The organism is Fusobacterium sp. (assembly GCF_032477075.1).
Lineage (GTDB): Bacteria > Fusobacteriota > Fusobacteriia > Fusobacteriales > Fusobacteriaceae > Fusobacterium_A.
Genome location: NZ_JAWDXO010000021.1, coordinates 1 through 47994, shown reverse-complemented (window position 1 = coordinate 47994; position 47994 = coordinate 1). Strand labels below are relative to the sequence as shown.

42 protein-coding genes and 5 tRNA genes are annotated in these 47994 nt (G+C 27.1%); 6 read left to right on the top strand and 41 right to left on the bottom strand.

Going from position 1 to position 47994, the window contains the following annotated elements; all coding sequences use genetic code 11:
- Positions 1–135: 135 nt before the first annotated feature.
- The 5 genes from E6771_RS09850 to E6771_RS09830 are packed head-to-tail and all read right to left on the bottom strand — an operon-like array spanning position 136 to position 5087.
- Positions 136–1458 carry a UDP-glucose/GDP-mannose dehydrogenase family protein gene (locus tag E6771_RS09850; protein WP_316091145.1) on the bottom strand — a complete coding sequence of 441 codons (1323 nt, stop codon included), beginning with the start codon at positions 1456–1458 and terminating at the stop codon, positions 136–138.
- A complete protein-coding gene (locus tag E6771_RS09845) occupies positions 1458–2513 on the bottom strand; it encodes a GDP-mannose 4,6-dehydratase (protein ID WP_316091144.1) in 1056 nt (351 codons plus the stop codon). The genes E6771_RS09850 and E6771_RS09845 overlap by 1 nt, the downstream gene beginning before the upstream one ends.
- Positions 2440–4101, bottom strand: a complete 1662-nt coding sequence (locus tag E6771_RS09840) for an ArnT family glycosyltransferase (protein WP_316091143.1) — start codon at positions 4099–4101, stop codon at positions 2440–2442. Before E6771_RS09840 ends, E6771_RS09845 begins: the two co-directional genes overlap by 74 nt.
- Before the next feature lies 1 nt (position 4102).
- Complete coding sequence (locus tag E6771_RS09835; protein ID WP_316091142.1) at positions 4103–4375, bottom strand: lipid-A-disaccharide synthase N-terminal domain-containing protein; 273 nt, start codon at positions 4373–4375, stop codon at positions 4103–4105.
- Position 4376: 1 nt separating this feature from the next.
- Entirely contained in the window at positions 4377–5087 is a 711-nt protein-coding gene (locus tag E6771_RS09830; RefSeq protein WP_316091140.1) for a glycosyltransferase family 2 protein, read from the bottom strand.
- Between the two features lie 147 nt (positions 5088–5234).
- Here E6771_RS09830 and E6771_RS09825 point away from each other — a divergent pair, with 147 nt between their 5' ends.
- Positions 5235–5921 (top strand): response regulator transcription factor, encoded by a 687-nt coding sequence (locus tag E6771_RS09825; RefSeq protein ID WP_316091139.1) that lies wholly within the window; start codon positions 5235–5237, stop codon positions 5919–5921.
- A gap of 2 nt (positions 5922–5923) precedes the next feature.
- Positions 5924–7273: a HAMP domain-containing sensor histidine kinase gene (locus tag E6771_RS09820; RefSeq protein ID WP_316091138.1), complete on the top strand. Its 1350-nt coding sequence runs from the start codon at positions 5924–5926 to the stop codon at positions 7271–7273.
- A gap of 96 nt (positions 7274–7369) precedes the next feature.
- Here E6771_RS09820 and E6771_RS09815 read toward each other — a convergent pair whose 3' ends face one another.
- The 9 genes from E6771_RS09815 to E6771_RS09775 are packed head-to-tail and all read right to left on the bottom strand — an operon-like array spanning position 7370 to position 17671.
- Positions 7370–8698, bottom strand: a complete 1329-nt coding sequence (locus E6771_RS09815; RefSeq protein ID WP_316091137.1) for a lipopolysaccharide biosynthesis protein — start codon at positions 8696–8698, stop codon at positions 7370–7372.
- Between the two features lie 11 nt (positions 8699–8709).
- On the bottom strand, positions 8710–9498 hold the full coding sequence (locus tag E6771_RS09810) for a glycosyltransferase (RefSeq protein ID WP_316091136.1): 789 nt from the start codon (positions 9496–9498) through the stop codon (positions 8710–8712).
- 16 nt (positions 9499–9514) lie between these two features.
- Complete coding sequence (locus E6771_RS09805; protein ID WP_316091135.1) at positions 9515–10504, bottom strand: glycosyltransferase; 990 nt, start codon at positions 10502–10504, stop codon at positions 9515–9517.
- Between the two features lie 12 nt (positions 10505–10516).
- Positions 10517–11626 (bottom strand): glycosyltransferase family 4 protein, encoded by a 1110-nt coding sequence (locus tag E6771_RS09800; protein WP_316091134.1) that lies wholly within the window; start codon positions 11624–11626, stop codon positions 10517–10519.
- 20 nt (positions 11627–11646) lie between these two features.
- Positions 11647–12846, bottom strand: a complete 1200-nt coding sequence (locus E6771_RS09795) for an EpsG family protein (protein ID WP_316091133.1) — start codon at positions 12844–12846, stop codon at positions 11647–11649.
- A gap of 1 nt (position 12847) precedes the next feature.
- On the bottom strand, positions 12848–13936 hold the full coding sequence (locus E6771_RS09790; protein ID WP_316091132.1) for a glycosyltransferase: 1089 nt from the start codon (positions 13934–13936) through the stop codon (positions 12848–12850).
- Complete coding sequence (locus tag E6771_RS09785) at positions 13933–14718, bottom strand: glycosyltransferase family 2 protein (protein WP_316091131.1); 786 nt, start codon at positions 14716–14718, stop codon at positions 13933–13935. The genes E6771_RS09790 and E6771_RS09785 overlap by 4 nt, the downstream gene beginning before the upstream one ends.
- 1 nt (position 14719) lies before the next feature.
- Entirely contained in the window at positions 14720–15976 is a 1257-nt protein-coding gene (locus tag E6771_RS09780) for an exopolysaccharide biosynthesis polyprenyl glycosylphosphotransferase (RefSeq protein WP_316091130.1), read from the bottom strand.
- Between the two features lie 12 nt (positions 15977–15988).
- Positions 15989–17671: an aryl-sulfate sulfotransferase gene (locus E6771_RS09775; protein WP_316091129.1), complete on the bottom strand. Its 1683-nt coding sequence runs from the start codon at positions 17669–17671 to the stop codon at positions 15989–15991.
- Positions 17672–18171: 500 nt separating this feature from the next.
- Here E6771_RS09775 and E6771_RS09770 point away from each other — a divergent pair, with 500 nt between their 5' ends.
- Both E6771_RS09770 and E6771_RS09765 read left to right on the top strand, forming a co-directional pair.
- The gene (locus E6771_RS09770) at positions 18172–18972 is read left to right on the top strand and encodes a metallophosphoesterase (protein ID WP_316091128.1); all 801 of its coding nucleotides are present in this window, start codon (positions 18172–18174) and stop codon (positions 18970–18972) included.
- A gap of 436 nt (positions 18973–19408) precedes the next feature.
- The gene (locus E6771_RS09765; RefSeq protein WP_316091127.1) at positions 19409–20002 is read left to right on the top strand and encodes a sigma-70 family RNA polymerase sigma factor; all 594 of its coding nucleotides are present in this window, start codon (positions 19409–19411) and stop codon (positions 20000–20002) included.
- A 60-nt stretch (positions 20003–20062) separates the two neighbouring features.
- Here E6771_RS09765 and E6771_RS09760 read toward each other — a convergent pair whose 3' ends face one another.
- From E6771_RS09760 to E6771_RS09730, 7 genes are all read right to left on the bottom strand, one after another.
- Entirely contained in the window at positions 20063–20425 is a 363-nt protein-coding gene (locus E6771_RS09760; protein ID WP_316091126.1) for a hypothetical protein, read from the bottom strand.
- Positions 20426–20930: 505 nt separating this feature from the next.
- Positions 20931–21014 (bottom strand) — tRNA-Leu (locus tag E6771_RS09755).
- A gap of 17 nt (positions 21015–21031) precedes the next feature.
- Positions 21032–21107: transfer RNA gene (locus E6771_RS09750), tRNA-Thr, on the bottom strand.
- Positions 21108–21118: 11 nt separating this feature from the next.
- Positions 21119–21195: transfer RNA gene (locus tag E6771_RS09745), tRNA-Asp, on the bottom strand.
- 16 nt (positions 21196–21211) lie between these two features.
- Positions 21212–21287 (bottom strand) — tRNA-Val (locus tag E6771_RS09740).
- Between the two features lie 5 nt (positions 21288–21292).
- Positions 21293–21367: transfer RNA gene (locus E6771_RS09735), tRNA-Glu, on the bottom strand.
- 132 nt (positions 21368–21499) lie between these two features.
- A complete protein-coding gene (locus E6771_RS09730; RefSeq protein WP_316091125.1) occupies positions 21500–21988 on the bottom strand; it encodes a hypothetical protein in 489 nt (162 codons plus the stop codon).
- Positions 21989–22217: 229 nt separating this feature from the next.
- Here E6771_RS09730 and E6771_RS09725 point away from each other — a divergent pair, with 229 nt between their 5' ends.
- On the top strand, positions 22218–23618 hold the full coding sequence (locus E6771_RS09725) for a PLP-dependent aminotransferase family protein (protein WP_316091124.1): 1401 nt from the start codon (positions 22218–22220) through the stop codon (positions 23616–23618).
- Positions 23619–23676: 58 nt separating this feature from the next.
- Here E6771_RS09725 and E6771_RS09720 read toward each other — a convergent pair whose 3' ends face one another.
- From E6771_RS09720 to E6771_RS09690, 7 genes are all read right to left on the bottom strand, one after another.
- On the bottom strand, positions 23677–25080 hold the full coding sequence (locus tag E6771_RS09720) for a tyrosine phenol-lyase (protein ID WP_316091123.1): 1404 nt from the start codon (positions 25078–25080) through the stop codon (positions 23677–23679).
- Between the two features lie 63 nt (positions 25081–25143).
- Positions 25144–26691: an alanine/glycine:cation symporter family protein gene (locus tag E6771_RS09715; protein WP_316091122.1), complete on the bottom strand. Its 1548-nt coding sequence runs from the start codon at positions 26689–26691 to the stop codon at positions 25144–25146.
- Between the two features lie 445 nt (positions 26692–27136).
- Positions 27137–28186, bottom strand: coding sequence for a class II fructose-bisphosphatase (gene glpX / locus E6771_RS09710; protein ID WP_316091121.1), 1050 nt, complete (start codon positions 28184–28186; stop codon positions 27137–27139).
- An 8-nt stretch (positions 28187–28194) separates the two neighbouring features.
- Complete coding sequence (locus E6771_RS09705; protein WP_316091120.1) at positions 28195–28476, bottom strand: FtsB family cell division protein; 282 nt, start codon at positions 28474–28476, stop codon at positions 28195–28197.
- 11 nt (positions 28477–28487) lie between these two features.
- The gene (gene def, locus E6771_RS09700; protein WP_316091119.1) at positions 28488–29006 is read right to left on the bottom strand and encodes a peptide deformylase; all 519 of its coding nucleotides are present in this window, start codon (positions 29004–29006) and stop codon (positions 28488–28490) included.
- Positions 29007–29027: 21 nt separating this feature from the next.
- Positions 29028–31349 carry a primosomal protein N' gene (gene priA, locus E6771_RS09695; RefSeq protein WP_316091118.1) on the bottom strand — a complete coding sequence of 774 codons (2322 nt, stop codon included), beginning with the start codon at positions 31347–31349 and terminating at the stop codon, positions 29028–29030.
- Between the two features lie 9 nt (positions 31350–31358).
- Positions 31359–33470 (bottom strand): penicillin-binding protein, encoded by a 2112-nt coding sequence (locus E6771_RS09690; RefSeq protein WP_316091117.1) that lies wholly within the window; start codon positions 33468–33470, stop codon positions 31359–31361.
- Between the two features lie 203 nt (positions 33471–33673).
- On the opposite strand from E6771_RS09690, the gene E6771_RS09685 reads away from it, so the two are divergent.
- Positions 33674–34051, top strand: coding sequence for a DUF1971 domain-containing protein (locus E6771_RS09685; RefSeq protein ID WP_316091115.1), 378 nt, complete (start codon positions 33674–33676; stop codon positions 34049–34051).
- Positions 34052–34080: 29 nt separating this feature from the next.
- Here E6771_RS09685 and E6771_RS09680 read toward each other — a convergent pair whose 3' ends face one another.
- From E6771_RS09680 to E6771_RS09620, 13 genes are all read right to left on the bottom strand, one after another.
- Complete coding sequence (locus tag E6771_RS09680) at positions 34081–35331, bottom strand: DUF4026 domain-containing protein (protein ID WP_316091114.1); 1251 nt, start codon at positions 35329–35331, stop codon at positions 34081–34083.
- 88 nt (positions 35332–35419) lie between these two features.
- Positions 35420–36121: a DUF4241 domain-containing protein gene (locus tag E6771_RS09675; protein WP_316091113.1), complete on the bottom strand. Its 702-nt coding sequence runs from the start codon at positions 36119–36121 to the stop codon at positions 35420–35422.
- Positions 36122–36134: 13 nt separating this feature from the next.
- Positions 36135–36641 carry a helix-turn-helix transcriptional regulator gene (locus E6771_RS09670; protein WP_316091112.1) on the bottom strand — a complete coding sequence of 169 codons (507 nt, stop codon included), beginning with the start codon at positions 36639–36641 and terminating at the stop codon, positions 36135–36137.
- 237 nt (positions 36642–36878) lie between these two features.
- Complete coding sequence (locus E6771_RS09665) at positions 36879–37889, bottom strand: glycosyltransferase family 2 protein (protein ID WP_316091110.1); 1011 nt, start codon at positions 37887–37889, stop codon at positions 36879–36881.
- Positions 37890–39293, bottom strand: coding sequence for an O-unit flippase-like protein (gene wzx / locus E6771_RS09660; RefSeq protein ID WP_316091109.1), 1404 nt, complete (start codon positions 39291–39293; stop codon positions 37890–37892). It abuts the gene before it with no gap.
- Between the two features lie 20 nt (positions 39294–39313).
- A complete protein-coding gene (locus tag E6771_RS09655) occupies positions 39314–40153 on the bottom strand; it encodes an NAD(P)-dependent oxidoreductase (protein WP_316091108.1) in 840 nt (279 codons plus the stop codon).
- Between the two features lie 2 nt (positions 40154–40155).
- Entirely contained in the window at positions 40156–40698 is a 543-nt protein-coding gene (rfbC, locus tag E6771_RS09650) for a dTDP-4-dehydrorhamnose 3,5-epimerase (RefSeq protein WP_316091107.1), read from the bottom strand.
- 1 nt (position 40699) lies between these two features.
- Positions 40700–41776 carry a CDP-glucose 4,6-dehydratase gene (gene rfbG, locus E6771_RS09645; protein WP_316091106.1) on the bottom strand — a complete coding sequence of 359 codons (1077 nt, stop codon included), beginning with the start codon at positions 41774–41776 and terminating at the stop codon, positions 40700–40702.
- A gap of 12 nt (positions 41777–41788) precedes the next feature.
- Positions 41789–42562 carry a glucose-1-phosphate cytidylyltransferase gene (rfbF, locus tag E6771_RS09640; RefSeq protein ID WP_316091104.1) on the bottom strand — a complete coding sequence of 258 codons (774 nt, stop codon included), beginning with the start codon at positions 42560–42562 and terminating at the stop codon, positions 41789–41791.
- Between the two features lie 12 nt (positions 42563–42574).
- Complete coding sequence (rfbH, locus tag E6771_RS09635) at positions 42575–43915, bottom strand: lipopolysaccharide biosynthesis protein RfbH (protein WP_316091103.1); 1341 nt, start codon at positions 43913–43915, stop codon at positions 42575–42577.
- A gap of 271 nt (positions 43916–44186) precedes the next feature.
- Positions 44187–45188 carry a glycosyltransferase family 9 protein gene (locus tag E6771_RS09630; RefSeq protein ID WP_316091102.1) on the bottom strand — a complete coding sequence of 334 codons (1002 nt, stop codon included), beginning with the start codon at positions 45186–45188 and terminating at the stop codon, positions 44187–44189.
- A gap of 243 nt (positions 45189–45431) precedes the next feature.
- Positions 45432–46484, bottom strand: a complete 1053-nt coding sequence (locus E6771_RS09625) for a hypothetical protein (RefSeq protein ID WP_316091101.1) — start codon at positions 46482–46484, stop codon at positions 45432–45434.
- On the bottom strand, positions 46481–47524 hold the full coding sequence (locus E6771_RS09620; RefSeq protein WP_316091100.1) for a hypothetical protein: 1044 nt from the start codon (positions 47522–47524) through the stop codon (positions 46481–46483). The genes E6771_RS09625 and E6771_RS09620 overlap by 4 nt, the downstream gene beginning before the upstream one ends.
- Between the last annotated feature and the right edge of the window lie 470 nt (positions 47525–47994).

Genomic DNA, 47994 nt, shown 5'->3' with positions numbered 1-47994 from the left:
TTATTCGATTAAATATATCTAATATGAAGCTAAAATAATTAATATTTTTTATTTTTTCAACAAATTTATCAAATTATAATTTCCTAAGAAATAAAAAAGCTGACTTGAAGTTTTTCTTCTTGTCAGCCTTTTTAATTAATTTTGTCCTATAGGATAATATTTAAAAATCTCTCTTACTTTTCTATCTTTTGTATAAACATTTCTCATATCAAAATAGTAGTTATCTTTCATCCTATCTTTAATATTGTCCATATTCATTCCTCTAAATTGATTCCACTCAGTCAGCAAAACAATACCATCTACATCATTAGCTACTGAATATTCATCTGCACAATATATTATGTTTTTTTCTATATCTGCTAATCTCCATCTTGCTTCCTTTATTCCCTCTGGACAATAAGCATGTATTTTTGCTCCATTTTTTACAAGTCCTCTTATTATATCTATACTTGGAGCTTCTCTCATATCATCTGTATCAGGCTTAAAAGAAAGCCCTAATATTCCTATTATTTTCCCTTTTACTCCATTCATTTTACTGATTATTTTATCTACCATCTTTCTTTTTTGTTTTTCATTTGCTTCAATAGCAGCTTTTATCACAAACATCTCCTCTCCATATTTATTAGCTATGTCCACAATAGCTTTTGTATCTTTTGGAAAACATGAACCTCCATATCCAGGTCCACAGTGCAAAAATTTTGGTGATATTCTTCCATCCATTCCCATTGCTCTTGCTATTTCCTGAGAATTAGAACCTACTTTTTCTGACAAAAGAGATATTTCATTGATAAAGGAAATTTTTACAGCAAGAAAAGCATTAGATGCATATTTTATCATTTCAGCAGTTTCTATATTGGTAAACATAAAAGGAGTTTCATTTATAAAAAGTACATCATATACCTTTTTCATTATTTCTTTTGCTTTATCTGTCTCATAACCTATTACTATTCTATCTGGTCTTAAACAATCTCCTACAGCTTTTCCTTCTCTTAAAAATTCAGGATTTGAAACTATATCAAACTCTATATTTTCTCCTCTTTTTTCCAGTTCCCTTTGAATATTCTCCCTTACTTTTTTTCCAGTTCCTACTGGAACTGTTGATTTATTTACAATAACTTTATATTTATCTATATATTTTCCAACATTAGCTGCTACATCCAGTACATAGTGCAGATCAGCTGAACCATCCAAAGCAGGAGGTGTTCCCACAGCTATAAATATGACTTCTGAATTTTCTACAGCATACTTCATATCTGTTGTAAATTCAATTCTTTTCCCTTTTATATTTTTCATTAAAAGTTCCTGAAGCCCATGTTCATATATAGGTACTTTTCCTTCTTTTAATGTTTTTATTTTATGTTCATCTATATCCATACATATTACTTTAGCACCAAATTCTGCCATTATCACACCTTGAACCAATCCAACATAACCTGTTCCTATAACTGAAATATTCATTATATTCTCCTTTGATCTTTATTAAAATTTTTAAACCAATCAATAAATTTTGTAATTCCATTTTTAAATTCTGTTGATGGATTATATCCTATTAATATTTTTGCCTTATTTATATCTGCATATGTTTTTTCAACATCTCCCATCTGTATAGGAAGTTTATCTATTTTTGCTTTTATTCCCAGTGTACTTTCTATTACCTCTACCATTTCTTTTAAAGATACCACATGAGATTCTCCTAAGTTTACTATTTCATAAACATTAGAATTACTCTTTAAATAATCAATAGATTTTTGTATTCCCTGTATAATGTCTTTTATATATGTATAATCTCTAAATGTATTTCCATCTCCATAAAAAGGAATTTTTTCACCTTCAAGTATCATTTTTGTGAACTTATAAATTGCCAGATCTGGCCTTTGTCTTTCTCCATACACAGTAAAAAATCTTAATTGAAACATATCTATGTTATATAATTTATGATACACATGTCCTATTACTTCACAGCTCTTTTTAGTTGCTGCATATGGAGAAATAGCAAAATCTACAATATCTGTTTCTTTGAAAGGAGATTTTTTATTATTTCCATATACAGATGATGATGAAGCCTGTATGAACTTTTTTATTCCTAATTTTTTACATATTTCCAGAATATTCATAGTTCCCCTAACATTAACTTCCTCATATTCTAAAGGTTTTTCTAAAGAAGGTCTTACTCCTGCCAAACCTGCTAAGTTAACTATAAATTCAGGTTTTTCTTTTTCAAATATCTTTTCCAGTTCATTCTTATCTCTGATATCACAATAATAAAGTTTATAGTTTTCACTTGAAGTATTCAATATAAGCTGTTTTATCTTTTCTTCTCTCTCTTTTAAACCAACTATGAAATCTAAGTTTTCCTCTTTATCAACAGATTCCAATACATTTCTGCATTTTATATCTAAAGAATAATATTCATCAAAATTATCTACAGCTATTATTTTGTTATTTGTTTTCAACAGTTCCTCTGTTAAATGCGAACCTATGAATCCTGCTGCTCCTGTTATCAAAATCTTCATTTACATCCTCCAATTTTTCCAGATAAAATAATTTTACTATATCATTATTTCCTCGAGTAAATATTTTTTTATCTGCTATAAAATAATCTTTAAATTTTTCCATATCTAATTCGTCATTTTCCAAAATAACAAGTTCATCTTTCAATAACATTTTTTCATCAAATTTCTTTATTTGCTTCCCAATATTCCACACATCTTCTATTTCAAAGTCTTCAGAATACACTTCCCATTGAATTGGGCTTTTCTTTGCCATACTTATTTTTGGAATATTTTTATCATTTTTTTCCCTAATTTCTCTTTCTATAAACCAGTTTGTAGTATTATTAGCTATGAGCATCAATATACCACTTCCTAATATAATATTTTTTACTCTTGCCTTATGGTTCTTTGCTATATACATCCAAAAGTAAAAAGGAATCATTATAGTTAAAACAATCAAAATATAGCTCAAAGAAATATCTTTCTTTATATATCTCCCTATCAAAAGAAAAATTGGTATTCCCAAAGACACTATCCAGATAAAAATACTTTGAATCTGAAAAAGTAATCTATCAGATTTTTTTAATTCATTCCAACTTTTTTGATAATAATAACTGCATGTAGAACTAACCATCAAACTTGAAGTTATATAGATGGGAATTCCATATCTTTTCTTTTTCATTTTTATTAAAGATAACAGTACCAGCACTAACAAATTCCATAAAAAAATAAAATCAAAAAACTTTTTATCCTCTGTCCTTTCCTTACTCCATTTTTTTATCATTCCAAATGCTGAGAAAAATATCCATATTCCCATATATATAAAATAATCCAGATAAAAAAATATTCCCTGTGTATGTTTTGAAGTCCAAGTATCTTTCTCTTTTTCCATTACATTTAAAAAAATCTCTTTATAATTTAATAGCACTAAAACTGGCCATATTCCTGATAAAAGAACTGTTGTTCCAAGCATTATCAAAATACCTCTCCAATTCTTTTTATATTTTTCTATTCCATAGACATATCCATATGAAATTATAAAAGGAACTGTCAAACCATATAAAGCTACTGGTCCTTTGCTCAATATGGAACAAGCTAAAAATATTCCACTTATAATAAAGCTGTTCATTTTTTCTTTTTTTATTCCAGCAGTGAAAAAAGCTACTGCTCCAAAAGCAAAAGCATAACTATACATATCCCAGCTATTTTCATTTCCTGTTTTTATCAGCATAAAAGTTGTAAGAGAAATAAATGCAGCTATAAAACTATACAAACTTTTTTCAGTTAATATTTTTACTAAATAATAAATAAGAAAAATCAGCATAACAGATATAATAGCTACAGGTATTCTCAATAAAAATTCATCTGTTGTATTATGAAATAATTTCATCATCCCAGCTGTTATCCATGTTGGTAGAGGTGGCTTTTCAAATCTTAAATTTCCATTTAATGTTGGTATCAGCCAATTTTCACTTTCTACCATTTCTCTAGCTGTTATAAAGTTTCTTGCCTCCATCAAGTCTGCATCTTTTACCCATAAGTTAGAAAAGAATGATATAATTGATAAAACCAAGATTATTAATGAATATTTCTTATCTTCACTAGACATATTAACTCCCTTTTTTCTTTATTAAATATATGTTTCTGGAATAAATAAACAGATTAGGTACTTGACCAAGGATAAAAACCGGATCTTTTCTATATAAGGCATAGCTCAGAAGAAGTGCACTCCCTCCTAGGCTAAATATCCAGAATGAAAATGGAATAACACTTTTTCCTATCTTCTCACTTGCTATCCATTGAACAATAAACCTCATTGAAAAAAAAATCTGCCCTATCATTCCTATTACTACAAAAAAATCCCAGTTTAAAAGTTTTTCCATTCTATTCTCCTCTTTCTAATACATATGAAAGTTTTCTTTTTTTCATCCATCTAACTGCAAAAGCATCTTTTAACCCTTTAAGCAATCTGTTAAAAACTCCATACTTAGACTGTCCATACTCTCTGTCATAATGCCTTACTGGTACTTCTATTACTTTAAAACCATTTATTTTAGAGAGAGTCGGTAAAAATCTGTGCATTCCTTCATAAAGGTAAAAAGTATCTACCACTTCTTTTTTAAATAATTTAAGTGGGCATCCTGTATCCTGTATATCATCTCCTGTAATTAAATTTCTTATTCTATTTCCTACAAAAGATGATATTTTTTTCTTTATTCCATCTTCTCTTGTAGCTCTTCTGCCATTTACCATGTCATAATCATTGATATATGCAAGAAGTATGTATATATCCTCTGGATTGGTCTGAAGATCTGAATCCATAGTTACTACAAGTTCTCCAGTACACACCTTAAAGCCTGCTGCTAAAGCTGCCGTCTGTCCATTATTTTTTGTAAAATGATGTACTTTCACATGACCATTTCTTTTTGCTTCCTTATCTAATATTTCTTTACTCCCATCTGTACTTCCATCATCTATTAAAATAATTTCATAAGAATTAAATCTTTTTTTCAATGCTTTTTCTACTTTTTCTATAAATCTTTTAATATTTTCTTTTTCATTATAAACAGGGGCAATAACTGAAATTCTTTCCATTTTTAATTCCTCCTTATTTTCTTTTTCATACTTATAATAAAATTAAAAAGTAAAAATATGGTAAAAATAAATATTATTTTTTTTTACTAAATATTAACTTTTTAATGTTAAAATATATTTAATAATCTTATATGAGGTGTATAATAAATGAAAAATATCTTGATAATAGAGGATGAAAAGAAAATAAGAAGATATCTGCAGCTGGAATTGGAACATGAAAAATACTCAGTTGATACAGCTCAAGATGGAGAAGAAGGAATAGAAAAATTTAAAAATAATTTCTATGATATTATTCTTCTTGATCTTATGATGCCAAAATTTTCTGGGGAAGAAGTATGCAGAATAATACGAAAAACTTCTGATATTCCTATCATCATTCTCACAGCTAAAGATCAAACATTAAATAAAGTAGAACTTTTAGATATGGGAGCTGATGATTACCTTACTAAACCCTTTGAAATTGAAGAATTATTTGCAAGAATAAGAGTTGCTTTAAGAAATAAATCTAATTTTATCAATACAGATTACATATATTATGATATATTGAAATTAGACCTTAAAACTAATGCTCTATACAAAAGTGAAAAAGAAATTTCTCTCACTAAAACTGAGTATAATCTTTTTCATTATCTTTTATTAAATAAAGAATTAGTTGTATCACGTGAAAAAATACTTAATGAAGTATGGGGATATGACTATATGGGCGAGGAAAAAATAGTTGATGTCTATATCAATGCTTTAAGAAAAAAAATTGATTATGATGAAAATAAGTTTATTCATACAGTAAGAGGCTTTGGATATGTATTAAAAAAAGAGGATAAAAAGAGAGGTTAAGGATGAAAAAATTATCAGATGAACTCCAAAAAAGTCATTATATTCTTGTATTTATATTCTCATTTTCATGTCTTGGTCTTCTGTACATATTTGCTTCATACATGATAAAAGTTTCAAGTGCAGATATAACAACAACAAATATATTCATAGACTATGAATTAAATGAATTTACTGAAAAATTAGAAAAAAATATTCCTATTGATGAATTATTTAAAGGAGCTCTGGAAGAATGTCCTAAAATAGATAATGTTTTTGTTATATTCACTTATCAGGGAAAAATATACTCCAATAGTGAAATATATCCAAAAGAATTACAATTAAAAGATCAAGATAAAATACAAAATATAGGTTTCTATGATTACCAATCTCTTCATAGAACAATTTATATTAATGGAATTGACCCTATTGATCTAAAAATAATAAAAGATCTCAAAGGAGATAAACTTATATTTTTTAGGTCTATAGGAATAGCGGGTGTATGGATTATTTTCACTTTGATTATTGGTATATACATATCAAAAAAATTCTATAACAAATTTATTCCTCCTTTAAGAAATATTCAGGAGATAACAAATAAAATTAATCTTGATTCCTTAGATACTGATGTAAAAACAGAAAATAATTTTATTGAATTTATTTCCATTATACATTCATATAAAAATATGCTCAACAGATTAAAAAAACAAACTGATGCTCAAATAGATTTTGTAAATAGTGCTTCTCATGAGCTCAAAACCCCTATCTTTATAATTGGAGGATATGTAGATTTAATAAAAAGATGGGGTGCATCTGACAAAAATATATTAATGGAGTCTTTAGATTCTATTGAAGATGAGACTAAAAATATGAGTATATTAGTTACTAAGCTTCTATTTCTAGCTAAAGATAATAAGGACAATCTTGATTTTCAAAAGATATTTATATCTGATGTTCTTAAAGAAATAATAGGACATCTCAAATTAGTATATCCAAAACAGGAAATAAATTTTATTCCAAATAATGTAATAATATATTCTGATCCTTACCTTATAAAACAGCTTTTTCTTAATTTAATGGAAAATGCTGTAAAATATGGATTGAATTATCCCATTGATATACTTGTATCCCAAAGCAATAATGTTACAATAACTATTGAAGATCACGGAATGGGAATAAGCAAAGAAGATGTGGAGCATATCTTTGACAGATTCTTCAGAGTTGATAAAGCAAGAAGCAGAAATATGGGAAGTCATGGATTAGGATTATCAATTGTTAAAAATATAATAGAAGTGTTGAAGGGTGACCTTGAAATAAAAAGTAAGCTAAATAAAGGAACTACTGTACATGTCACCTTACCTTTTTCACTAAAATAAAAAAGAGATTGACTTATAAGAAAAGTATAATTTTAGAAAATTTTTAAATTTCTAGAATTTATCTTAACTTTTTAGTCAATCTTCTTTTTTATATTTTTAATTATAGTAGTCACTTTTGTTGTCTTGATCTTGATTTTCAAAAGATATTTTCTCTCTTCTAGAAAGAATATACCACATTTTCATTCCAACAATCAATATAACCTGTATCCCATAAGCTGCAATTACTCCACTCAATCCATAATTTTTTATCATAGGGAATAAAACTCCCATATATATCAGATTAGCTATAAAGATTATTCTTGTTTCTACTTTTATATAACCTAATGAAAGGAAAAGAGGGTGTACTGCTATAAACACAGTTCCCAAAGATTTCATTATAATATATAAATTTATCTCAAATTTATAATTTAATACAAGTTCACTGAAAAATTTAGAAAAAAGATAAAAACCTACTATATTCAGTCCTACTATCATTACAGTACATACTCCTAAAAGAAGAACAGAGACTTTCAAAAATTTTCTAAATACCTCTTTAATATCTTTTTTTGCAATTGTTTCACAAAAATATGGATACAATGTTTGATAAATAGGAGTTCCTACTTTATCAAGGACAATAGCCACTGTTTTACAAATTTTATATATTCCCAGTTGCTCCAATGATAACATCTTTCCTATCAAAAGATTATCAAAATATTGTACAGGTATGTCTAAACTTGAATTTATATTAGTTAAACAAGTAAATTTAAAAAATTCTTTATTAAAACTAGACTTTTGAAAAATAAATCCAAGCAACTTTCTTTTTTTTAAAACTATTATTGCAAAAATATTTATTAATAATCCATTTAATATATTTGATGAAAGATATACAAAAACAAAATATCCTAAATCCAATTTTAGATAAAATCCAACTCCTAACATAATAAAATTATATATTGAAGTTATCACTCTTTGATTTCTCAGCATATCAAATCTATCAAAGCTTCTTAATATACCAATAGGTGTTCCTTGTATATTAAAAATTATATAAATAGAAAATATTACTAATAAAAACATTTCCTGAGGAGTAAAGTTATAAATTTTCTTTATCAGCATTCCTGCTGAATTTAATATGATAAAAGCTATTAGTGCAGTTACTATATCCAGAATATAACTAAATTTTATAAGTTTTTTTACTTCACTATCATCATCTTTTGCTGCTGGAAAAAATTTTATAAATCCCTGCCATGATTGAAAATTAAATATTCCATCTACCAACGAAGTTATCCCTTGTATCAGAACTATAAAACCATATTTCTCCATTCCTATACCTTTTGTCACAAAAGATATAGAAACAATTGAAAGTACTGATCCAATAGCATCACCACTGAATATATTGAGAAAATTTCTTACTAGTTTATCTTGCAGTAAATTTTTTAATCTATTCATTTTTCATTCCTTTAAAAATTAATCTTTTTATTAGCTATTTTCAGTATTTTCCATTCCTTAACAAACTTTAGCATTCCTGTGTAGATAAGAATATTTACTAATACTTTTTTTATTCCTCTGAAATGTTTAAATTCAAGAAAATATAATTTTTTTAAATCTTTCTTTTTACCCCAGCTTTTTCCCCACCAATGTATTCCATAAGTTTTTTCAGTTATTTTAGAATATTGAAACTCTTCTGTAAAATGATAAGGATAAAAATAATTAGATGGGTATATCTTTATAGCTGCCTCTTCAATATTTATTATTTCATTTTTTAATTCAAAAGAATATTTTTTCTTTAGTACTCTTGTTATTATAGATGGAATTGTATAAATAGGTTCATTCCATATATCTTGCTTGTAAAAATCCATTATATCTTTTACTACCTCATTATTTGGTACTGCTCCTATTATTCCTGCACTTATCACATCTTCACTTTCTAATCCAATGAAAAAGTCATCTTTTAAAAAGTCATCTAAACTTTTTATAATCTGCATATCAGTATCTAAATAAATACCTCCATTTTCATATAAAACTTTCATTCTAAAATAATCAGATAAAAAAGCCCAAAGTTTTCTTTCTAGACATTCCTTTAAAAAAGGATTTTCATCTATTTCATTTTGAAAATCTAAATTACTTTCATTCCATTCTATGATTTCATAATCTGGAAGTTTTTCCCTCCAAGAATTGATACATATATCCATCAAATTTGGCTTTGAATTATTCCCCAGCCATATATAATGCAGTTTTTTAGGTATCATATATTCTCCCTTTTTCTTAAAATTTTGGTATCTTCTGAACATTTGTTATTTGCTTTCCTAAAAGTTTTCTAAGCATATTAGGTATAAAAACTGAAAAAGATAAAAGGAATTCTTCAAATTCAAATTTTTTATTATTTTTTAATTCTCTGTAAAGTTCTTTATATCTTTTATGAGCTCTTTTCCAATCCCCTGCTCCATTGTATCTCTTATATACAACTACAGAGTAAAAACTTAGAATAAGTGCAGCCAGCACTTCCTTTCCCTTTACAGAATCCAGTTTTTTATATTCAGCAAAAAATTTTTCACATATACTTTCCAAAGAAATTATGCTTTTTTCTGAAACTTTATTCATTATACTACCAGTTCTCTGTCTATAAAAATAAAAAGCTCTATCGATATATCTCACTTTTTCAGCTTTCAAATACACCAAAGGAGTAAATTCACTGTCTTCATGAACTATATTTTCATTAAACCAGATATTATTTTTTAACAAAAACTCTCTTTTGTATATATCATCTACAACCTCTTCTCTGAAGCATTTAGGCTTTTGAAAAAGGTTCCAGAAAAAATCAATTCCATTTATTACTCCACTATTTTTTACTATATCTGATCTGAATAGAGAATCTCCTGTTTTTTCAGGAGTATAGTATCTCATGTTTCCTACCATAACATCCAGTTTATCTTTCTGCCCTTCTTTAAAAAATTTTTCAAATTCATCACTGTCTATAAAATCATCACTGTCTATAAATGATATATATTCTCCAGCAGCTGCTTTCATTCCTGCATTTCTTGCAGATGAAAGTCCGCCATTCTTCTTATCTATCAACACAGTTTTTTCAGTATACATCTCCTTAAATTTTTCCATAATTTTAAAACTGTTATCTTTTGATCCATCATTTACTAATATTATTTCCAGTTTTATATTTTTTATATTGTACAGGCTTTTCAGACATTCTTCCAAATAATCTTCTACATTATATATTGGAACAATTATACTCAGCTCCATCCTTTTCTCCTTTTATAGCTTTGAAATTTTATTTCTATAAATATCTATTATTATTTTTTCATCAAATTCTTTTAATATTTTTTCTCTGCCTTTTTTCCCCATTCTTTCTCTCTCTTCTTTGGGTAATTGAAGGAATTTTTCCATTTTTTCAGCAAGATCACTGCTGTCTTTTACATTTACTAAATAACCATTTTCTCCATCATCAACTATCTCTTTACACCCTGTTACATTTGTAGCTATTATTGGTTTTTCCATAGCTGCCCCTTCCATCAAAACTTTTGATATACCTTCTCTATATGATGGAAGAACCAGACAATCTATTTCTTTTATTACATTTTCAGGATAATCAACTGTTCCAAGATAATTTATAACTTTTTCTTCCTGAAGTTTGTTCATATATTCTTCAGTGATTCCAGATACAGCTTCTCCTCCTAATGCTCCTAAAAATTGAAATTCAACTCTATCTTCATATTTCTTTCTCAATACTCTTGCAGCTTCTTCATATTCTCTGAAGCCTTTATCAAAAAAAGCTCTGGCTACCATAAGAAATATAGTTTTATCATCTTTTCTTTCCATAGGCAATGGCTTAAATCTTTCACAATCTGTTCCCTCTCCTGGAAGTATAAATACTTTCTCTCTATTTCCAATTTTATTTTCAATAAGAGTTTCTTTATCATCTGAATTTAAAACCCATATCTCCTTTGAAAATTTTAATGAAAATCTATACAAAGCAATTGCTACCTTTGAAATAAGTCCTCCTTTTACAAAGGAATATCCCAATCCAGTCAATATTGCTACCGACTTCTTATTAGCCATTCTGGCAGCTATTGTTCCATATATATTAGGCTTAATTGTATAATGAAATATTATATCTGGATTTTCTTTTTTATATAGTTTATACAAATCATATGTCAATTTCATGTCTTCTACAGGATTTATCCCTCTTTTATTGAGAGTAATAGATACAGATTTTAATCCAGGTATAGCTTTTTCCATGTCTATTCTTCCATTATCTGGAGCTGCTGCTATCACTTCATGACCATCAGCAACTAATGCTTTTAATAACCCTCCCCTAAAGATATATATGTCCCACATATAGTTAGCTACAAAAAGTATCTTCATATTTCCATCCTTTAGCACTCTCAAAATAGTAGTGATATTTCTTTTCCATGTCCTTCATCTTTATATTTTGCTGCATCTTCTACTAGCTGCCATTTTTCAGCAGCACTTCTATGTTTTAAAAATATATTTTCATAGGTATAAATATCTTTATTTCCTATAAAACTTAATTGATTATTTATTCTGAAACAGCATATAAGAGCTGCTACAGCAACAATTCCTATTTTTACAGCAGGAGCTGTAGTTTTTTCTATAAGCATAGGTATTGCAAACCAATAAGAATAAACAAAAAGTATTCCAAATCTCAATGATATAACTGAAAGTTCAGAAGTATACAAAAACATAAATACATATAGATATGTACTATTTAAAAATATATTTCCATATCTTTTACTCACCAGATAATTACCTGCAAAAAATATTAATAAAAATATTACTATTCTTTCAGCATAAAAAAATGAGAATCCTAATGGAAAATCTGCTGGTATTATAGAAAGATATCCAGTTATTTTCTGTCCTATTCCTCCTGGTAGATAACTGCCAAATATTCTTATCCCATTAATTATTAATCTGACATCTGAAATATAATAAATATTTCCTAAAGCAAAAAGCCCCAGTATGAATTTTCTGTTCCATTTTATATTCAATATAAAATACATTGGAAAATATATTAAAGAACTGCTGTGAAACATCATTCCCAGTATATTTAAAGCAACAAATACCAATGGTTTTCTATCTTCAATATATTCTATTGAGCATAAAAACAGCAATATACTTTTTATATTTCTCATCATATCTATTTCAAGAGCTAGTCCATATATTCCAAAATATAAAAATAATGCAAATATTGGATACTTAGAATATCTTTTAAATATAAAATATATTAAAAGAAAATCAGTAACTGTATTTACAAAATTAAAAACTAAATAATTAGATGAAAAAGCTTTTATTACACTTGAATATAATTGAAATCCCAGTTCATATCCTGAAGAAAATATAGTTTTATAGTTTCCAGAAAACAACTGTAATATATTATCTATTTTTTCAAAATTAGGCTTATATGAGTACCAATCATAACCAAGATAGCCCCTTGTTCCAAAGAATACAACCAATATCAATATTGAAAGAATATATAATACTTTTTTTACTCTTTCATTTAAAGTTAATATATCTATTAAACTGCCTATGCCAAGGATTCCCAATATTATATAATATACCATCATTTTATCTCTTCAAAATCTCCTTATACAGCTTTATATATTCTTCTGCACTATTTTCTATACTATACTTTTTACTTTTTTCCAAGCACATCTCAGCTATATGATTATATAATTTCTTATCTTCTAGGTTCAATATTATTTTTGCTAATTCTTTAGGATCATTTGGACATATAATTCCGCCTCCACCTACTACATCAGCCAGTCCAGAAACATTACTTACTATTACAGGTTTTCCAGAAGCCATACCTTCGACAGCAGCCATACCAAAACCTTCAAAAAATGAAAACTGAATAATTATATCTGCTGTTTTCAAAAGTACAGGAATATCCTTTCTCTTTCCTAAAAATATTACTCTTGATTCTAGGTATTTTTCTTTTACAAAGTTTTTTACATCTTCTTCTAAAATTCCATCTCCAACAAATATCATTTTATATTTTTTAGGAAGATATTCCAAAGCTTCAGCTGCACCTTTTTGGTTTTTTGATTGATGAAATCTTGAAACCATCATTAAAATAATATCTTCTTTTTCTGCTCCAATTTCATCTCTGGGAATTGCAGTAGAATTTTCAAATACACTTAAATCTATACCATTAGGAATAACTGCATACTTTTCTTTTTTCCCTCCTACCCACTCATACAAGCTATTTTCAGTAGCATATGATATACTTACTATTTCCTCATATCCATTAAAAATAAACTTATCTATCATTCCTAAAATTTTATTATTTCTTCTTCTGTTTGATGTACTGTGCTCTGTAGTCAAGTATCTTCTATTTTTACTTCTGTCAAATAATCTTGCCATTCTAGTCCAGTATTGTGCATGAACCAGATGTACATGAACTATATCATAATTTACTGCTTTTATTTTTTTATTTATTTCAAAAATATTTAATGGTGATTTCTTAGAATTATACTTAGATACATATATTTTTATTCCTTTTTCCTCTAAATCTTTTTTAAATACTGCATTTACATCACTCAAGATCATGAGTTCAATACTATGACCTAATTTTTTTTGAGCTGGAAGCAATTCTGTGAGAAGTTTTTCTGCTCCTCCCAATTCTAAAGAGGTTATTATATGAAGTATTTTCATTTATTTCCTCCTGTAAATCTGTAATATTTACTTTGGATAAGTCTTATTATAAATTTTATTTTATTAGATAAAGGAAGATTGTATTTCAACATTTCTCTATAATAAAATTCAAATCCCCTTGGATTTTTTTTCATAAGAGTATTAAAATTTTTAGTATAGCCATCATCTAAATACTCAAAAAAATATATTCCTTCATCTATATATCTCATTTTATATTCTTCACCTATTTTAATCCAAACACTAGCTTCTGGAATAAATTTTTCTCCTTCAAATTCCTTAAAAGGATTCTTTTTAATAATATTAGTTTTAAACACTTCAGCTTTATCTCCATCTATTCCCAATTTATATACTATTTCTACTGGTGATGAATCTATTCTATACTGAGGATATGGTTTTCCTGTAATTTTTCCACTTGTCATATCTATTTTTCTAAATATCATCCCACCTAAATTTTCAGGAAGATTCTTAGCTTCTTTTATTATAATCTCTATACAATTATCTGTAATATAGTCATCACTGTCAACTATGAAAAAATACTCTCCTTGTGCTATTTGTACCCCACGATTAACAGCTCTCATTTTTCCACTATTTTTCTGATATTCATATATAATATCTATAACCTTTTCTTCAATAAAATCTGTTACAAGTTCTTTTGTTCCATCATTAGACCCATCATCTACAACTATCCACTGAAATTCTTTTGCAGTTTGTCTTTTAAGACTTTCATAAAGTCTTAAAAGTGTGTCTTTTCTATTATATGAAGGTGTAAAAATTGTAATCATATTATCTTCCTTTTCCAAAAATTACTGTTTTTAGTGTAAGAATCATAATTACTATATCTAAATAAAGACTATGATGCTTTATATAGTAAAGATCGTACTCAAGTTTTCTTCTGGCATCTTCTACACTTGCACCATATGGATACATTACCTGTGCCCATCCTGTCAATCCTGGTTTTACCATATGCCTTAAATTATAGTATGGTATCTGCTTTTCAAGTTCCTTAATAAAAACCATTCTTTCTGGTCTAGGACCAATAAAGCTCATTTCTCCTTTTATAACATTAAGAAGCTGAGGAAGTTCATCTATTCTTGTTTTTCTCATTATATTTCCAAATTTGGTAACTCTTGGATCATTTTGTTGTGCCCATTTAGCTCCATCTTTTTCAGCATCATTTCTCATACTTCTAAATTTATGCACTTTAAATTCTTTTCCATTTTCTCCAACCCTATCCTGACTATAAATTATTGGTCCTGGACTTTCTAGTTTTACTATAATAGCTGCTATTGCCATTATTGGAAGAGTCACTGTGCCTATTGCTACTGCCATTCCTAAATCAAATATTTTCTTTACTCTATTCTGTATTTGACTATGGAGAATTTTAAAACCATAAGCTTGAAGCAACCACTCTTCATCTATAAATTCTACATCTATCTTTTCTTCATTTTCAAGCATATAATCTGAATAACTTTTTACTTCTATTCCTGAAAGTTTCAAATTCAATACTTCTTTTATCTCCTCTTTTGTAAGTTTCAATTTAGTAAGTATCAAAATAGATATTCCATTTTTTTCTATAAATTCTGTAAGTGATTCCTCTCTCTTGCATTCATCTATATACTCATATTCAGAAAATTTAGAAAGACTTTCCATTATTCTTTTCTTCATCTCTCCATTCCCATATGTAGTCACCTTTTTTATTTCAAAAGTTATTATACTTATTATTGTACTTATTAATATTTGAGATGCTGTAAAAATAAGCATAAATGGTATGATTGAAAAATCCCATATATCAATAAACCATACAAAGAATGCTAAAAAATTCAATATCAGTATTATTACAAATCTTTTATTACTGTAATAATATCTTTTAAATTCCATATTGTCTGTAATATACAGCCCTAAAATAATGAATGTAAATACTCCTAAAGAATAGACAGGTATCCCTATTTCAAAGATAAAGAAATATCTACACAATAAAAATATCACACCTAATAATGTTATATATATCAATTTTAATGTTGTACTTTTTTCTTGTTCCATTTTTATCTCCCTTTATTCTTGAAAAAGTTCTATTCTTTTTCCTGATAATATACTATTGTCTTCGAAACTATTTTTATCATAATAAAGTCTTGCCTTGAAAAGCTCATGTCCACTATCTTTTCCTATTTCAGAAAAAACTCCACTTGGGTAAGCTTTATCACTGAATCCATAAACTATAAGAATATTATTCTTTTTTGGAAGATATTGATTATTTCTAAACAGCACTCCATTTTTCCAGTTTTCATCTAATTTTATTCTATTATTATCTTGAATATTTATTATTTTACCAAGTATATCAAATTCAAAAATAAGGTTATCATCTATTGCTTCCCAATTTCCTTTTTCATTTCTATCAAGAAGTGATTTTTTAATGACAGGTGAAACTATTAAAAGATATCTGATATTTGCATTAGAATCAAATATAAATGGAAGTGATTCATCTTTTGTATTAAAAGATACAAGATTCATTCCCTGTTCTATACTTCCATCAACTTTTTTTTCTATCACAACTGCTGGAAGACTATCATCAATCAATGATGTCTCTATTGTAATATTTTTATTTTTAAAAATATTTCCATTATTCATTTTTAAGAATACCTTATTAACAGCTTTAGGATACAGTCCTATTATTGGAATTTCTCCATTTGCTCTTACTTTTGTTTTATAGGTATAATCTGGACTTCCTTCTTTTCCTTCAATAGTTATTGTTACATCATTTCCTACTGCTTCATTTTCTATTTTTACTATTGCAGAAAGTGGTGTTCTTCCATATGGATTTAATTTTATAAAGGGACTATCAAAAGTATAATACTTTTCTCTATACTGCTTTTCAAGTTCTACATCACTATTTTTATCTAAAAGATAAAACTCCCCAAAAGATGACATTTTTTTATAATCTATATTTTTTAAATTCTTATCTATTATTTCTTTCAATTCAGGTGATACAAGAGTCATTTCATCAATCCCCTTACTTATGGCAACTACTTTTTTCATATCATCTAATATAAGAGTTGAATTAAAGAAATCTTCTTCATATTTTTTAAAATTATTTATATCTTCCACTTTAAATTCCATAAGAGAGACCACTTCTGCATTTCCAGATATTATGTTGTTTAATTTATTTAATTGCTCTCCATTTAAAGTTTTTATAATATCTGAAATTTCTTTATCTGGAAATAATTTCATAATTTTATCTTTTATCTTTAAAATATCTGGTATTTTATTTTCATTTTTATTTACTTCATCATAATTAAAGTTAGGGTATTTTTTTTCTAAATAATTTTTAAATTCCACTGACAAAACTTCTATTTCTCCAAATCCTCTGCTTATATTAGCAATTTTTACAGCCTCTTCTTGATTTATATCTGGAGAAAAATATTTATCTGAAGTATATTTACTTCCATCTTTTGCATTTAAAGCATCTACCACTTCAGGGAAATTTAAACTTTCTTTTAATATTTCTAATTTTTCCATTGATAATCTATTCATTATTGAATTAAAATTTTTATCACTAATTTTTTTCTCTATTTCTTTTTTTAATTTTTTACTTTGACTCTCTTTATATGTCATTACTAGGCTTGGACTATTTGACAGTTTCTCCATTATTTTCTCCTTAGAAATATATAGAAGTATTCCTAATCCAATGATACAAACTGAAAAGCCTATGATTAATTTTTCCTTTCTATTTATCAACATTTCTAATCTCCTCTTTTCATTAAAACTTTATCCATATATTATAATAAGAAATTGATATAAAATCCACATTATTTTTTATATAAATATTCCCACTAGAAAAAAACTCCATTTTTATATGCAAATTTCTACTTCTTTTTTAATTCTACTTATCCTTTTTTATATTTTTCTTTGATATGTGACCATTTTACTTTATAATATAAAAAATTACATTAAATGATTGGAGATGAATAATGAATTATTTCTTTTTGGTGTTTTCAACTTTTTTCTTTTTATTAAACTTTTTTGTTATAAGAATTACTTTAAAATATGTTGTTTCAAATGATAAAAAAATTTTTTTTCTCATTTTTTTTCTATCTTTAGCACTTCTTTTTTATTTGTATAGATTTTTGGGTTCTCATTTTTCTTACTCACTAAATAAGATTGTATCTTATATCATTTATTATTATCTGGCATTTTTAATCTATGCCTCAATCCTATTCATCTTAGCCTCTGTAGTTACTATGATTTTTAGATATAAGTTAAATATAAATCTATATAAAGTATCCTTAGTCCTTGTTCCTATAATTTTATTGGCTGGAACTTTTTATAAACATCATACTATTATAAAAAAATATGATATTAAATTAGATAAAAATTATAACATTGAACCTCTTAATATTGTTTTAGTATCTGATATTCATCTTGGATATATAAATGGAAATTCCTCTTTTATAAAAATGAAAAATATTATAAATTCTTTAAATGCTGACATTGTTCTTATAGCTGGTGATCTCATAGATATGGATTTAGAACCAGTTTTAGAAAAAAATATGCTTGATGAATTAAGCAGTATAAAAACTAAGTATGGAATTTATTTTGCTTTAGGTAATCATGATATTTATGGAAAAAAAGCTGCCCTTCTTACTGAAACATTAAAAGAAAAAGGAGTCATTGTTCTTAGAGATGAACAAATACTTGTTGATGATAAAATATATATAGCTGGAAGAGATAATTTTTCAAAGATACCTCTCAAAGATATCATAGGTGATCATTCTGACAAACCAGTTATTTTGATACAGCATACTCCTGACACAATTGAAGAAACTGTAGAGAATAAAATAGATCTGCAAGTTTCTGGCCACACACATAAAGGGCAGTTTTTTCCTGGAAGACTTTTTACAAAACGAATTTTTCTAATAGATTATGGACATAAAAAAATATCTGACAGCAATATTTTGGTTTCATCAGGATATGGAACTTGGGGACCCCCTATAAGAATAGGAAGCTCTTCTGAAATATGTCTTATTAAATTCTATAACTAATATTAAAAACTTTTCTTTAGTTTCCTTTGAAGAAAAGTTTTTTTATTCTTTAAATTTTCTTCTCAAAATTAAATAACAGCTGTCTTTTATCATTTTATATAATTTATATTTTTGTTATTTTATATTTTTTTGACTTTTTAGATTTTTTTTTAAAATATACTTGGTTCATAATATATTCATGCTGTTTAAAAACGAAAAAAATTCAAAATTTAATATTTTTTGTTTGCTCTTCTCTAAGTAGCATCAATTAATATTTTAAAAAGATTTTTATGTACTTTTTACTTTTTTATATGAATTTTTAATTTGTTATCATTACATTTTATTGTTATAATAATTTTATAAAGAAATATTATATAGATTTTATTTTAACAATTTAGAATATAATTTATCTTAATTTCTAAAAAATAAATTTCTTTTTATTTTCAGGGAGGCAAAAATGATAAATTCACAAACAATAAAAAATGCTAAAGCTGGTAATGAAAGTGCCATACAGGAGATATTTTCCTCTTTTAAAAGTATTCTTCAATTAAAAACAAAAAATTACTTTTTCTATGGTGGAGATAAAGAAGATGTTCTTCAAGAGGCAATGATAGGTCTTTTAAAGGCAATAAATGCATACGATGAAACTAAAAATGCATCTTTTACTACTTTTGCTATTTTATGTATAAAGCGTCAATTAATTACAGCTATTAAAAGTTCTAATTCTGGTAAAAATAAAATATTAAATATGGCTATGTATAGTCCTGAAACTGAAGATAATTCAAATATAGTTTATGAATCTAAATCTTTTAATTTTTATAACCCAGAAGAAATTTATCTAAGCAAAGAAAGATTCAGGCTCTTAAATCAATATCTTAAAAGTAATCTAAGCAAAATGGAAAATGAAATATTTGAATATATGCTTTCTGAAATGACTTATACTGAAATTGCTAAAAAAACTGGAAGAGATCCAAAATCAGTGGATAACAGCATACAGCGTATTAAGAAAAAACTTAATATTTTCTTAAAGGAATATGATTGCATACAATAATATTATTATATAAATATCATATCAATTAAAAAAAGTCCGATTTAATAAATCAGACTTTTTTTAATTCAAATATTTTTTTATTATTGCACAATCTCCAGAAGGAATCATATTTCCATATATAATCTTATTTCCTTCCAACATTACAAAACATTGAATGTCTTCATTCTCTTTATGAAACAGTATAGCTATTTTCCCTTTTCCATTTTCATCTAAAAATTCTTCGCTTATAATGATTTTATATTCTTTAGCAAAATATTCAACTCTAGCTTCAAATATTTGAATAGCTTCCTCTTTACTAGCAAAAAGTCCTACCACATGGCTATGATTATCATATTTTACTATTCCTCCTTCTATTATTTCTTGATTTTCTGCAAAAATAGAAAAATTTATCATTAATATAAAAAGCAATATTATTTTTTTCATAACTTCCCCCATATCTTAATCAATCTACTTAAATAATTACAAAATATTATAGCAATCATATACAACAATATTAAAATCTTTTGTTTTTATTATTCTATTTATATAATTTTTTCCTTTATAATAAAAAATAAACTTATTATTGAATAAATCATCTTACTAGAAAATAAATATTATAAAAAAATTATTTAAAGTAGATCTCAACATGATACTATATTTAAAGATAAATAGCAAGATTAAATTTAATTTTTTTAGACTTTTTTAAATATTAACATTTGATTTATATAAAAAATATTTTATTTTCAAATTATTTGTGTTATAATACATTTATCTTATATTCATATAATTTTTTAACTTTTTTTATTTTAAAAATTACTACTACAAACAAAAAAGCTCTTCATAGAGCTTTTTTGTTTTAAAGATATAATTTTAAAAAAGTTTTTATAATAAAAAATAGACTTAATTTTAGAAAACTAAAATTAAAATCTATTTCAAATTATTACCTGTTTGGTGCGAAGAGAGAGACTTGAACTCTCACGTCTGGGACACTAGATCCTAAGTCTAGCGCGTCTGCCAATTCCGCCATCCTCGCATATCTATTAAATTTACTGGTGCCGCTTATCGGAGTCGAACCAATCACCTACTGATTACAAGTCAGTTGCTCTACCAGATGAGCTAAAGCGGCATATATAATAATGGCGGGAGTGACGAGGGTCGAACTCGCGACCTCCTGCGTGACAGGCAGGCGCTCTAACCAACTGAGCTACACCCCCACTATTTTTATTAAATTGGTGGTCACAATAGGACTTGAACCTATGACCCCCTGCTTGTAAGGCAGGTGCTCTCCCAACTGAGCTATGCGACCTATGGTGGTACCCCGTAGGGGAATCGAACCCCTGTTGCCAGAGTGAAAATCTGATGTCCTTACCACTGAACGAACGGGGCATCTTTTATGGTGCGTCATACAGGATTTGAACCTGTGACCGCCTGATTAAGAGTCAGATGCTCTACCAACTGAGCTATTCCCGCAGACAAGAATTATAGTACCATAATCTGTATTTTATGTCAAATATTTTTTTATTTTTTTATAAAAAATTTCGTATCTAAAAGTAATCTCATAATCAAGACAAATCTCTCTTTATTTTTCATATATAAAGGGATAATTATCTGTTTTCTGTCTACTGTTATGATATCTAAAACTACTTGAAGATTTTTTCCTATTTTTTTTTCTTCCAGTGTACAGCTATCTATATCAGCCAATGATAATACTAACTTTTCTCCTATTAATATCTTTTTTTCTGTATCTATTATAACTTTATATGAAAAGGTAGTTCTTAGCTGTTTTATTCCTAAAAATAAAAAAACTAATGCGAATACTCCTGGCATCACTTTTACATTTTCATTAACCGCCAAATATCCTTGAAAAAATCCTGCCAATATCAATGGAATACCTATTCCTGCTCCTGAAACTATTTTCTTAGCTTCTACAGAAAACTTTTCTATTTTTTTCATTTCTATATTACTTTTTGAATTTATACTTTTTATAAAATCTTCATAAAACAGCATCTAGCATTCTCTCCTTTATATTTAATTTCCTTTATTATACCACAAATCAATCATTTTTATACTGTAAATATAGATTTCTCTTTATTATCTTTATTATCTTTATTATCTTTATTACTATTTTTCAATTATATTCCATTGCTTTTTTATAAAAAAAATCATATAATTTATTATGAGAGTTTATTTTTGGTTTTTATTCAGCATTCTATATTTTGACTAAAGGGAGAGATAGATGGCTAAAAATACTAACAATGTTGATATAAGTTATTATATAAAGTTATATGAAATTCTTAAAGCAGAAATAATAAAGAAAAACGCTCCCAACTCCAAATTTTATTCTATCAGACAAATTGGAATAAAATATAATACAAATATTAATACAGTTTTAAAAGTATTTAAAATGTTAGAAAGAGATGGATATATCTTTTCTGAAAAAGGAAAGGGATTCTTTATAAAAGAACACTCAAATCTTTCTATTCGTGAAGAATTAGTTCCTATAATGGAAAGTTTTCATTTCGGACAAACTAATACAGAAGAAATAAATTTTTCCAATGGAAGCCCTCCAAATGATTATTTTCCAGATAAAATATATCAAAAATTAATAGATAAAGCTCTGAAAAATTATGGTTCATCACTATTAGGATATCAAGATGTACAAGGTTTAGAAAGCCTTCGTATACTTTTAGCAGATCATTTAGAAGAAAGAGATATCTTTGTTAACAAAGATAATATAATAATTACATCAGGAACTCAGCAATCTCTGGTTATACTATTAAAAACCTTTAGTGGTTCATCTTTAAAAACTGTTGCTATCTCCAGCCCTACATATCCTAATGCACTAAATCTATTAAAAGATATGTGCAATATAAAAACTTTTGATTTAAAAAATGATGGTTGGAATTTAGTAGAATTTGAAAAAATTTTAAAAAAAGAAAGAATTCACTTTGTATATATAATGACTAACTTTCAGAATCCTACTGGTATAAGCTGGTCAGAAGAAAAAAAGAAAAAAATTTTAAAACTTGCTCATGAATACAATTTTTATATTATTGAAGATGATTGTTTTTCTGAATTTTACTATACCAAAAGAGTTGAGCCATTAAAAGTATTGGATCAGACTGGCAATGAAAAAGTTATTTATATCAAAACTTATTCGAAACTTCTTATGCCTGCCATTGGTCTTGCATATATGATTCTGCCTCCTGCAATTATGCAGAAAGCTATTTTGACTAAATACAGCCTAGATCATAGTACTTCTGGTTTGAATCAAAAAGTATTAGAATATTTTATAGATGATAAATATCTTGATAATCATGTAAAAAATTTAAAAAAAATATTTAAAGCTAAACATCGCAGAATTCTTGAACTATTATCTGAAGTCCCACATATAACAATATTAAATAAATCTAAAGGTGGATTTTTTGTCTGGATACAATTAGCTGATTATATAAATGAAGAAAAATTTTATCACAAATGCAAATTAAGAGGTGTTTCTATTCTTCCAGGAAATATTTTTTATCATGATAAACGTTCTTCTGGCAAAATAAGATTAAGTTTTATTTCTCCTTCTCTGGAAGAATTAGAAGAGGGTGTAAAAATTATGAAAGATATTTTAATTCATTGTGATTTTTAAATACTAAAGAGAGAGCATGATAGCTCTCTCTTTATTTTTACCTTAATATAGGGTTATCTTAATATCCTTTTATCAATTCTGAATTGATAGTTTTAAATGTTCCTGTAAAGAATCTCAGTACTTTTGGTTCATAATCCCATTTCAACCCACTTATATCTTTTCTTCTGTTATATAAATCTATTACTGCATCTGCTACAAAATCCAAATGTGCATATGTATATACTCTTCTTGGTATTGTTAGTCTTATTGTTTCTAATTTTGGATGATGATCTTTCCCCGTCACTACATCTCTTCCTGCTGATATAATTCCTCTTTCCATTGTTCTTACTCCCGATGTTTCATACAGCGCTGCTGCCAATGATTGTGCTGGAAATTCATCCTGTGTTAAGTGATCTAAAAATGCTCTTGCATCTACGAATATTGCATGTCCTCCAAATGGTTTTACCATTGGTACTCCTGCTGCTTCTAATTTCTCTCCAAGATATCTGATCTGATTTACTCTATAGCTTATATATTCATACTGAACTGATTCTGTTATACCTATTGCCATAGCTTCCATATCTCTTCCTGCAAGTCCACCATATGATGGCATTCCTTCAAATTGAACTACCATTCCTGTTGCTCTTACATATAGATCATGGTCATTCATACATAGGAATCCACCTATATTGGTAATACAGTCCTTCTTACCAGACATTGTACATCCATCTCCATATGAAAACATTTCATGAACTATTTCTTTTATAGTTTTATCTTGATATCCTTCTTCTCTTTCTTTTATGAAATAAGCATTCTCAACACATCTTGTTGCATCAAACATTACCATTATTCCATTTTTATGTGCTAACTCAGATACAGCTTTTATATTTCCCATTGATACTGGCTGCCCTCCAGCTAGATTTACTGTTACAGCAAGACATATATATGGTATTTTATCTGCTCCAACTTCATCTATTAATGCTTGGAATTTTTTTAGATCTATATTTCCTTTAAACGGAAGATCAGCTGTTGGATCATGTGCTTCATCTATAATAACATCTCTAAAAGTAGCCCCATTTCTCTCTTGATGGAATCTTGTAGTTGTAAAATACATATTCCCTGGTACATAATCTCCTGGTTTTATTGTAAGAGATGAAAGGATATTTTCTGCTCCTCTACCTTGATGTGTAGGAACTAAATATTTAAAACCAAAATATTCTCTCACTACTTCCTGTAAATGATAGAAGTTTCTGCTTCCAGCATATGCTTCATCTCCAAGCATAAGTCCAGCCCATTGTCTATCACTCATTGCATTAGTTCCTGAGTCTGTTAAAAGATCAATATAACATTCTTCTGATTTTAATAAGAAAGTATTATACCCTGCTTCTTTTATTGCTACCTTTCTAGCTTCCTTATCCAAAGTTCCCATATGTTCTACCATTTTGATTTTAAAAGGTTCTGGCATAAATTTTCTTTTCTCCATAATTTTTCCTCCTTATTTGATATATGATATTTTATTTTATGTTTATAAACTATTTCTTATATCTTAAATTATTTCCTGTACCTCTACTGTTTCTTCCTTTATCTCTGTCTTTACATCTTTTTTCTTCATAAAGTTAAGTTCATAATCTCTTAATGATTCTATTGCCTGTCCTGATAATGGTATTATTGCCATCATATTAAAGACTGTCATAAGTCCTACTCCTAAATCTCCTAATTCCCACACAAATGTATATTGTGCAAGCCCTCCTGCAAAAAGCATTCCCAGAGCAAATATTTTATATATATTTTGTGATTTCCAATTATCTCCAAAGACATAGGCTACATTTCCTCTTGCATAGAACATTATTCCGAGGAAAGTACTGAAACTGAATAAGAAAAGTATTACTGCTATAAATATTACTCCTGCCTGTCCTATATGATGATTCATTGCTGCCTGTAAAAGATCCATTCCCATTAATCCTTTAGTTACACTTTCAGGTGCAAGAAGCATTATGAAAGCTGAACAGCTGCATATCATCAATGTATCTATAAATACTCCTAAAGCCTGTATTAATCCTTGCTTTACAGGATGAGTTACATCTGCTGCTGCTGCTGCACATGGAGCTGATCCCGATCCTGCTTCATTAGAAAACAATCCTCTTTTCACTCCCTGCATCAATATAGCACCAAAACCTCCAGCTACTGCCTGTCTGAACCCAAAAGCCTGTACAAATATATTTTCTAACATTTGAGGCAGAAGACCTATATTCTTTATTATTATGAACAATGTTACTGAGAAATACAATATAGCCATTGCTGGAACTACTTTATTAAGAACATCTACTATTCCAGCATTTTTGAATAACACAATTCCTGATATAACTACTAAAGCTATTGTTGTATACATTGGTGGAAAGTTAAACGCATTTGCAAAAGATTGGCTTACTGAATTTGCAATAACCTGGCTTATTCCTGCCCAGCAAAGTAATCCAGAAAGTGCAAATAATACTCCTAAAAGTCTGAATCTAGTCCCTCTAGTGTAATATTTTTTACCATCAATAGATGTATATTTAGAAGTTCCTTTAATATCATTAATATACTCATCCTCTTCTTTTACCCAAGTTATTATTCTCATTCTATCCATAAAATAAGCAGGACCACCTCTGAATCCTCCATATAGCGGATCTTTTTCCTTATATATCTGAGCCAGTGTAGATTCTATAAATGCACTTGAAGCTCCTATCAATGCTGCCAACCACATCCAGAATATTGCTCCAGGTCCTCCAAAAGAAATTGCTGCTACCACTCCTGCCAGATTTCCCATTCCTACTCTTGAAGCTGTGGCTATGAACAAAGCTTGCAGTCCAGATATTGAATCTTTATTAGTAGAACTTTTAGGTTCCAATATACACTTTACCATTTCTGGAAATAATCTAAATGGAAGAAACTTGGTTTTTAATGTAAAGTATATTCCTATTGGTATAAGTATTACTACCAAAAGACTTAATTCAACTATAGTTTCTCCAACATTTACTGTTATGAGTTTACCCCACAACAATCCATTTACTGAAAGTACCATATTCTTAAGCGAGCCAATTAAACTTTCAAACATCAATACACCTCCTGATTTTTTTACTCTATAGTTATTTTTCTTTTTTGCTAAGAAAAAAATAGATTTTTTTTAATTATGATCTATTCTACCAGTAACATTCAGAAAGTTTATGATATAATATATTTTTATTTGTCCCTATCATCTCTTTCTTGATATAAGTTTAGTATAAAAACAGAATATTTACAACCGTTTCAAAACAAAACCGTTATATAACAACCTGTATTTCTTTTGAAGTTGCTTCTTTACTTAATTCAAAGAAATTATTTTCCTAATTTTTCTTAAACTATTAGTAAAAATGAGTTGATTTTTTAATTATATATAATTTAATTTTTATGTTCTTATGCTTTTATTTTAAAGGTTTCTGCTATTTTTAAACTTTTTTCAAATTTTTCATTTTTGCAAAAAAAAACTGCCCCTTTCACTAGGAACAGTTTTTATATCTTTATTATTTTACTAAATGAGTTATTTTATCATCTTTAAAATCTAAGTTGTGCACAGAATTTATATATCTTACAGTTTTACTTCTTCCTCTTACTACAAGAGTTTGTGTTCTAGCTATGCTTCCCTTTCTTTTAATTCCTTCTAAAAGATCTCCACTAGTTATTCCAGTTGCTGAAAATACAACTTCATCATCTTTTACAAGGTCATTCATTGTAAGAACTTCTCCAACAACAAGTCCCATACTTTCACATCTATTCTTTTCAAAATTAGATATTTTATCATTTTCAAGAGTTACACCCTTTACTTCACTTCTTAATTTTAATCTTGCTTGCATATCTCCACCTAAAGCTCTTATTACAGCAGCAGAAATAACTCCTTCTGGAGCTCCTCCTATACCATATAACATATCTACATCTGAGTCAACTATACAAGTTAAAATAGACCCAGCTACATCTCCATCTGGAAGAGCATAAACCTTTATACCAAGTTTTTGGAGATCTTTTATGATTTGAGTATGTCTTGGCTTGTCAAGAACTACTATCATAAGTTCATTCAATTCTTTATTTAAAACTTTTGCCACACTGTGGATATTTTCCATTAAAGGTTTATTTAAATCTATTGATCCCTTTGCCTCAGGTCCAACTATCAATTTTTCCATATACATATCTGGAGCTTTCAAGAAACTTCCTTTATTTGCAACAGCCAGAACAGTTATAGCATTGGCCTGCCCTTGAGCAGTCATTCTTGTTCCTTCTACAGGGTCTACAGCTATATCTACTGGTGAACAATAATCATCTTCAGGTTCCCCTTCTTCTTCATATTTATGATAAACTCTGCCAACCTTTTCACCTATATAAAGCATAGGAGCTTCATCAATTTCTCCTTCTCCTATAACTATTTCTCCATCAATAGCTATTCTATTCAGCATAGTCCTCATTGCATCTACTGCTGCTTGATCAGCGGCTTCTTTATTGCCTCTTCCTACCCATTTGTAAGCTGCTAAAGCTGCTGCTTCTGTCACTCTGGCGAATTCCAGTGCTAATTCTCTTTTCATCTCTCCTCCTATTTTTTGTTGATTAATCTATAGATTTCTTCTCCCTCTTTGATCATTTGCAGCTCATCCCGAGAAATTTTTTCTCTATAAAATTCATCTTTAAGTTCCTCAATACGTTTATTATACTCTTCTATTTTACTTTTCTCCAGTTCTATTTTATTTAAAAGTTGTTTTTTTTCATTTTTAAGTTTATTTACTTTTATGTAACTCCTATATATTTGTGGTACAAAAACATATAATACTATTGCAAGTATTATCCAACAACTCCATTTTCCTTTATCTACTGCCATACTGCAGCTCCTTATTCAGCACTCGATTTTGCTGTTTCTTTCTTAAGTGTTTGTAATTTTTTATTTACCATTCTTTTAGCCATAGGAGATATTCTGTCTACAAACAATACAGCTTCCAGATGATCAAACTCATGCTGCATAACTATTGCAGGAAAACCTTCCAATTCCTCAGTTACTTTTTCTCCCTTTTCATTCAAATAATCTACTTTTATTTTTGCTATTCTTTCAACTTTTTTATATATTCCTGGAATACTCAAGCATCCTTCTTCCCAATCTATTTTTTCTTCAGTTAAAGGAGTAATTACAGGATTTACTACTTTTCTAAGTTCCTCTCCTTCTCCTGTCCAGTCTAATACAAGCATTCTTTTAGTAATCCCTATTTGAGGAGCTGCAAGCCCTACTCCATTTTTATCATACATAGTTTCTGCCATATTCTGCAATATTTCTCTTATATTGTCATCTACAGTTTCCACCTCTATAGTTTTTTCCCTAAGTACTGGATCACCATATTTTTTTATTTCATATATCACTTTTTCTTCTCACCTCTATTGTTAAATTAAATTTATTGGATCTACATCAACAATTATTCTAAAGTCATTTAATTTTTTATATTCTGACAATTTTTTATTTAGCTTTCTTTTAAACATGCTTATATTCTTTTTATTTCCTTTTATAAAAATATTATATCTGAATCTATCTTTTACTCTATATACAAGACTTCTCATTGGACCATACATTTCTACACTTCCATCTTCTATATCCTTAAAAAATTCTTTGACAAATATTTCCAGCTCTTTCTCTTTTTTAGACGATATTCCTATATTAATAGTTTTAGAAAAAGGTGGATATTCCAATAATTCTCTATTAGATATTTCCTCTAAATAGAATTTATTATAATCACTTTTTTCTATTGCTCTAAAAGTATAATTTTCAGGTTGATAAGTCTGAACTACAACTTTTCCTTTTTTATCCCCTCTTCCTGCTCTTCCAGATACCTGTGTTACAAGCTGAAATGTTTTTTCCCCTGCTCTGAAATCTGGAAAATTCAAAATTGTATCGGCATTTATAACCCCTACTAAAGTTACATTAGGAAAATGTAATCCTTTAGATATCATTTGAGTCCCTATCATTATATCATATTTTTTATCTAAAAAGTCAAAATACATTTTTTCATAAAAGTCTCTGTTTTTAGAGCTTTCAGAATCTACTCTTATTATTCTTACATCAAAATATTTTTTTATTTCCTCTTCTACTCTCTCTACTCCTTTTCCACTATGGATAAGATTAGTACTTCCACATTTACTGCAGTGCCCAGTATATTTTCTTGTCTGACCACAATAATTACATTTTAAAATTCCCTGACTTGCATAATAACTGCTTTTAATAGAACAATGTGGGCATTCTTCCACATGTCCACAATCTTTACATTGAATATATGTAGAATAACCTTTTCTATTAAGTAACAAAATAACTTGTTCTCCTTTTAAAAGAGTCATTTTAATCTCATCTAAAAGTTTTTTACTAAAATATAAATCTTCTTCTTTTTTCATATCTATAATTTCCATTTCTGGCAATATAGAATTATTATACCTTGAATCCATTGTTACCAAAGTATATATACCTCTTTCAGCATAATAAGAACTTTCTATTGATGGAGTTGCTGATCCTAAAATCAATTTTGCCCCTTCAAGTTCAGCTCTTTTTATAGCAACATATTTAGCATTGTATCTAGGATTGCTATCCTGTTTATATGTAGTTTCATGTTCCTCATCTAATATTATATATTCCAAATTTTCTACTGGAGCGAAAATAGCAGATCTCACTCCTAAAACTATTTTTTTATTTCCAGAATAAATATTATACCATTCATCTGCCCTTTCCTTATTTGTAAGTCTGCTGTGCAGTATAGCTATATTTTCTCTAAATTCACTTTTAAACCTATTTATCATCTGTGGAGTAAGAGATATTTCAGGAACAAGAAATATACTTCCCTTTCCTTTTTTAAATGCTTCTTTTATAAGTTCAATATATACTTCCGTTTTACCTGACCCTGTTATTCCTTTTAATAAATAATACTTATTATCTCCATTTTTTATAATCTCTTTAGCTTTTTCCTGCTCTTCATTAAGTACTATATTTTTTTCAGCCACTTCTTCAGATATTTCATGCAGCTCTCTTTGATTTTCATCTTCTCTTATATATTTTTTTAAAATCAAAACTTTTTCTTTAACTAATTTATTTATAAGTTCCTTTGGAAATTTATTCTCTAAATTTTTCTTTTGAACTTCTTCTCTTTTTCGAAAATACATTACTACATTTTCAAATTCTTTTTTTAAACATAAAAAATTAAAATCGTAGTTTAATTTAACATTTCCTTTTTCATTAAAAAGAACAGTATCTGCAATCATCTTATTTATTATCTCTTTTGTAAACTTTTTATTAAGTGTAGCTTTAGTTACAGTCATTCTTTCCTTAAAAAAATCTATAAAATCATCTGAATAAATTTTTTCTGCCTCATCTTGAAAAATACTTTTAACATCTGAAAGAATATAAATTAAATCATATTTAACTTTCAAATCACTAGGGACAGCAGCATTTATTACCTGTTCATAGCTGCTCATATAATATGTTTTTATCCATCTAAGAAGTTTTATGAAATTTTCAGATAACTTTATCTCATTTTCTAATCGTGATTTTATAGGAAGAACCTTGAATGTTATATTTTCAGGTTTATCTTCAGCTATAATCAAGCCAGATTTATCCCTGTTTCTAAAAGAAACAACCACTCTATCTCCAATTTCATATTCTTTATTCTCATCTGAATAAGTATAAAGAGACTGGGTATTGTCTACATATATTTTAAAATATCTCATAACTCGCTCCTATTTTAGCTGTACCTCTATACTAGTTACTCCTTCTAAAGAAGTTCCTGCTTTTGGCTTCTGATTTTCTACTAAGCCTTTTCCTACAATTCTTACATCTATGTCTGCATTTTTAAATATATAAATTACATCTTTAGGACTTAATCCTGTAAGATCAGGCATTTCTATCTTTACCTCTTCATTATTACGCTTCATATTTTCAAAATTTTTAATTTCAGAAATTTTAGCAATATCTTGTGATAAAATATTTTTATTCTTTGTTACCCTTCTAACTATTTCTCCAAATACTGGAGCAGCAGTAGCACCTCCATATTTTTCGAATACAGTCTCTCCTTTAGGTTTCATAAACATTACAAGGACTACATATTTAGGTTTATCTGCTGGAAAAAAGCCAATAAAAGAAGCAAGATAGTCACTTTTCAAATATCCACCTTTTGTACTTAATTGAGCAGTCCCAGTTTTCCCCCCTACTCTATATCCTTCTACATCTCCTCTTTTAGCAGTTCCATCTTTCACTACATTTTCCAATATATCTCTCATTTCTTTTGAAACTTCTGGAGAGATCACCTGTCTTACTGGTGTAGGAAGATTCCTTCTTATTACAACATTATTATCATCTGTTATTTTTTCTACTAAATATGGTTTATATAAAATTCCACCATTAATAACAGCAGAAAAAGCTGCTGCTAATTGCACTGGACTTACTACTATTCCCTGACCAAAAGACATTGTACTCTTTTTAAGTTTATCCCATCTTCTGTATGGTGTAGTATATGGTTTTATTTCTGCTGGAAAATCAATTCCTGTTCTATCATAAAAGCCAAAACTTCTTAAATATTCTTCATAAGTTTTTTCAGTAAATGTGTCTCCAATCAGTACCATTCCCACATTACTTGATTTTTTCAATATTTCTTCAGTTGTTAATATTCCTTTTGTACTTCTGCTGCTTTCTTTTATTGTATGATTATATTTTCTTATTGTTCCATCCATTACATCAAATTTAGTCCCTCGTTTTATCAGTCCTTCATTGAGAGCAGAAGCTACTATAATAGGTTTAAAAGTTGATCCTGGTTCAAATTGATCTTGGAAATTTGGATTTCTAAGCGCTCTTTTTTTTCTGGTATATGCCGCTGTGGCTAAAATTTTTCCAGTATTAGGATCCATGATTATTCCATATGCTTCGTCTGATTTTGAAATTTCAAATTTTTTCTTTACTTCATCATTAAGTATAAATTGAAGGTCATTATCAATAGTCATATAGACATTTCTTCCATTTAAGCTTGTTCTTATTTCATCTTTTGATGTAGGTATTCTTATTCCTCTATTTCTAGTATATGGATTTTTTCTTTCTACAGTTTTTTCTTTAAGATACTTTTCATATTGTTTTTCTATTCCAAAAACTCCAGTTTTTACATCCTTTGAAGTTGCTGTATATCCAATAAGTCCTACCAGATCATTGTAAATATCTTTTTTATAATAGGTTCTTTCTATATTTTTTTTGTAAAACATCTCATTAGTATTCAGTTTATATTTTTTTAATATCTCATCAATTTCAGCTTTTTCTATCTCATCAAGATTTTTAGCTATAATTTTATATTTCTTTTTTAATTTATATCCTTCATCTAATTCATTTAAAAATTTCTTATTATTTAATCTTATATATGATTTTTGAGATATTTCATCAAATGCTTTTAATATTTCTGGTTTTTCATATATTCTGCTTGGATCTATTATTAAATCATAAATACTTTTATTAAAAGCTAAACTTTTTCCATTGCTGTCATAAATACTTCCTCTATTTCCTGAATTTTTATTTACAGTCATAGTCTGATTATTTACTTTTTCTACATACATGGCATTATCAAATATCTGCACTTGTATTAATCTAAACAATATCAGCATAAAACAAAATAATATTATATTTGATGATATTAAAGCTCTTCTGTTAAAAAGATTAGTTGTTTCCATTTCTTCTCTTTTTAGAAAAATATACAAAAAATAAAAAAATAAAAGAATTGTAAAACAAGTAAGCATATACATTTTATAATAAATAGTTGTTCCTATCCCAATGAGATTTAAAAATAGGATAAAAACTTTTAATCTTTTAAGCACATTTTCCTCCTGTATATTATCTCTACCTTATAATTATATCAAAAATTTTGAAATCTTGTTATAATTTTTTTATATTTTATTCTCTTTAATACTTCTGACTTTTTTCAAATATTCTTTTAAAAAAAACAGGAAATTTTTATTTTTATCTAAATAATATATTATATCATACAATTTTATATTATAACTTAAAGGAGGTATTAAAAATGTTTCAATCTGAACAATTGCCTGTAAATTTAAAAAAAATAGGAGAAACTCCTATTATGAGTGAAAAAGATATACTCAAGGAAATAGTAGAGTCTCATACTTCTCCGAAAGGAAAATATGGCTATCTTGTTATTATTGAAGGAACAGCAGATTTTGTCTGGGAGGATGAGCCTGATAAAATCTATACAGCAGATAAACATCATCCCATAGTCATTTTTCCTGAAAGAAAACATCATGTAATTATAACTGGTCCTGTAAAATTAAAAGTAGAATTTTATTCAGATAACATTGAATTTTTAAGTCCAGATATAGAAGCTTCAGCCAGCGAAGTAACTGCTGAAAAAATAAAGGAAAAAATTGATAAAGGAGAAGCTTAATTGCTTCTCCTCTTTCATTTTAAAATAATTTAATTAAAATATTTTTTTCTTTCATCTAAAAGATATACTTTATCAGGAGTTATCTCTGCAAATGGTGTGTATATTATCCAATCTGTAAGCTCTGATTTATCAATTGTCATTTTATCTTCTTCATTAAGATTTTCTATATAATATGGTTGATTAATAAGAGTTCCTCTTACCTTATCCCCATCTATTCCCTCTATATGAAACCATAAATGTTCTAAGTTAGCATCTCCTTCAGTTCTATATTTTTCATCTACAAGTATTCCAAATTTTATCAGTCCGTTATTTTCTGGATTAGTAATTGCTTCTGTAAAATATTCCCATCTTTCTAGTGCAAGACCTTTCATTCTCATTGTTTCTTCATCAGATATAAAATATAATGGATTATTTTGCATAATTTCATTTACTGATGATATATGTGTGTATTTTCTATTTTTATAATCTTCTTCTGTTAAATAAACATAAATTACTGCAGTTTCTCCATGTTCATCATTTCTTCCATCGCTTCCACCTAAAGATTCAGGTGAATAACTGTCTAGCACTTCCTCTAAAGGTACCCAAGTTCCAACTATACCTTCTCCTATATAGAAAGGTTCTTTTTCCTCTTCAAGATATCTGTTAGTAACTATATTTTTGGCAATCATCTGTATTACAGTTCCATGATCCTGATAACTTTCAGTATTTGAACCTATGATTTCCAATTCTAATGAACCACATCTTCTAAGCCCATGAGTATGAAGCCATACGCTTCCATCTTCATCATTTATAGCCTGTATAGTATAAATATATTCAGGTGCTGGCTGTATATAGCTCTCTGCTGCCATTTTTGCCCATCTTCCAGATAGTATCTTTTGTGAAGAAAAATCCAATATTCCCAGAAGGTTTGGTACCATAGCTGATATTAATTTTAATTGAAGATGATATGAATCAATATTTGACTCTCCAAACTCTACAATAGTTGTCACTCCAAGTTTACTTTCCATTATCTTATTATAATCATTTTCATTGATCTGATGTGCCACTGTAAAAAGTTCTGGTACTTCAAATTCTTCTATTATAATTTGAACTATATACTGTTCATCTTTGTAGTCTACTCTCAAAAATTTTTCTGTATCATTTTTTAAAACTTTTACTCTGAATTCTCTGTTTTCCTCTAATCTTTTAATTAAATCATTATATGTTCCTATATCTTCTGGTGAATTTGGTATTCCCATTATATATGAGAATTCTTTTTCAATAGTTCCTTTAGCAGCCATCAACATCCCTCCTGAATATTAAAATTACTTTTACTCTAATGAGATATTATACCATCTTTATAATACTTAAAACAAATTTTAAAAATTTTTATTCTTCATCATTATCATCTTCCTCTAATTCACTTGGTTCTATAAAGCTTATTGTTAAAGAACATATTTTTCCAGCTTTATTGTATCCCCAATAACAAGGATACACTCCATCTCCCCAACCACTGGCAAATATAATCACATTTTTATCAGTTCCAGGAATTGCCCAGTTCAAAAAATCTCCATAACTTCTTTGATATTCTGGATATTTTTTGTAGCTCTCTTGTAATAAAGCATCAAAATAGTCATCATACATATTTCCAAAATCTGGATTTTCTTTTTCTAATTTTTTTACAAATTCCACTGTCAGCTTTGCTCCTTCTGTATCAGCAAAACATCCCATTCCAGCATCTACAAAAAATCCAAAAAATTCTCTGCTTTTTCTATCCAATTCAGAGATGTCATCATTTTTTTGAAGGGCCAACTGATAATATTCAGCTTTTTCATTAGATATATAAAGTCTTGCTCCCATATACCTAACTCCCCAGTTTTCATCTTTTAATACTGCTAAAGTTACAGGATATTTTCCAGAAGGTACTTTTTCTATGAATGGTTCTCCTTCACCATTTACTAAACTCACTAGAGGATCACAGCAGATTATCTGTCCAGATGTTACATTTAATTCTCCAATATTTATGACTTCAAATTTTTCATTTTCAAATATTTCATCTAAATTATAGTATGGTTTTAATATTTCTTTCATTTATCCCCCCTTATTATGCTTTAACTTTTTTGTTCTTTTTTTCAAATATTATTGTTCCCAATCCAATTGTTCCTACTATACAAAAAAATATAAAAACAGGAGTTACTCCATGCAATATTAAAAACCCTGTAAATCCAGTTAAAAGTGTTCCATCCCACATTACTCTATATGTAGGATACACTATAGACAGTATCCAAAATACTGCTATAGCTACCACTCCAACTGAAAACATTGTAAATCCAACTTTAAACATTAAACTAGTATGATGAGCTAATATATCTTTCTTTTTTTCTTTCCTTAATATATCTATACATTTTTCTTCTGATACATCTTTTAATAAATAATCAGTAGTTACTTCAAAAATATTACTTAACTGTATTATTTTATCTATCTCTGGAAGAGACTGCCCTGATTCCCATTTAGAAACTGACTGCCTTGAAACCCCCAGTAACTGAGCTAATTTTTCCTGTGACATTCCATTCTGCTTTCTTAATTGTTGTATTTTTACAAACAGCTTCATAATTTGTTCCCCCTTGTATATGTGTGTTTTATATTTATATTTTACCACAACTATTAGTTGCACTCAACCAAGTGTATTTTATTTTCTGTCAATTATTAGTTGCAATATAAAAAATCCAGAAGATTTTTAGGTCTTTCTGGATTAAATTTTAATTATTACTAAATAAAAAATTTATTTGATTATTTTTTCTTAATTTTCTATTGAATTAAATTTTTAAAACTATATTTTTTAATTTTATTAAAATATATTTTTTAATTTTTCTTTAATAAAAAACTCAATTTTAAATTTTTTAACATTTCTACTTTTTAAAAACTCTTTATTATACAAAATTTTAATATTCCAAAATTCATTTATATGTTTTTTAAAATCTTCTAATAAAATTTCATTCCAAAATTCATATTTTTTTTCTAATTTTAAATATTTAATTATATATTTTCTAAAATGAAATGCTTGCTCTGGCCATTTACTTGCTGTCTCTATTTTCATGCTTTCATTCTCTTGAATTCTATAATTACATAACTCTTTTTTTAATATTTTAACTCCAAATTCATCACAATAATATACATGAAAGAAATAATCACATGAAGGAAACCATTCATCATTATATCCTCCTAATTTCTTTAAACATTCAGTCTTAAATAATATTCCTAAACTTCCTGCACTTCTATTTGAGAAAAAAAAATCTATTAATGTTAATTTTCTTATTTTAGTTATTTTTATTAAATTTTTATAAATAAACTTAAGATATTTTTTTAAGAAATGTTGTTTTATATTCTTATTTCTATAATCATGGATTTTTGTTAAAGTATATATTCCTTCATTATTGTTTATTTCTTTTGTTACTTCATAAAGAAAATTATTTTCTAACCAATCATCATCATTTAATATTGTAATATATTCCCCTCTAGCTAGCTCTATACATCTATTCCAATTTCCAAACATTCCTATATTTTCTTCATTTTTGTAATATAGTATCTTAGGATTATTATATTGCTTTATTAGTCTCTCAGTTTCATTTTCTTCTTGCAATGCTTCATTATCAACTACTATAATTTCATAGTTTTTAAACTCAACTTGATTTATTGCACTATTTAAAGCATCTTTTATTAAATGAGTTCTTCTGTAAGTCGGAATTGCAATAGTTACTTTAGGATTTGGAATATTCTCTATTTCTCCTACTAGCAAATTTGATTTTATATGCTTATATTTTGTAAAGTTATCTTTGTATTCAAAAAAATTTTCTTCCATTTATATCTTTTCTCCCTTTAAGATTCTTACTATTTTTTTTGTTCCAATTTTCCATAAATCAAGAAAGCTTGTCTTTAATTCTTTATTAACTTCTAAAGGCCATTTCCAGTTATTATACATCAGCTGAATTACAGCTTGTGAAATTAATAAACTCCATAGCTCTAAATCTGTAAAATTTATTAGAAATAAAGAAATCAATACCATTGCTACTCCTGATAAAATGGAAGACCTTACAAAAGGAACTTTATTCCTTGTAGTTATAAAAGTTGCTGCATTTGAATGTATCATCTCTAATAGTAGATATCCTCCCATAAATAACATTTTATCCTTATCCAATAATTTTGTATTGCTTCCTAAAATTGAAATAAAATATGGAGCCACATATACTATTGATATTACTCCTGAAATAAATATAAAAATATTTAATACAAAACACATTGAATATATTTCTTTTATTTCTTCTTCATTTTCTTTTATTCTATTTTGAACAATTTTAGGAATAAATACTGTTAATAATGTAGTTGCTATAGAACTTAATATAGCAAATAATTGAAGTGATAATCCATACTGAGCAACAATATCCAATGATAAATATTTTGAAGCTATTAAAGTATTCCCCTTTAATATCAAAAATGCTCCTAAAGACACTATTCCCAATTTATTAGCATTATGGAAAATTATTCTAAATAGTTTTTTATCTATTTTAGAGTCTATATTTTTTAACTCTTCTTTAAGTTCTTTTGTAAAAAATTTCTTAGATGATAGAACTCTTATTACCAATACAGAAGCTAAATTTCCTAAAGATATCCCTATAAGTCCTAAATTAAAATACAATCCTAAAAAAGAAAATAATATAAAAGCTAACCTTGAAAATATTGTTATTTTATTAGCATCTGCTACCATTCCTTTTCCCCTAAGCAATGCATTAAAATAATAATAATAAAAATTTATAATCAAAGAAAAAATATAAAGATACCATGCTATCATAATATACTTGGAATTATCCAGTTCTTTAATCAAAGAATTGATATAAATAGAACCTAATGTACTTAGTAATATCAAAATTACAATAGATATTCTTCTATAAATAGTTTTACTAGTTTCGATTATATCTTTTAAAAGTTTATAATTTATTCCACTACTTTTTTTCTCTGATATTCCCTGTTCTAATAATTCTTCTACTCCACTAAAAACATAAGATATATTTCTTTGAATTGTTGGCAAAAAACCAAAATCTAATAAAGCTGTCAAACTTGCTATAGCTAAAAAAATATACCATATTCCCAATTCAGCTGAAGATAACTTTTTTAATATTATTGGAAGAATAAACACTCCTGCTCCAATATTTAATAATTGGGCTGCATAACTCCAAAAAATATCATTTTTTGTTACTTTTATTTCCAATTTGAAAACTCCTTTTGCCTTTATAAAATTTCTTTTAAATTTTTTACTGGCTCCATTACTTCTCTTTTCCTATATGGTCTTGCTCCCCAATTTATCTTTATTTTCTTTCTTGTTTCTTTCTCAAAATTTTCTACTATTTCTCTCAATGAAATCTGTTTTCCTGATGATACTCCATAAACTTCATTCCTTATTTCTTCATTACTTTTCAATAATTCATATGCCTTTATAAAAGTATCTGTCACTATATCTATATGAACCAAGTCTAATTTTTGTTCCCCTAAAGACATATCTAATTCTTTTCCTTCATCAGCAAATTTATTTAATAAATTAATAAGTTTAGGCCTTTTGTCATTTTCTCCATATGTATCAAATAATTTAAGAGTTACACATCTAATTCCTTCAGCTTCAACATAATATTTTATTATCTTTTCAAAGGCTTCTTTTGTAGCAGCATATAAGTCTACTGGATTATATTCCTCTGAGTTATAATGCTGCCATGAAGTTCCTGTATTTATCAACAGTTTATTTTCACTTTCTCTCATTCCTTCTAAAAGATGAGTTCCAAATACTATATTGCTATTTAATAAATTATCCACATCTTTACTTTCATGCTCTGCTATAAATAAAGAAGCCAAATGAAATACTACTTCAAATTTATTTTTTTTAAGAAATTTAATCATATTTTCTAAATCATTGTCATATTCAAATATATTTATTTTATTTTTTATTTCTTCTAAATTATCTAGTTTTGAACTTTTTCTACATATTATTGTTACATTCCAATCTTGTTCTATTAATTTTTTACAAAGATTTGAACCTACAAACCCTGTTGCACCAGTTACCAGACATCTTCTCCTCATATTTAAAATACCTCTTTTTTCAAAAAGTCATTCATACTCTCAAACTTCTCATCTCTTACTGATAATATAGGTTCTTCTGTTTTCCAGTCAAATCCAAAACTATCCCATCTGATTCCATAATCACTTTCAGAATTATATATTGTTGCTACATTGTAAACCATTATGCTTCCATCTTCTAGAGACTTGAATCCATGCGCCAATCCTTTGGGAATATATACAGAATACCCATTCTCCTCTGATAATTCTATACTTATATATTTCCCTAAAGTTTTAGAATTTTTTCTTAAATCTACAATAATATCTAATACTTTTCCTTTTGCTACATAAACTAGTTTTTCATGTTCAAAAGGGGGAAGCTGGAAATGCATTCCTCTTATTACATCCTTGTTTGAAATTGAAAAATAACTTTCTCTAAATTCAGTACAAAGGTTATTTTTTTCAAATTCATCTTTATTATATGTTTTAATAAATATTCCTCTTTCATCTTGGAATATTTTATTTTTTATAATAAACACTCCTTCTAATTCTGTTTTTATAATTTCCATATTATTCACCCAACTTAGAGAATTTATTTATCTGTTCTACACAAAGTTGATATACATCTTCATTTATGTATCTCTTATACCATTCAGCAGTTAATTCTATACTTTTATCTATTGTTAATGTAGGTTTCCATCCTAATTCAAATCTTGATTTTGTTATATCTAGTAATAGTAATTTAGCTTCATGCAAAGCATTTGGATCAGAAATATCTTTTAGGTTTCCTTTTCCATAATTCTTTACTATTTTTTCTGCTACTTCCCATACATTTACTATTGCATCAAGATTTGGACCAAAGTTCCATCCTCCACAATATTTTATTGGATCTTCCATCATTTTTTGTCCTAATAAAAGATAACCACTTAATGGCTCAAGTACATGTTCCCATGGTCTTATTGATTTTGGACTTCTTATTTCTATATCTTTCCCTTCTTCTAATGCTCTTATACAGTCTGGTACAATTCTGTCTTTTGCCCAGTCTCCTCCACCTATTACATTTCCAGCTCTTACACTTGCTATACATTTTCCATGTCTTTCATAATCTTTAGGATTAAAAAATGAATTTCTCCATGACTGTATAGCTATTTCACAAGCTCCTTTAGATGAAGAATAAGGATCATATCCTCCAAAGGCTTCATTTTCTCTATATCCCCATATCTGCTCTTTATTTTCATAGCACTTATCTGTTGTTATCATTATTTCTATTTTTGTATTCTCACAGTTTCTTATCTCTTCTAATATATTTATAGTTCCCATAAGGTTAGTTTCATATGTTTCCACTGGAATATCATAAGATAATCTTACTAATGGCTGTGCTGCTAAATGAAATACTATCTCTGGCTGATATTTATCAAATACTTCTCTTAAATGTTTTCTGTCTCTTATATCTCCTCTAATATCAACTATCTTTTCTGATAAATGAGATAAAACAAAATTGTCCTTTTCTGTATATGGTTCTAATGAATAACCTATTACTTCAGCGCCTAATTCCCTGAGCCATATTGATAACCATGAACCTTTAAATCCTGTATGACCTGTTACCAGAACTCTTTTTCCTTTATACACATTATTAAAGTTTTTCATTCTTCCTCCAAATTACCATACTTTCCATGGAGCTTTTCCACTATCCCACATATCATTCAACTCTTTATTATCTCTCAATATATCCATAGGCTTCCAGAATCCTGTATGTTTAAATGAATTCATTTTTCCATCTTTAGCTATATTTTCAAGAGGAGTCCTTTCAAATATAGTTGAATCTCCTTCAGTTATATAATTAAATACTTCTGGTTCACATATGAAATACCCTGCATTTATCCAGCTTCCATCTCCTGCTGGCTTTTCTGTAAAAGCTTTTACATTTCCCACTTCATCTATATCTAAAGATCCAAATTTTCCTTGTGGTTTATATGCTGTAACAGTTAAAGTTTTACCACTTTCTTTATGAAATTTTATACTTTCACCTATATTTAAATCTGTTACCCCATCACCATATGTTAAAAGAAAAGTTTCATTTCCTATATACTTTTCTATTCTTTTGATTCTTCCACCTGTCATAGTTTCAAGTCCTGTATCTACAAGAGTTACTTTCCAATTTTCTGAATGACAGTCATGTACTGTCATTCCATTATTTTGCAGATCAAATGTTATATCACTTGTATGAAGAAAATAATTTGAAAACCACTCTTTTATTACATATCCTTTATACCCACAACAGATGATGAATTCATTTATTCCATAGTGAGAATATGTCTTCATAATATGCCATAGAATAGGTTTTCCTCCTATTTCTACCATTGGTTTTGGGATAAGATTTGTTGCTTCACTAAGTCTTGTTCCATATCCACCTGCTAATATCACTGCCTTCATATCTTATCCTCCCTATCCAAGTATATATTCTTTTATTTTCTTTATCATAAAATCTAGCATTTCATCTGTCATTCCAGGATATACTCCTACCCATAGAGTATTATTCATAATAAAATCTGTATTCTTTAAATCTCCTATTACTCTGAATCCTTCTCCAGTCTTTCTCATTTCATCAAAAGCTGGATGTTTTAAAAGGTTTCCTGCAAATAGATTTCTTGTTTGTATTTTATTAGCTTCAAGATGTTTTGCTAGTTCTACTCTTGATTTTCCTGTTCCTTCTTTTACAGATATTAAAAATCCAAACCAGCTTGGCTTTGAGTTCTTTTCTGGTTCTGGAAGTATTATTTTATCTTGAATATCTTTTAATCCTTCATACAATTTATTCCAGTTTCTTCTTCTTGCCTCCACTATATGTGGAAGTTTATCTAATTGCGCAACTCCAATAGCTGCCTGCATATCTGTCACTTTTAGATTATATCCAAAATGTGAATATACATATTTATGATCATATCCTAATGGAAGCTCTCCATACTGTTTAGTAAATCTCATATGGCATGTATCATCTACACCACTTTCACACCAGCAGTCTCTTCCCCAGTCTCTGAAAGATTTTATTAATTTATGAAGCAGAGGATTATCTGTATATACTGCTCCTCCCTCTCCCATAGTCATATGATGAGGTGGATAAAAACTTGATGTTCCTATATCACCTATTGTTCCTGTTTTTTTCCATTCTCCATCTATGTAGTATTCAGAACCTAGAGCATCACAGTTGTCTTCTACAAGCCATAGATTATGTTTCTTACAAAAATCTTTTACTCCTTGAAGATTAAAAGGATTTCCCAATGTATGTGCTATCATTACAGCTTTTGTTTTTTCACTTAATGCTTCTTCTAACATATTTATATCTATGTTATATGCTGGAACTGTTACATCTACAAATACTGGAACTGCTCCATATTGAATAATAGGAGTAACTGTAGTAGGAAAACCAGCTGATACAGTTATTACTTCATCTCCTCTTTTTATTCTTCTATCTCCTAATTCTTGAGCAGTTAAAGTCATAAATGCAAGAAGATTAGCTGATGAACCTGAATTAGTTAGAGAACAGTACTTTATATCAAGATATTCAGCCATTTTAGTTTCAAATTTCTTAACCCAAGGTCCAGAAGTAAGCCAAAAGTCCAAAGAAGAATCAACAAGATTTACCATTTCCTGCTCATCAAAGAATCTCCCTCCATAGTTGATATATGTTTCTTCCTCTTTAAATTCTTTTTTGTCTCCAAACTTTATATTGTGATATTCTTTTACTTTTTCTAGTATTTCTTGTTTTAGACTTTCTAGTTCTTTCATTTAAACTCCTTTATCCAACATGTTAATATTTTTTCCATGCTCTCTTCCAAGATATTTCTAGTTTCCAATCTATCATTTCTTTTAATTAACTTCTTCATCTCTACTCCTGTTATTAAAAGATCTCTAGGTTTATATTTCTATATTTTTATATGAAAATGATATATTAATTTAAAATTTCCTTTATTTAAATTTAGCTATTTTTTCATACATGATTCAAATAATTTCATATTTTTAATTTTTTTCCTTAAAAATTAATTAAAATATTTCAATTTTATAAAATTGTTATAATTTTATTATATATTTTTTCTGCAGTTATAGAAGAAGTATCTGTTACCTTATTATAACTGCAATAATCTTTTGCTGTAGAAATGACTTTTTCTCCAAAACCAAAAGTATCTATTTCTGCCGCTGAAGTAGGTGAATAATAACTTATATTTTTTACTTTTTGAGCAATTGCTAAATGTAGGGCTAATGTATCACTACTTACTAATAAGTCCAAATTCTTTATAATAGCTGCAAATTCTTCTAGTGACCTAGGTTCAATCATCATAATCCTTTCTTTTCCCTTAAAATTCTCTAGTAATTTTTTATTATTTTCTTTCTCCTCTTCTCCTCCAAGAATAAATATATATATATCTAAATGAACTAGTAATTTTTCTATTAACTTTACCCCTTTTACAAAATCCAATGATTTAGAAGGCCATCTTTTTCCAGCATTTAAGTTCATCCCTATTAATTTATATTTTTTATATATCTCTATCTCTTCTTTAATAATTTTTTCTATTTTAACATTATTAAAAAAGTATGGTTCTTTTATTTCTATTCCTAAAGCTTTTGAAAAAATTTCAGAATGACCTAATTTATTTGATTTTTTTAACTTATCTGCTATATTTTTTCCATATTTAGATATTAATCCCATATCAAACCATTCTTTCAGATCATTTGTGTAATTTATTTTATTATCTTTTATAAAAACACCTGAAATTTTTTTATATTTTATTTTTTTTATTTTTTCAAATATTTCTTTCTCATCTTCCAACGAAATAACCCAATCAAACTCATTTTCCAATACTTCTTGAAGCTTATTAATATCGTTTATATCTACTAACTCATCTATATGTTTATTATTTCTTAATATTTCCATTGCTGATTTTGAAGTTATCCAAAATATTTTTATATTTTCATTATATATTTTTTTTATTCCTGGTAAAAAATATGTTGTTCTTACTACATCACCCAAAGCACCAACTTTTAATATTAAAACTTTCTTCATTTCTTTCTCCTCATTTTATCTATTCCTTCTTGCAAGCTCTTATATCACTTAATAAAAATAATCTTTTACATTTTTTATGAATTAAATTCCAACCATAATTACTAATTTTCAATATTCAAACCTTTCTTTATGTACATAAAACTTCCACTATATTAAATGTATATCATTCTTGTAGTTAATTATAGTCTTAGAAATGATTTATGCTATATTGTTGCTGTTTTCCCATATTAATAAAATTTAATTTTAATCTTCCTTTTCTATTAGTCTTAATATATCTTCTTTCATTTTATTCATAGAATAATTCTCTTTTATATTTTCATAATTATTTCTTTTTAACATTTTATTTACATCTTTTAATATTTGTTTTAATTCATCAATATCAATAAATCCTTTAATATTTTCTTGCTTAAAGTTTAAAAAATACTTTAAATTATTATATTTAGGAATTATTAAACTTTTTTCTAATGAAATAGCTTCTAATAAAACTCCACTTATTCTATTATTAAAATCTTTTTCATATGGTAAAAATATAATATCTGATTTTTCCATTAAATTACTATAACTATCTTCTGATAAAAATTCAGATAATATTACTATATTATCTATTGAAGATTTTAATTCTTTATCCCTTAAAATTAATTTGATATTTTTTTCTTGGAGGATTTTTTTTAATTTCTCATCTTGTAATAAAAAAATTAAAATTTTCTTATCTACACTAGTTATACTTGGAGAAAAAATGATGATTTCTTCATTATTTTTCAAATTATTTTGTTGTACATAACTTCCTATTAAAGGATGAATTATTACTTTATTTTCTATTCCCATTCCAGATAAATTTACATTTATAAAATCATCTAATGAAATTAATGTGTTTGATTTAGATAAGAATTTAACTATATTATAAATAATTTTGTTGTTTATATGTTTTAAATTATTATGCAAAATTAACAATATTTTTTTTTGATGAAAAAACATTGATAAAAACATTGAAATATTTTCAAAACTTAAAAAAACTATATTACTATATGCCATAATATTTATGTTGCTTTTTATGTATAATAATAATTTTATCAATGCATATTCTCTGATTAATATATTTTTATTTGTCACATTTTCATAATATTTTTCAGGAATACTTAATTTTATAAATTTTTTATCTATAGCCATACTTTTTAAAAAACTTTCTCTCCCTATAAATTCAAAATCTATCTTTAAATTTTTTAATATATTTATCCAATATTTATCATATTTTACATGCCCTCTAGGAGAAAGTTGATCTATTAATAATATTTTCATTTTTTCCCTCTTTTATAATTTTTATCTACATCTATTTTTTCTATAAAAATTGTATATGTCGAAATTAATCCAAATATCGCTATATGGATATTAAAATAATATATTAACCCTAACCAAAAAATTGGAATCAAATTTATTCCATATCTAGATTTTTTTTTCCAAAATTGTAAAATCCAATATAAAATAAACATTATTCCAAATATTCCATTAAAAAGGAATACATTGGAAAGTGTATCATGTCCACCATAAAAAATACCTTTATTTATTTCATTTAAACTAAAATCTCCTGCTTTCAAGTTCATATAACTAAACTTTCCACTCCAATCTTTAAAATAACCTCCAAATCCATTTCCTGCTAGTATTAATAATGGAAATTTTAAATATTGATATACTATATTTATCATTTCTAAAATTCTTACTTTAGGAGAATGTGGAACTAAATTTAAATCATAAAATTTAAAAATCCCTAAAAATTGCTGAAATTTATAATATATAATTTCATTTTTTTGGAACTTAAAAATATTATCTAAATTAATAAAGAAAACTAAAAAGAAGGGTATTAATGTAATTTTATATTTTTTAAAAAAAGAAAATTTATCAAATAATCGATACAAAGAGATAAATAAAATTATGATTCCCTTTCCACTAGCAATAAATTTAAAATTTATTAAATAAATTATTCCCACAATGAAATAAATGGCATAATCGCTAAGTATTAAGATACTTGCAAACTCTATAATATCTAAAGTACTCAACTTATTTATTCCACCATAATATCCACCATATCCAAATCCTTTTAAAATAACTGCTGATAAAACTCCTGTGACTAATAAATTTACTATAATTCCTTGAAGAAAATCATAATCTTCTTTTTCTAATATACTTATTATGACAAAACTGTAAAAAATCACATTTACTGAATAAATACTCTTAGACAAAAAAGAACCTAAACTATATTCTGGATTAAATATTAATCCTATTCCACCCACAATAATTGGATATAAATTAAAAAATATAAGTCCAATTACAAAATTTCTCAATTCTTTATTCTTTAAATTTTTTATTCTATTTTTTCTACCAAAACAAAAAGAATAAATAATAAAAAAGAATAATGGAAAATATGAATAACTAATATTTCCTATAAATTTTAATTTAGAATAGTTAATAATTACTTTTTCACTAATTAACCTTAAATCAGCAAAAAAAGCAGTGGATGTAAGTAGAAAAATAATATGAATAATAAACGCTTTTTTTATATCTTTTATTACTAACAAAAAAACAATTCCAATCTGTAAAAAAATTATATATTTATATTGATTATTTGTATTATTTAATCCATTTAAAATGGCCATAAACAAGGAAACAAAAAAATATTTATTAAGTAATTTCATTTTTTCTCCAAATATCTGCATAGTTTCTGTTAACTTAAATTTATGTGAACTACTCCTAACCTTTTAAGGTATAATAATTTGCTCAAGATTATATATCCTCCCTAAAATGAAAGGAGCAG

Excerpts from the sequence above, each read along its gene's own strand:
- E6771_RS09830 (WP_316091140.1), bottom strand. The coding sequence starts at position 5,087 with ATGGAAAGAATTTCAGTTATTGCCCCTGTTTATAATGAAAAAGAAAAT.
- E6771_RS09655 (WP_316091108.1), bottom strand. The coding sequence starts at position 40,153 with ATGAGGAGAAGATGTCTGGTAACTGGTGCAACAGGGTTTGTAGGTTCA.
- E6771_RS09850 (WP_316091145.1), bottom strand. The coding sequence starts at position 1,458 with ATGAATATTTCAGTTATAGGAACAGGTTATGTTGGATTGGTTCAAGGT.
- E6771_RS09805 (WP_316091135.1), bottom strand. The coding sequence starts at position 10,504 with ATGGAGCTGAGTATAATTGTTCCAATATATAATGTAGAAGATTATTTG.
- E6771_RS09815 (WP_316091137.1), bottom strand. The coding sequence starts at position 8,698 with ATGAATAGATTAAAAAATTTACTGCAAGATAAACTAGTAAGAAATTTT.
- E6771_RS09675 (WP_316091113.1), bottom strand. The coding sequence starts at position 36,121 with ATGAAAGAAATATTAAAACCATACTATAATTTAGATGAAATATTTGAA.
- rfbF (WP_316091104.1), bottom strand. The coding sequence starts at position 42,562 with ATGAAGGCAGTGATATTAGCAGGTGGATATGGAACAAGACTTAGTGAA.
- E6771_RS09825 (WP_316091139.1), top strand. The coding sequence starts at position 5,235 with ATGAAAAATATCTTGATAATAGAGGATGAAAAGAAAATAAGAAGATAT.
- E6771_RS09670 (WP_316091112.1), bottom strand. The coding sequence starts at position 36,641 with ATGAAGCTGTTTGTAAAAATACAACAATTAAGAAAGCAGAATGGAATG.
- glpX (WP_316091121.1), bottom strand. The coding sequence starts at position 28,186 with ATGAAAAGAGAATTAGCACTGGAATTCGCCAGAGTGACAGAAGCAGCA.
- E6771_RS09625 (WP_316091101.1), bottom strand. The coding sequence starts at position 46,484 with ATGAAAATATTATTAATAGATCAACTTTCTCCTAGAGGGCATGTAAAA.
- rfbC (WP_316091107.1), bottom strand. The coding sequence starts at position 40,698 with ATGGAAATTATAAAAACAGAATTAGAAGGAGTGTTTATTATAAAAAAT.
- E6771_RS09785 (WP_316091131.1), bottom strand. The coding sequence starts at position 14,718 with ATGATTACAATTTTTACACCTTCATATAATAGAAAAGACACACTTTTA.
- E6771_RS09770 (WP_316091128.1), top strand. The coding sequence starts at position 18,172 with ATGATTTTTAGATATAAGTTAAATATAAATCTATATAAAGTATCCTTA.
- rfbH (WP_316091103.1), bottom strand. The coding sequence starts at position 43,915 with ATGAAAGAACTAGAAAGTCTAAAACAAGAAATACTAGAAAAAGTAAAA.
- E6771_RS09765 (WP_316091127.1), top strand. The coding sequence starts at position 19,409 with ATGATAAATTCACAAACAATAAAAAATGCTAAAGCTGGTAATGAAAGT.
- E6771_RS09730 (WP_316091125.1), bottom strand. The coding sequence starts at position 21,988 with ATGCTGTTTTATGAAGATTTTATAAAAAGTATAAATTCAAAAAGTAAT.
- E6771_RS09840 (WP_316091143.1), bottom strand. The coding sequence starts at position 4,101 with ATGTCTAGTGAAGATAAGAAATATTCATTAATAATCTTGGTTTTATCA.
- E6771_RS09845 (WP_316091144.1), bottom strand. The coding sequence starts at position 2,513 with ATGAAGATTTTGATAACAGGAGCAGCAGGATTCATAGGTTCGCATTTA.
- E6771_RS09715 (WP_316091122.1), bottom strand. The coding sequence starts at position 26,691 with ATGTTTGAAAGTTTAATTGGCTCGCTTAAGAATATGGTACTTTCAGTA.
- E6771_RS09680 (WP_316091114.1), bottom strand. The coding sequence starts at position 35,331 with ATGGCTGCTAAAGGAACTATTGAAAAAGAATTCTCATATATAATGGGA.
- E6771_RS09795 (WP_316091133.1), bottom strand. The coding sequence starts at position 12,846 with ATGATGGTATATTATATAATATTGGGAATCCTTGGCATAGGCAGTTTA.
- E6771_RS09780 (WP_316091130.1), bottom strand. The coding sequence starts at position 15,976 with ATGGAACAAGAAAAAAGTACAACATTAAAATTGATATATATAACATTA.
- E6771_RS09835 (WP_316091142.1), bottom strand. The coding sequence starts at position 4,375 with ATGGAAAAACTTTTAAACTGGGATTTTTTTGTAGTAATAGGAATGATA.
- E6771_RS09800 (WP_316091134.1), bottom strand. The coding sequence starts at position 11,626 with ATGAAGATACTTTTTGTAGCTAACTATATGTGGGACATATATATCTTT.
- E6771_RS09760 (WP_316091126.1), bottom strand. The coding sequence starts at position 20,425 with ATGAAAAAAATAATATTGCTTTTTATATTAATGATAAATTTTTCTATT.
- E6771_RS09630 (WP_316091102.1), bottom strand. The coding sequence starts at position 45,188 with ATGAAGAAAGTTTTAATATTAAAAGTTGGTGCTTTGGGTGATGTAGTA.
- E6771_RS09685 (WP_316091115.1), top strand. The coding sequence starts at position 33,674 with ATGTTTCAATCTGAACAATTGCCTGTAAATTTAAAAAAAATAGGAGAA.
- E6771_RS09725 (WP_316091124.1), top strand. The coding sequence starts at position 22,218 with ATGGCTAAAAATACTAACAATGTTGATATAAGTTATTATATAAAGTTA.
- E6771_RS09720 (WP_316091123.1), bottom strand. The coding sequence starts at position 25,080 with ATGGAGAAAAGAAAATTTATGCCAGAACCTTTTAAAATCAAAATGGTA.
- priA (WP_316091118.1), bottom strand. The coding sequence starts at position 31,349 with ATGAGATATTTTAAAATATATGTAGACAATACCCAGTCTCTTTATACT.
- rfbG (WP_316091106.1), bottom strand. The coding sequence starts at position 41,776 with ATGAAAAACTTTAATAATGTGTATAAAGGAAAAAGAGTTCTGGTAACA.
- E6771_RS09820 (WP_316091138.1), top strand. The coding sequence starts at position 5,924 with ATGAAAAAATTATCAGATGAACTCCAAAAAAGTCATTATATTCTTGTA.
- E6771_RS09790 (WP_316091132.1), bottom strand. The coding sequence starts at position 13,936 with ATGAAAATACTTCATATAATAACCTCTTTAGAATTGGGAGGAGCAGAA.
- E6771_RS09665 (WP_316091110.1), bottom strand. The coding sequence starts at position 37,889 with ATGGAAGAAAATTTTTTTGAATACAAAGATAACTTTACAAAATATAAG.
- E6771_RS09775 (WP_316091129.1), bottom strand. The coding sequence starts at position 17,671 with ATGTTGATAAATAGAAAGGAAAAATTAATCATAGGCTTTTCAGTTTGT.
- E6771_RS09705 (WP_316091120.1), bottom strand. The coding sequence starts at position 28,476 with ATGGCAGTAGATAAAGGAAAATGGAGTTGTTGGATAATACTTGCAATA.
- E6771_RS09810 (WP_316091136.1), bottom strand. The coding sequence starts at position 9,498 with ATGATACCTAAAAAACTGCATTATATATGGCTGGGGAATAATTCAAAG.